At 36.1% G+C, this 57,671-nt stretch carries 52 protein-coding genes and 3 pseudogenes (2 of these 55 cut by a window edge); 34 read left to right on the forward strand and 21 right to left on the reverse strand.

Annotated elements, in window-relative coordinates; translation table 11 throughout:
- The 7 genes from nudB to QE177_RS06700 all read left to right on the forward strand — a co-directional run.
- Nucleotides 1–378 carry the 3' portion of a dihydroneopterin triphosphate diphosphatase gene (gene nudB / locus QE177_RS06670; RefSeq protein ID WP_280552096.1) on the forward strand. Its footprint begins 60 nt before the window's first position, so 378 of the gene's 438 nt are visible here — the last part of the coding sequence; the start codon falls outside the window, past its left edge; it ends in the stop codon at nt 376–378.
- Nucleotides 379–408: 30 nt separating this feature from the next.
- The gene (locus QE177_RS06675; protein ID WP_280552097.1) at nt 409–1,152 is read left to right on the forward strand and encodes a YebC/PmpR family DNA-binding transcriptional regulator; all 744 of its coding nucleotides are present in this window, start codon (nt 409–411) and stop codon (nt 1,150–1,152) included.
- An 89-nt stretch (nt 1,153–1,241) separates the two neighbouring features.
- Nucleotides 1,242–1,763: a crossover junction endodeoxyribonuclease RuvC gene (ruvC, locus tag QE177_RS06680; protein ID WP_280552098.1), complete on the forward strand. Its 522-nt coding sequence runs from the start codon at nt 1,242–1,244 to the stop codon at nt 1,761–1,763.
- 71 nt (nt 1,764–1,834) lie between these two features.
- Nucleotides 1,835–2,449 carry a Holliday junction branch migration protein RuvA gene (gene ruvA, locus QE177_RS06685; RefSeq protein WP_280552099.1) on the forward strand — a complete coding sequence of 205 codons (615 nt, stop codon included), beginning with the start codon at nt 1,835–1,837 and terminating at the stop codon, nt 2,447–2,449.
- Nucleotides 2,450–2,471: 22 nt separating this feature from the next.
- Nucleotides 2,472–3,488 (forward strand): Holliday junction branch migration DNA helicase RuvB, encoded by a 1,017-nt coding sequence (ruvB, locus tag QE177_RS06690; RefSeq protein WP_280552100.1) that lies wholly within the window; start codon nt 2,472–2,474, stop codon nt 3,486–3,488.
- A gap of 407 nt (nt 3,489–3,895) precedes the next feature.
- Nucleotides 3,896–4,498: a lytic polysaccharide monooxygenase gene (locus QE177_RS06695; protein WP_280552230.1), complete on the forward strand. Its 603-nt coding sequence runs from the start codon at nt 3,896–3,898 to the stop codon at nt 4,496–4,498.
- A gap of 285 nt (nt 4,499–4,783) precedes the next feature.
- Entirely contained in the window at nt 4,784–5,344 is a 561-nt protein-coding gene (locus QE177_RS06700) for an Ail/Lom family outer membrane beta-barrel protein (RefSeq protein WP_280552101.1), read from the forward strand.
- Nucleotides 5,345–5,437: 93 nt separating this feature from the next.
- Here the strand turns inward: QE177_RS06700 and znuB are convergent, their stop codons facing one another.
- Entirely contained in the window at nt 5,438–6,223 is a 786-nt protein-coding gene (znuB, locus tag QE177_RS06705; protein ID WP_280552102.1) for a zinc ABC transporter permease subunit ZnuB, read from the reverse strand.
- Nucleotides 6,216–6,980, reverse strand: coding sequence for a zinc ABC transporter ATP-binding protein ZnuC (gene znuC / locus QE177_RS06710; RefSeq protein ID WP_280552103.1), 765 nt, complete (start codon nt 6,978–6,980; stop codon nt 6,216–6,218). The genes znuB and znuC overlap by 8 nt, the downstream gene beginning before the upstream one ends.
- Before the next feature lie 74 nt (nt 6,981–7,054).
- On the opposite strand from znuC, the gene znuA reads away from it, so the two are divergent.
- The 3 genes from znuA (at nt 7,055) to lpxM (ending at nt 10,510) form a co-directional block, all read left to right on the forward strand.
- Nucleotides 7,055–8,029: a zinc ABC transporter substrate-binding protein ZnuA gene (gene znuA / locus QE177_RS06715; RefSeq protein ID WP_280552104.1), complete on the forward strand. Its 975-nt coding sequence runs from the start codon at nt 7,055–7,057 to the stop codon at nt 8,027–8,029.
- A 23-nt stretch (nt 8,030–8,052) separates the two neighbouring features.
- Nucleotides 8,053–9,399, forward strand: a complete 1,347-nt coding sequence (mepM, locus tag QE177_RS06720; protein ID WP_280552231.1) for a murein DD-endopeptidase MepM — start codon at nt 8,053–8,055, stop codon at nt 9,397–9,399.
- Nucleotides 9,400–9,535: 136 nt separating this feature from the next.
- Complete coding sequence (gene lpxM / locus QE177_RS06725; protein WP_280552105.1) at nt 9,536–10,510, forward strand: lauroyl-Kdo(2)-lipid IV(A) myristoyltransferase; 975 nt, start codon at nt 9,536–9,538, stop codon at nt 10,508–10,510.
- A 44-nt stretch (nt 10,511–10,554) separates the two neighbouring features.
- Here the strand turns inward: lpxM and QE177_RS06730 are convergent, their stop codons facing one another.
- The 4 genes from QE177_RS06730 to QE177_RS06745 form a co-directional block, all read right to left on the reverse strand.
- Nucleotides 10,555–11,580: a filamentous hemagglutinin N-terminal domain-containing protein gene (locus QE177_RS06730; RefSeq protein ID WP_280552106.1), complete on the reverse strand. Its 1,026-nt coding sequence runs from the start codon at nt 11,578–11,580 to the stop codon at nt 10,555–10,557.
- Nucleotides 11,581–11,886: 306 nt separating this feature from the next.
- Complete coding sequence (locus tag QE177_RS06735; RefSeq protein WP_280552107.1) at nt 11,887–12,756, reverse strand: filamentous hemagglutinin N-terminal domain-containing protein; 870 nt, start codon at nt 12,754–12,756, stop codon at nt 11,887–11,889.
- A gap of 456 nt (nt 12,757–13,212) precedes the next feature.
- On the reverse strand, nt 13,213–14,655 hold the full coding sequence (gene pyk / locus QE177_RS06740; protein ID WP_280552108.1) for a pyruvate kinase: 1,443 nt from the start codon (nt 14,653–14,655) through the stop codon (nt 13,213–13,215).
- 191 nt (nt 14,656–14,846) lie between these two features.
- Nucleotides 14,847–15,428 carry a hypothetical protein gene (locus tag QE177_RS06745; RefSeq protein WP_280552109.1) on the reverse strand — a complete coding sequence of 194 codons (582 nt, stop codon included), beginning with the start codon at nt 15,426–15,428 and terminating at the stop codon, nt 14,847–14,849.
- A gap of 340 nt (nt 15,429–15,768) precedes the next feature.
- Here QE177_RS06745 and zwf point away from each other — a divergent pair, with 340 nt between their 5' ends.
- From zwf to QE177_RS06775, 6 genes are all read left to right on the forward strand, one after another.
- Nucleotides 15,769–17,244, forward strand: coding sequence for a glucose-6-phosphate dehydrogenase (zwf, locus tag QE177_RS06750; RefSeq protein WP_280552110.1), 1,476 nt, complete (start codon nt 15,769–15,771; stop codon nt 17,242–17,244).
- Between the two features lie 421 nt (nt 17,245–17,665).
- Nucleotides 17,666–18,076, forward strand: a complete 411-nt coding sequence (mdtJ, locus tag QE177_RS06755) for a multidrug/spermidine efflux SMR transporter subunit MdtJ (RefSeq protein ID WP_280552111.1) — start codon at nt 17,666–17,668, stop codon at nt 18,074–18,076.
- Nucleotide 18,077: 1 nt separating this feature from the next.
- Nucleotides 18,078–18,410 carry a multidrug/spermidine efflux SMR transporter subunit MdtI gene (mdtI, locus tag QE177_RS06760; RefSeq protein ID WP_280552112.1) on the forward strand — a complete coding sequence of 111 codons (333 nt, stop codon included), beginning with the start codon at nt 18,078–18,080 and terminating at the stop codon, nt 18,408–18,410.
- A gap of 747 nt (nt 18,411–19,157) precedes the next feature.
- A complete protein-coding gene (locus QE177_RS06765) occupies nt 19,158–19,604 on the forward strand; it encodes a hypothetical protein (RefSeq protein ID WP_280552113.1) in 447 nt (148 codons plus the stop codon).
- A 424-nt stretch (nt 19,605–20,028) separates the two neighbouring features.
- Complete coding sequence (locus QE177_RS06770; RefSeq protein ID WP_280552114.1) at nt 20,029–21,591, forward strand: lytic polysaccharide monooxygenase; 1,563 nt, start codon at nt 20,029–20,031, stop codon at nt 21,589–21,591.
- A gap of 309 nt (nt 21,592–21,900) precedes the next feature.
- Nucleotides 21,901–23,547, forward strand: coding sequence for a M10 family metallopeptidase C-terminal domain-containing protein (locus QE177_RS06775; protein ID WP_280552115.1), 1,647 nt, complete (start codon nt 21,901–21,903; stop codon nt 23,545–23,547).
- A gap of 164 nt (nt 23,548–23,711) precedes the next feature.
- On the opposite strand, the gene QE177_RS06780 is transcribed toward QE177_RS06775, so the two are convergent.
- Nucleotides 23,712–24,065 carry a RidA family protein gene (locus tag QE177_RS06780; protein ID WP_280552116.1) on the reverse strand — a complete coding sequence of 118 codons (354 nt, stop codon included), beginning with the start codon at nt 24,063–24,065 and terminating at the stop codon, nt 23,712–23,714.
- A 173-nt stretch (nt 24,066–24,238) separates the two neighbouring features.
- Between QE177_RS06780 and QE177_RS06785 the strand changes: the two are divergent.
- The 6 genes and pseudogenes from QE177_RS06785 to QE177_RS06810 all read left to right on the forward strand — a co-directional run bounded on the left by QE177_RS06785 (nt 24,239) and on the right by QE177_RS06810 (nt 32,288).
- A pseudogene (locus QE177_RS06785) lies at nt 24,239–26,151 on the forward strand (ATP-dependent DNA helicase).
- A 110-nt stretch (nt 26,152–26,261) separates the two neighbouring features.
- Nucleotides 26,262–26,957, forward strand: a complete 696-nt coding sequence (gene tsaB, locus QE177_RS06790; protein WP_280552117.1) for a tRNA (adenosine(37)-N6)-threonylcarbamoyltransferase complex dimerization subunit type 1 TsaB — start codon at nt 26,262–26,264, stop codon at nt 26,955–26,957.
- 40 nt (nt 26,958–26,997) lie between these two features.
- The gene (locus QE177_RS06795; protein ID WP_280552118.1) at nt 26,998–27,600 is read left to right on the forward strand and encodes a Slp family lipoprotein; all 603 of its coding nucleotides are present in this window, start codon (nt 26,998–27,000) and stop codon (nt 27,598–27,600) included.
- A gap of 391 nt (nt 27,601–27,991) precedes the next feature.
- Nucleotides 27,992–29,707 (forward strand): long-chain-fatty-acid--CoA ligase FadD, encoded by a 1,716-nt coding sequence (gene fadD / locus QE177_RS06800; RefSeq protein WP_280552119.1) that lies wholly within the window; start codon nt 27,992–27,994, stop codon nt 29,705–29,707.
- 89 nt (nt 29,708–29,796) lie between these two features.
- On the forward strand, nt 29,797–30,921 hold the full coding sequence (gene rnd, locus QE177_RS06805) for a ribonuclease D (RefSeq protein ID WP_280552232.1): 1,125 nt from the start codon (nt 29,797–29,799) through the stop codon (nt 30,919–30,921).
- Between the two features lie 215 nt (nt 30,922–31,136).
- Nucleotides 31,137–32,288: a filamentous hemagglutinin N-terminal domain-containing protein gene (locus QE177_RS06810; protein ID WP_280552120.1), complete on the forward strand. Its 1,152-nt coding sequence runs from the start codon at nt 31,137–31,139 to the stop codon at nt 32,286–32,288.
- A gap of 79 nt (nt 32,289–32,367) precedes the next feature.
- On the opposite strand, the gene minE is transcribed toward QE177_RS06810, so the two are convergent.
- From minE to minC, 3 genes are read right to left on the reverse strand one after another with little or no spacing between them, the layout of a single operon-like run.
- On the reverse strand, nt 32,368–32,634 hold the full coding sequence (gene minE / locus QE177_RS06815; RefSeq protein WP_026822558.1) for a cell division topological specificity factor MinE: 267 nt from the start codon (nt 32,632–32,634) through the stop codon (nt 32,368–32,370).
- A 3-nt stretch (nt 32,635–32,637) separates the two neighbouring features.
- Nucleotides 32,638–33,450 (reverse strand): septum site-determining protein MinD, encoded by an 813-nt coding sequence (gene minD / locus QE177_RS06820; RefSeq protein WP_180559850.1) that lies wholly within the window; start codon nt 33,448–33,450, stop codon nt 32,638–32,640.
- Nucleotides 33,451–33,472: 22 nt separating this feature from the next.
- Nucleotides 33,473–34,159, reverse strand: coding sequence for a septum site-determining protein MinC (minC, locus tag QE177_RS06825; RefSeq protein WP_280552233.1), 687 nt, complete (start codon nt 34,157–34,159; stop codon nt 33,473–33,475).
- A gap of 134 nt (nt 34,160–34,293) precedes the next feature.
- Here minC and QE177_RS06830 point away from each other — a divergent pair, with 134 nt between their 5' ends.
- From QE177_RS06830 to QE177_RS06850, 5 genes are read left to right on the forward strand one after another with little or no spacing between them, the layout of a single operon-like run.
- Nucleotides 34,294–34,596, forward strand: coding sequence for a YcgL domain-containing protein (locus tag QE177_RS06830; protein ID WP_280552121.1), 303 nt, complete (start codon nt 34,294–34,296; stop codon nt 34,594–34,596).
- Nucleotides 34,597–34,633: 37 nt separating this feature from the next.
- Nucleotides 34,634–35,716, forward strand: coding sequence for a lytic murein transglycosylase (locus QE177_RS06835; RefSeq protein ID WP_280552122.1), 1,083 nt, complete (start codon nt 34,634–34,636; stop codon nt 35,714–35,716).
- A gap of 38 nt (nt 35,717–35,754) precedes the next feature.
- Nucleotides 35,755–36,414: a fumarylacetoacetate hydrolase family protein gene (locus QE177_RS06840; protein WP_280552123.1), complete on the forward strand. Its 660-nt coding sequence runs from the start codon at nt 35,755–35,757 to the stop codon at nt 36,412–36,414.
- A 20-nt stretch (nt 36,415–36,434) separates the two neighbouring features.
- Nucleotides 36,435–36,866: a YcgN family cysteine cluster protein gene (locus QE177_RS06845; RefSeq protein WP_280552124.1), complete on the forward strand. Its 432-nt coding sequence runs from the start codon at nt 36,435–36,437 to the stop codon at nt 36,864–36,866.
- 12 nt (nt 36,867–36,878) lie between these two features.
- A complete protein-coding gene (locus QE177_RS06850; protein WP_280552125.1) occupies nt 36,879–37,331 on the forward strand; it encodes a GNAT family N-acetyltransferase in 453 nt (150 codons plus the stop codon).
- Nucleotides 37,332–37,629: 298 nt separating this feature from the next.
- On the opposite strand, the gene QE177_RS06855 is transcribed toward QE177_RS06850, so the two are convergent.
- Complete coding sequence (locus QE177_RS06855; protein WP_280552126.1) at nt 37,630–38,628, reverse strand: 2-hydroxyacid dehydrogenase; 999 nt, start codon at nt 38,626–38,628, stop codon at nt 37,630–37,632.
- A 220-nt stretch (nt 38,629–38,848) separates the two neighbouring features.
- Here QE177_RS06855 and QE177_RS06860 point away from each other — a divergent pair, with 220 nt between their 5' ends.
- The 4 genes from QE177_RS06860 to hrpA all read left to right on the forward strand — a co-directional run bounded on the left by QE177_RS06860 (nt 38,849) and on the right by hrpA (nt 46,015).
- Nucleotides 38,849–41,470: a YdbH family protein gene (locus QE177_RS06860; protein WP_280552127.1), complete on the forward strand. Its 2,622-nt coding sequence runs from the start codon at nt 38,849–38,851 to the stop codon at nt 41,468–41,470.
- The gene (locus tag QE177_RS06865; protein ID WP_280552128.1) at nt 41,470–41,664 is read left to right on the forward strand and encodes a YnbE family lipoprotein; all 195 of its coding nucleotides are present in this window, start codon (nt 41,470–41,472) and stop codon (nt 41,662–41,664) included. The genes QE177_RS06860 and QE177_RS06865 overlap by 1 nt, the downstream gene beginning before the upstream one ends.
- A gap of 8 nt (nt 41,665–41,672) precedes the next feature.
- Nucleotides 41,673–42,008, forward strand: a complete 336-nt coding sequence (locus QE177_RS06870) for a YdbL family protein (protein ID WP_280552129.1) — start codon at nt 41,673–41,675, stop codon at nt 42,006–42,008.
- Nucleotides 42,009–42,115: 107 nt separating this feature from the next.
- Complete coding sequence (gene hrpA, locus QE177_RS06875) at nt 42,116–46,015, forward strand: ATP-dependent RNA helicase HrpA (protein ID WP_280552130.1); 3,900 nt, start codon at nt 42,116–42,118, stop codon at nt 46,013–46,015.
- A gap of 31 nt (nt 46,016–46,046) precedes the next feature.
- Here the strand turns inward: hrpA and QE177_RS06880 are convergent, their stop codons facing one another.
- From QE177_RS06880 to QE177_RS06905, 6 genes are all read right to left on the reverse strand, one after another.
- Entirely contained in the window at nt 46,047–47,015 is a 969-nt protein-coding gene (locus QE177_RS06880; protein ID WP_280552131.1) for a fimbrial protein, read from the reverse strand.
- Between the two features lie 11 nt (nt 47,016–47,026).
- On the reverse strand, nt 47,027–48,022 hold the full coding sequence (locus QE177_RS06885; RefSeq protein WP_348519928.1) for a fimbria/pilus outer membrane usher protein: 996 nt from the start codon (nt 48,020–48,022) through the stop codon (nt 47,027–47,029).
- Complete coding sequence (locus QE177_RS06890) at nt 47,929–49,521, reverse strand: fimbria/pilus outer membrane usher protein (protein WP_280552132.1); 1,593 nt, start codon at nt 49,519–49,521, stop codon at nt 47,929–47,931. The genes QE177_RS06885 and QE177_RS06890 overlap by 94 nt, the downstream gene beginning before the upstream one ends.
- Nucleotides 49,505–50,221, reverse strand: a complete 717-nt coding sequence (locus QE177_RS06895; RefSeq protein WP_280552133.1) for a molecular chaperone — start codon at nt 50,219–50,221, stop codon at nt 49,505–49,507. The genes QE177_RS06890 and QE177_RS06895 overlap by 17 nt, the downstream gene beginning before the upstream one ends.
- A 34-nt stretch (nt 50,222–50,255) precedes the next feature.
- Nucleotides 50,256–50,768 carry a fimbrial protein gene (locus QE177_RS06900; protein ID WP_280552134.1) on the reverse strand — a complete coding sequence of 171 codons (513 nt, stop codon included), beginning with the start codon at nt 50,766–50,768 and terminating at the stop codon, nt 50,256–50,258.
- A gap of 444 nt (nt 50,769–51,212) precedes the next feature.
- A complete protein-coding gene (locus QE177_RS06905) occupies nt 51,213–51,734 on the reverse strand; it encodes a fimbrial protein (RefSeq protein WP_280552135.1) in 522 nt (173 codons plus the stop codon).
- A 1,046-nt stretch (nt 51,735–52,780) separates the two neighbouring features.
- Here QE177_RS06905 and QE177_RS06910 point away from each other — a divergent pair.
- Nucleotides 52,781–52,867: a helix-turn-helix domain-containing protein gene (locus QE177_RS06910; protein WP_280552235.1), complete on the forward strand. Its 87-nt coding sequence runs from the start codon at nt 52,781–52,783 to the stop codon at nt 52,865–52,867.
- Nucleotides 52,868–52,903: 36 nt separating this feature from the next.
- Here the strand turns inward: QE177_RS06910 and QE177_RS06915 are convergent, their stop codons facing one another.
- Nucleotides 52,904–53,347, reverse strand: coding sequence for a MarR family transcriptional regulator (locus QE177_RS06915; RefSeq protein ID WP_026823211.1), 444 nt, complete (start codon nt 53,345–53,347; stop codon nt 52,904–52,906).
- A 192-nt stretch (nt 53,348–53,539) separates the two neighbouring features.
- Between QE177_RS06915 and QE177_RS06920 the strand changes: the two genes are divergently transcribed.
- Entirely contained in the window at nt 53,540–54,493 is a 954-nt protein-coding gene (locus QE177_RS06920) for an NADP-dependent oxidoreductase (RefSeq protein WP_280552136.1), read from the forward strand.
- A 378-nt stretch (nt 54,494–54,871) separates the two neighbouring features.
- Here the strand turns inward: QE177_RS06920 and QE177_RS06925 are convergent.
- Nucleotides 54,872–55,639: pseudogene (locus QE177_RS06925) on the reverse strand (amino acid permease); the annotation flags it as partial.
- Nucleotides 55,640–55,718: 79 nt separating this feature from the next.
- Between QE177_RS06925 and QE177_RS06930 the strand changes: the two are divergent.
- A complete protein-coding gene (locus tag QE177_RS06930; protein WP_280548476.1) occupies nt 55,719–56,402 on the forward strand; it encodes an IS6 family transposase in 684 nt (227 codons plus the stop codon).
- A 54-nt stretch (nt 56,403–56,456) separates the two neighbouring features.
- Here the strand turns inward: QE177_RS06930 and QE177_RS06935 are convergent.
- Nucleotides 56,457–57,038 (reverse strand): annotated as a pseudogene (locus QE177_RS06935) (amino acid permease); the annotation flags it as partial.
- Between the two features lie 356 nt (nt 57,039–57,394).
- Nucleotides 57,395–57,671: the 3' portion of a DUF1471 family protein YdgH gene (ydgH, locus tag QE177_RS06940; RefSeq protein WP_280552137.1), read on the reverse strand. Its footprint extends 674 nt past the window's final position; 277 of the gene's 951 nt are visible here — the last part of the coding sequence; its start codon lies beyond the right edge, outside the window; the stop codon is at nt 57,395–57,397.

Here is a 57,671-nt window from a genome sequence, read left to right on the forward strand (position 1 = left end):
GTACTCATGTTACAGCGGCGTGATGATCCTGATTTTTGGCAATCTGTTACCGGTAGTCTTGAGGATAACGAAACACCAAGAGAAGCAGCATTACGTGAAGTCAAAGAAGAGATAGGCATTGATATTATTAAACAGCATTTAGTGTTAGTTGATCTGCAACGCAGTCTCTATTTTGATATTTTTTTAAAATTTCGCCATCGTTATGCGCCGGGTGTAACCCAATGTAAAGAGCATTGGTTTTCTTTGGCCTTGCCGCAAGAGCAGGATTTTTTATTGATAGAACATTTGGCTTTTCGTTGGTTACCCGCTGCCCAAGCAGCGGCATTGACCAAGTCATGGAGTAACCGTCAGGCGATTGAAGAATTTGTTCTAAAATGATTTTTATTGACGTATTTTGGGAGATATTTCATGGCAGGTCATAGTAAATGGGCCAATACCAAACACCGCAAGGCGGCGCAAGACGCTAAACGTGGTAAAATTTTTACTAAAATTATTCGTGAACTGGTAACAGCGGCTCGTTTAGGTGGTGGTGATGCTGCATCAAATCCACGATTGCGGGCGGCGATTGATAAGGCGTTATCTAATAATATGACGCGAGATACATTAAATCGAGCAATCGCACGTGGTGTTGGTAGTGATGAAAATGATAATCTGGAAACGATCATTTATGAAGGCTATGGCCCCGGCGGTACGGCTGTTATGGTTGAATGCTTAAGCGATAATCGTAATCGCACCGTTTCTGACGTACGCCATGCTTTTACTAAGTGCGGTGGTAATTTAGGTACCGACGGCTCTGTTGCTTATTTATTTACCAAACGCGGTGTGATCTCTTATGCGCCAGGCATTGATGAAGATAGCTTGATGGATGCGGCATTAGAAGCTGGCGCAGATGATGTCGAATCTTATGATGATGGTGCAATCGATGTTTATACTACGCTGGAAAACTTTGGTAGCGTAAAAGATGCTTTAGATGCGGCTGGTTTTAAGGCTGAAGCTGCTGAAGTGACCATGATCCCGTCCACGAAAGCAAATTTAGATGCTGACACTGCGCCTAAACTTCTGCGTTTAATTGATATGCTGGAAGATTCTGATGATGTACAAGAAGTGTATCATAATGGGGAAATTTCAGATGAAGTTGCGGCTCAGCTATAATTAAATCAATTTTTTATATTAAGAGATAGCATGCTGATTATCAGTATGCTTTTTCTTTGCATGTTTAACCTACTCAGTGAGTCAAGAATATGGCAATTATTCTTGGGATAGATCCTGGTTCTCGTATTACCGGTTATGGTGTTGTTCGTCAACAAGGTCGACAATTGATCTATTTAGGTAGTGGTTGTATACGTACTCAAGTTGACGATCTGCCAACCCGCTTACAACGAATTTATGCTGGTATCATTGAAATTATTACTCAGTATCAACCGGACAGTTTTGCTGTCGAACAGGTGTTTATGGCAAAAAATGCCGATTCTGCTCTAAAATTAGGTCAAGCAAGAGGAGTGGCAATTTTAGCTGCGGTTAATAACCAATTGCCGGTCTTTGAATATGCTGCCAGACAAGTAAAACAATCTGTTGTAGGCACTGGAGCAGCTGAAAAAAAACAGGTTCAGCATATGGTATGTTCAGTATTAAAACTGTCATCGCATCCTCAAGCTGATGCTGCTGATGCTTTAGCTATTGCGATTACGCATTGTCATTTTAATCAAAATTTGCTTCGAATGGGTGATCCTCGTCTATTATTGGCCAAAGGACGGCTGCGTTAATGGCTGGATATAAACACAGTATTTTTTTATAATATAAGCATTAACAGAATAACTTAAAAGAGGAAATCGATGTGATTGGTCGCTTGCGAGGCACTATTTTGGAAAAACAACCGCCTATTGTTTTACTCGAACTAAATGGTGTAGGTTATGAAGTTCATATGCCAATGACCTGTTTTTATGAATTACCTGAAATTGGTCAGGAAGTCATCTTGTTGACCCAATTTATTGTGCGTGAAGATGCGCAGCTTCTATATGGTTTCAATGATAAGCAAGAAAGGGCATTATTTCGTGAATTAATTAAGGTGAATGGGGTAGGTCCTAAATTAGCCCTGGCCATTTTATCCGGTATGTCTGCTTATCAATTTGTTTCAGCGATAGAACAAGAAGCGATTGCTAGCTTGGTAAAATTACCGGGTGTTGGCAAAAAAACCGCAGAACGGCTGGTGGTTGAAATGAAAGACCGTTTTAAAGGACTTAATGGCGATCTATTTAATCAAAGTGCAATAGATTTACCCGGCTCGTCAGCTGCAAAACAAAATAGTCATGGTATTGAAGCAGAGGCAGTTTCTGCGTTAATTTCTTTAGGCTATAAACCACAAGATGCGAGCCGTATGATTGGTAGAGTTGCTAATGGAGCTACAAACTGTGAAACATTGATCCGTGAAGCATTGCGAGCCGCATTATAAATGATAAGTAAGGGACAAATCTATGATTGAGGCTGATCGTTTAATTTCTGCTGAGAATTTACCTGATGAAGACGTTATTGATCGTGCTATTCGGCCAAAATTACTTACTGAATATGTCGGCCAGCCTCAGGTATGCAAACAGATGGAAATCTTTATTCAGGCGGCTAAATTACGCGCTGAAGCGCTTGATCATTTGCTGATTTTTGGCCCACCAGGGCTTGGTAAAACGACATTAGCAGGTATAGTAGCAAATGAATTGGGCTCTAATTTACGCACCACTTCTGGCCCGGTGCTGGAAAAAGCGGGCGATTTGGCGGCAATGTTAACCAATTTAGAGCCGAATGATGTACTGTTTATTGATGAAATTCACCGGTTATCACCGGTTGTAGAAGAAATCCTTTACCCGGCAATGGAAGATTACCAATTAGATATCATGATTGGAGAAGGACCTGCTGCGCGTTCGATTAAAATCGATTTACCACCCTTCACGTTAGTAGGTGCAACAACCCGAGCCGGTGCATTGACTTCTCCACTTAGAGATCGTTTTGGTATTGTCCAGCGGTTAGAATTTTATAATGTTGATGATTTACAAACGATTGTCTTACGTAGTGCTCGTTTTATGGGGTTAGAAATCTCTGATGCCGGCGCGAAACAAATTGCGATGCGCTCACGAGGAACGCCACGAATAACTAATCGTTTGTTGCGGCGAGTAAGAGATTTTGCTCAAGTAAAAGGCAATGGTATTATCGATGGCAAAATCGCTGCACAGGCCTTAGATATGCTTAATGTTGATTCAGCTGGTTTTGACTATCTTGATCGTAAATTATTGATAGCGATTATTGATAAATTTATGGGGGGGCCAGTAGGATTGGACAACGTGGCTGCTGCAATTGGAGAAGAAAGGGAAACTATAGAGGATGTTCTTGAACCTTTTCTTATTCAACAAGGATTTATTCAGCGTACTCCCCGTGGTCGAATAGCAACTGATCATGCATATCGCCATTTTGGGCTTAATAAAGATCATGATGACGTTAGCTAACCTTATTAGTGGTTTAAATTTATTGCGTGGAACTTTTTAATATAATTATGCTATTTATTTTTTATAGCAGCTTAACCTAAGGTTAAGTTGCTATTAATAATATATAGATAAATAATAATTTATTGCTAATTATCATTTTTTATTTTGATGAATTATTTTTATTTTAAATGAATCGGTTATTTAATTGAAGTATTATTAATATAAATTAGTGATATTTAATTTTCAAGTGATAGAAAATATTTAATATTAATGTAATTTATAATTAATTATTTTTTATTAATTAATTATATTATTTTTATTGATATTATAGTCGTTATTAAATGATAATTTTACGGTAGTTTTCATTATGTCTACTAACTATTTTTTAATAAATAAAATTAGCTAATTACGGAATAAACAGAATGAAAATAAAATTATCATTTGCAATGTTATCACTAGCAATATTAGTATTAATTAGTATTATAAGTTTTGCTAACCCTAATACTCTTCCCAATCCTATGCATGGTTATATCGATTTTCCTTCGAGCCGCGCTTATCTTTGTTCATTAGGTAAAAACGGTAATTGTGGTCAGGTTATGGTTGAACCCCAATCGGTAGAAGGTCGGAAAGGTTTTCCTCGCCATGGACCCGCTGATGGAAAAATCGCAAGTGCTGGACATCGTTGGTTTGGTGAGTTAGATGAGCAGAGTGCAACTCGTTGGACTAAGGTTGATGTTTCACCAGGTAAAAATACCTTTCATTGGACGTTGACTGCGCCCCATAGAACGACTGGTTGGGAGTATTTCATCACTAAACAAGATTGGGATCCTAATGCGCCTTTAGCCCGCAGCTCATTTGATCTGCAACCATTTTGTAGCCGAACAGATGGTGGTGAAATGCCTTCATTTGAAGTCTCAATTGATTGTGATGTGCCGTATCGTACAGGTTATCAGGTTATTTTAGGTGTATGGACAATTTACGATACCGGAAATGCATTTTATCAAGTGATAGATGCTAATATGAAACCTTAGTTATTTTTACTAAAAACTAAATATCATCATATTCAACAACAATGTTAATCATGCTGGAGGCAAGTAAAAATTTGCCTCCATATTATTATCAGTTACAAATGTCATAGAATATTTGCTTTTTTATTTTATAAAGATAATTTTTTTGGCTAGATAAATAAAATTTGACAAAAAATCATTTGATTTTATATATCACACACTAAAATTATTTTCTATATTCGTCGATTATTGCGTTAGTGTTATTTTATTTTAATAAAAATAATTATTGCTTCAGGGAATAGAAGAGAAATGAAAAAAATATTAGTTTCTGCTGTTGTTGCCAGCATTTTTACCAATATTACTGCTAGTGCTAATGCTGCAGGTAAAAACACTCTATCATTGGATTATGCACAAAGCCATTTACAATTTAAAGATGAAGAATTTAAGGATAAACCTAAGGGTGTTAATATTAAATATCGTTATGAAATTGACAATCACTGGGGCTTTATAGGTTCATTGACTTATACTCACCAAGAAGATTATTTAAAACTAAATAATATTAAGCTCACTGACGTAGATATGTATTATTCTTCATTGAATTTTGGTCCAAGCTATCGTTTTAATAAAAATATTAGCATCTATGGGTTAATTGGTGCAGCGCGTGCTAGAATTGAGGCAAAATCACCACTAGTTTCTACTTTTAAAGATACTGAAACTGAATTAGTTTATGGGGTTGGTCTACAAATTAATCCGGTAAAAAACCTAGCCTTTGACGTTGCTTATGAATACAGCAAATTATCTTTTGAACATTCTAATTTAAAAGATATCAAATTTGGAACTTGGATGCTTGGGGTTGGTTACCGGTTCTGATTTACTTAGCAAAATAAAAACTCACTATAAGTCATCACCAATTGATTTATAGTGAGAAAGTGTTTGTTAAAATTGATTTAACACATTAATAGATTAGCTTTTTATTTTAACAAATAAACTTAATACAAATAAAAAACTCGCACAAATCACAACCGAAGGCCCAGCTGGTGTATCGTAATAGGCAGACAATGCCAATCCGGCCGTCACAGCAAACATACCGATTATTATAGCGGCTACTGCCATTTGCTCTGGTGTTTTGGCAAATCGTCTGCCAGTAGCGGCAGGAATAATTAATAATGATGTAATAATTAAAGCACCAACGAATTTCATGGCAATGCCTATAGTAAGGGCAGTAACTAGCATTAATAGTACTTTAAGCTGCTGTATTTTTACCCCATCAACAAAAGCTAAATCCTGATTAACCGTTATTGACAGTAAATTACGCCATTGCCAGATAATAATTGAGCATACAATAGCGACCCCTATCGCAATTGAAAAAACATCTTCCGTTGTTACCGATAACAGATCACCAAATAAATAAGCCATCAAATCCATGCGAACATTGGCCATTAAACTAACGACTACCAATCCAAGTGATAGGGCACTATGTGCCATTATGCCTAATAGGGTATCGATCGCCAGTTGTGGGCGCTTTTCTAGCCAAGCTAATAAAATTGCAAGAATAAGCGTAATAGCAATAACAGCATAAAACAGATTTACATTGAGTAATAAACCAAACGCGATGCCCAGTAATGAAGCATGAGCGAGAGTGTCACCAAAATATGACATTCGCCGCCAGACAACGAAAGAGCCTAGTGGCCCTGCGGCAATGGCCAACAACATACCGGCTAACCAGCCCGGTAGTAATAGTTCAATCATGATGACAGCTCCCTGTAGGTTTATCATCAATGTCATTATTTAAATCACATTGATGATTATGATGATGGTGGCGATAGATACCTATTTGTTCTACTCCACGATGGCCGAACATGGCAATAAATTCGGGATCTAAAGCTACATCCTCAGGTCGACCAGAACAGCATATTTGTTTATTAATACAGAATACTTTATCAGTTTTTGCCATTACTAGATGGAGATCATGTGAGATCATAAAAACAGCGCAATTTAATTCGCTGCGAATATCATCAATTAGATTATATAAAGCGACTTGACCGTTGATATCTACGCCTTGTGTAGGTTCATCTAAAACGAGTAATTGTGGTTGATTAAGTAGGGCACGGGCAAGTAGAACACGTTGAGTTTCACCACCTGATAATTTTTGCATTTGTTGTTCGATAAGATGATCGGCACCGACACGTATTAAAGCCGGAATAATATGAGTGGCTTTTGCTCCAGGTTTTAAGGTCATAAAACGTTTAACTGTCAAAGGCATTGTGATATCCAGTGACAATTTTTGCGGTACATAACCGATGCGTAATTTTTCCTGGTAAATGATTTCTCCTTGATTGGGCGAAATTAGACCGAGGATTATTCTAGCTAGCGTAGATTTACCAGCGCCATTTGGCCCTAATAGCGTTAATATTTCTCCAGCATGTAAATCAAAGGAGATGTTTTCGACAATTTGGTGTGGACCAAAACTAACAGCAATATTTTTTAAGCTTAATAGCGTTTGCATGATAAATAATTCTTGCAGGATGGTTAAAATGTTATAATATAACAATATCAAAATTAGTCTATGGAAACTATCCTATGTTACACAAAACAAAAAAAATTGTTCAAAAAATTATGGGAAAAAAACGCATTCTTGCTGGACTGTTATTCAGTTTTTTATCTACTGCTCATGCTGATGTTGTTACTTCAATTCGTCCGTTAGGTTTTATTGCCGCAGCTATTACTAATGGTGTCACTGATGTAAAAATATTATTGCCTGATGGTGCCTCACCCCATGACTACTCTTTAAAACCTTCCGATCTGGAAAAGATCAAGACCGCTGATCTTTTCATTTGGGTGGGATCAAATATGGAAACTTTTTTAGAGAAACCATTAGCACAGTTACCCACTCAGAAACGGATCGCATTAACCAATGATCCGGCTATTAAAACACTCTTATTGAAAAGTAGTGATGAAAGCACACCGGTAAATAGTAAAAACGCTCATGGTCACGGTCACCAACATAATGTAATTCATAACCATCATTCACATGGTGAGTATAATATGCACATCTGGTTGTCACCAGACATTGCACGTATTGCCGCGAACATTATCCACCATCGATTAGTGGTTTTATATCCTAAGTATAAAGACCAGTTGGACGTAAACCTTCGTAAATTCGATGAGAAATTGACGCAAACTGATAAAAATATTGCTAAGATGTTACAGTCGGTTGGAGATAAGCGATATTTTGTTTTTCATGATGCCTATGGTTACTTTGAAAAACGTTATCATTTAGCCTCATTAGGTTATTTTACTATTAATCCTATCATTCAGCCTGGCGCCCAAAGACTATATCAAATAAGAACAATGTTGGCTCAGAAAAAAGCAGTTTGTGTTTTTGCTGAACCACAATTTAGGCCAGCGGTGATTAAAGCTGTTATAAAAGATACCGATGTACGAATGGGGACATTAGATCCATTAGGGAGCGGCATCGGATTAAGTAAGGATAGCTATGTAGAATTTTTAACAGCGTTATCTAATCAATTTAAGAGCTGCCTGGATAAAAACTAGAAGGAATGTAATACGTGCAGCAGATGGCGAAGACTATCGTTCAGGTATATGGCAATCTGCCTAAACCGCATAAAATTATGCTAGGCACATTGACTATAGCAACATTGGCTGTCGCAATTTGGCGGCCTGTTGTCATTCAACCCGATGATAAAGATGAAAATGTCTCACAAGAATCGCCAATAAAACCGGGTATAATTCTTGATAACAAAGATAATAGTGAAAGCGATACCAGCCAGATAGATAGCTCAGATACTGATGATATTATCACCGATAGCAGCGAACAGTTACCCGATGAAGGGGTAACTGATGAAAAAGGCGCTGATACACCCGATGAACATGTTGTTTCAAACGGTGATAATCTGACTAGTATTTTAACTCAGTATGGTCTAGATGCAGGCGATGTTGCGGCACTTTCTAATCAACACCGCGCTTTGCGTAATTTGCAAATAGGTCAAACGTTAAGCTGGGAATTGAATAAAGATGGAGAATTACAGACACTAACATGGATTATTTCGCAGCGTGAAACCCGCGTCTATACACGCCAAGGTATCTCTAGTACTTTTAATGAAGAGAAACAAATTCGTCAAGGCGTTTGGGCTGATAAAGTTATCCAAGGCAAAATAAACGGTAACTTTACATCTAGTGCAGTTAATGCAGGCTTAACTTATAATGAAGCACGTGAAGTGTCTAAAGCACTACAATGGCAGATTGATTTGCGCAAACTAAAGACTGGCGATAAATTTACGGTCTTGCTAAGTCGCGAAATGCTTGATGGTCACAGTGAACAAAGTCGCTTGTTAGGTGTTCATTTATTAACTAATGGTAAGAATTACTATGCTTTTAGAGCGGAAAATGGGCGCTATTATGATAGTGAAGCTAATGGCTTAGAGCGAGGCTTCTTACGTTATCCTACCGCTAAAACTTTTAGAGTCTCTTCTCCTTTTAGTTTGCGTCGTGTAAATCCAGTAACAGGACGTCCTGCTCCTCATCAGGGAGTAGATTTTTCTATGCCCGTTGGGACGCCAATACTAGCGGTTGGTGATGGTGAAGTTATTGTCGCGAAATATAGTGGAGCGGCCGGTAATTTTATTGCTATTCGCCATGGTCGTCAGTATACCACTCGTTATATGCATCTACGTAAATTATTGGTGAAGCCAGGTCAGAAAGTAAAAAGAGGTGAACGCATTGCATTATCAGGTAATACTGGACGTACTACCGGCCCACATCTTCATTATGAATTATGGTTTAATCAACGCGCAGTCAATCCATTAACGGCTAATTTACCTCACTCAGGGGGATTAACAGGGAAAGATCGTCAACTCTTTTTGGCATCTGTTAAAGAAAATAAATCGAAACTGGCAACCAATTAATGGAATTTTTGTTAGCTAATTAGGTTGTGAAATAGCATTTTATTTACGGCCGTAATTATTTTTCTGTAAATCATAAGGTTAATATTATAATGTGTCTCAGACTTTAGATTTTTATACGTTGTATTTGAGTGTACTAATGAATAAAGAACAGGATACAGATAGTAAACTTGGTTATATTCCTACTTTTCATCGTTTTTACCTACATCCCAAATATTGGGGGATGTGGGGTGGTGCGTTGCTATTAGCGATTACAGCTTATTTACCTTCTAAGTTACGCGATCCATTACTGGCAAAAATAGGTAAGTTAATTGGTAGATTAGCAACAGGCTCCCGTAGGCGGGCAAAAATTAATTTACTCTATTGTTTTCCTGAATTGACAGAGCAGCAAAGAGAAAAATATGTTGATGAAATGTTTGCTGTGGCACCGCAATCTTTTGCTATATTGGCTGAATTAGTTTTACGTGGCGTAGATAATACTTTAGCGCGTACGCATTGGCATAATGAGCAGATTATTGAACGACTGAAAGAACAACAACGTAATATTATTTTTATGGTACCTCATGGTTGGGCGGTTGATATTCCTGCCATGTTATTGGCAGCTCGAGGTCAAAAAATGGCGGCCATGTTTCATCATCAAAAGGATCCGGTAGCCGATTATTTATGGAATAAAGCACGTCATCATTTTGGTGGTCGTTTACATTCTCGTGAAGCGGGTATCAAACCGTTTATTGCCAGTGTTAGGCAAGGTTATTGGGGATTTTATTTACCTGATCAAGATCATGGTAAAGAACATAGTGAATTTGTTAATTTTTTTGCAACCTATAAGGCAACCTTACCGGCAGTAGGGCGGTTGAAGAAGGTATGCCAAGCGGAGATTGTACCGTTATTTCCGGTTTATGATTATAAAACTCACCAATTACATATTTATATCCGTGAACCAATGGCTGATATTGCACAACAGAGTAATCATTATATTGCCAGGCGCATGAACGAAGAGTTGGAATATTTAGTTAAACCTTATCTAGCACAATATACTTGGATATTAAAATTATTAAAAACACGCCAAGCCGGTGAAATAGAGCCATATTGTCGTGATGATCTTTATCGATAAAGATGCCGCTTGAGAGTTTATCAAGCGGTTAAATAGTTACTGGTTTAGTAAGTTAGTTTTGTTATCTTTATATTTTTATCCTGTTGACCGAATGGCAAATAGCTCTGTTTAAAACCGATTTTGCCTTTAGTTGCGCTAATCCTTCCATTGTAATGATTAACTAGATGTTTAGTAGAAATATACATACCCGATAGTGGTGATGTATCAGTGTTTTCATATGCCATTATGCTACCTTCATTGATGATATGATCCGCATTAACATTCATAATATCATGCGTGATAATTGAACCTTGATTATGTAAATTTAATCCCTCACCATTAAAAATAGTTAGTTTGTTAGCGTAAATTTGACTGCTTTTACCGATGGTAAATTTTGTTGCTATTTTTTCACCAGTCATGATTGCTCTGCCAGCAAAATCAAGATAGTGATAAGTATTGTAATTACCTATAGCATAATGTTGTTCTGCAACGTGAATATTGGCATTATCTTTTAATTGTACTTGCCCGGCATAGACAAATAGTTTGGCTAATAAATTGTTTTTTTGATCAGTAAAATTGCCATCGCTGTGGATGCCTTTACCAGCAAAAATTATTTTCCCTTTATTGGTGTGATAGCTAATGGTTTTATTAATATAAAACAACCGGCCGACAATTAGATCAACTGCCGTTGCATTAGTAAATTGACAGCCATTGCAGGTAATACCATTAGGATTGACGATAACAACTTTAGCCGGTGTACCTTTTATATTTAGCACGCCATTTAATTTTGTTTTGCTGTTAGAAGTGACTTCATTAATAATCCATTTTGCTGCTCCAGTTCTTTGCTTGAGCATATTTTTATTTTGGCTTGCATCATTGTTGAGGTGTGTTATGACATTTCTTAGAGTATAAAATTGTTTATATTGATTATATGAAATACCATTATTATCCGGAGCTTTGATATCGATATTCATTTCGGTTGGTTTAAGTATGCTAAGTTCACTTATTTTTTTATTATTGGCAAATGAATTTGTTGATAGTAAAAGAATTGTTATAAGCCAATAATTAAATATATATTTTATAATTATCATATTAGATCCTTTTAAATAAATAATGTATTGAATTATTTGTTAATAAAGTTTACCATAATGATAAAAAACACCACTTAATATTTTATCAAGCGGTGTAATATAATGATACTAATTTATTTATAACATGTTTTACTGTTTTTAATTAGATAGAAAATTTAATTAATTAAAAAATAATATTATTTATGAAATAAAATGCCTAATAAAACTATTGGATATTTTGTTAATCAATTAAATTATGGCTAAGCAACTTATTAATTAAGTTTAGAAAAAAATTTTTTATATTTTTATCAAAATAACCTTTTTCTTTTAAGTTTCAAGCGTAACGATACCTTCAGATGCTTTAATGCCGGCATCTTGGTGATTAATTAAATGTTTAGTCTTAATGTTTATTGAAGATGGAATAGTATATTCATTATCCTCAATAGTGCCATAAGCTGCAATTATATGTTTATTAATGATATGATCTGCTTTAATCGACATATCACCTATATCCTCCTTATTAGCAACAACCGTAATTGCCCCATTATTATTTAAATATGCTCCTTCACTAGTAAAAATCCTGAGTTGATTAGCGTGAATTTGGCTGTTTTTTTCAAGTGTAAATGTTGTTTTTTCGCCGACTACACCTAAATTTCTTCTATTACTATAATTATTAAAAGCATCAATTTCTGTTTTAACATTACCAATAGCATAAAATTGCTTAGCGACATTAACTTTGGCACCATTATTAAAGCGAACATTTCCGGCGTATACCGCGAGATTGGATAAAAATTTGTTCTTTTCATCTATTGATGAACCTCCATTTCCCCATATACCTAAATCTGTAAAAATTATTTTTCCTTTGTCTGTCTGATAGTTTATTTTTTTATTTGCATAATTCATTTTACCGACAACTAAATCAACTCCAGTTGTATTGCTAAATTGGCAGTTGTTGCAGCTAATGCCATTAGGATTAACAATAACAATTTTTGCTGGCGATCCTTTTATCTGTAGTAAACCATGTAAATTTGTTTTTTCGGCGGAATTAACTTGGTTAATAATTAATTTTGTTGATTGTGATCCTAAAGTAAGCATATTTTTATTTTGCTTTGCATCTTTATTAAGCTGCACTGTTACACCTTTTCTCGTATTAAATCGTAAAAATTTATTATGTGATACGTCGTTATTATCTGGCACGTTAATATCAATATTAACTTCACCTTAATTAGATATTATAAGTTTATTTGGTTTGTTTTTTCTGATGGAGAATCAATTATTATTCCATTATATATTATTCCTTTATTGGTTGCTAATGTTGGCGTTGATAATAGACTAAGAAATAATAAGGAATAGGCAAAGTTATTTTTTTGTGCATATTTAAATCCCTTTAATAAATAAATGCTAAAGAAAGTCTTTTCCTTTAGTGAGAAGGAAAGTAAAAAAAAGTCAGTTGTTTTGTTAATTAAAATCGAAATTTTATTAGTTTAATTAATTTAATATTTAATTATTTTATATTTATCTTTTTTCTAATTCATAGGTAAAAAATAATAATGACTAAATTATAAAAATATAATAAAAGAAAATGATAGTAATAACTTTATGTAATAAAAACCCCGTATATATAACGGGGTTAAACATATTGATCGCATGGAATTATTCGACTTTTAATATCCGGCAGGTATTGGTGCTACCAATCTGACCCATTTGGTCGCCTTGTGTGACTAGGACCAAATCAGCAGGTTGAATATAATTTTTTTGCCGCAGGCATTGGATAGCATTTTTAACGGCATTAATTGTGTTAGTCTCCTTATTACAATAAATTGGTGTTACGCCACGATAAAGTGCACACTGATTTAATATTTTTTCATGATAAGAGATAGAAAAGATGGGTAAACCTGAGCTTATCCTAGACATCATACAAGCGGTACGGCCTGATTCTGTCATAGCTATAATCGCTTTTACCCCTTTTAAATGATTGGCTGCGTACATAGCTGACATAGCAATCGCCTCTTCAATGTTGTCAAATAGATCATCGAGGTGATGTTTAGCAATATTGATGTCAGCCATTTTTTCTGCACCAAGGCAAACCCGAGCCATAGCTTCAACAGTTTCAGCCGGATATTGGCCGGCAGCAGTTTCGGCAGATAACATAACCCCGTCAGTACCATCCAGTACAGCATTAGCAACGTCCATTACTTCAGCCCGAGTTGGCATCGGGTTTGTGATCATTGATTCCATCATTTGCGTGGCAGTGATGGCGATACGGTTTAGCTGGCGTGCCCGTCGTATCAGTTTCTTTTGTACGCCGACCAATTCCGGATCGCCGATCTCAACGCCCAGATCGCCTCGAGCAACCATGACCACATCGGAGGCTAAAATAATTTCGTCAATCACTTTATCACTGGCAACCGCTTCAGCTCGCTCTATTTTAGCCACAATTTGACAATCACAACCCGCTTCACGAGCTAGGCGGCGAGCATAGTTTAGGTCTTCAGCGCAGCGGGGAAAAGAAACCGCTAAATAATCGACACCAATCTGAGCTGCGGTCAAGATATCGGCTTTGTCTTTTTCAGTTAATGCTTCTGCGGATAGGCCGCCACCAAGTTTGTTGATCCCTTTATTATTTGATAGTTGTCCACCTACCGTCACTTCGGTTAGAATTTGTTGATCTTTTACCGTAAGTACCTTTAATTGAACGCGTCCATCATCAAGTAACAGAATATCGCCTGGTGCCACATCATTGGGTAGACCTTGATAGTCAATGCCGACTTTTTCTTGATTACCTTCACCTTTGGCTAAATTGGCATCTAAAGTAAATTTATCACCGATATGAAGGAAAATTTTTCCTTCTTTAAATGTTGAAACGCGAATTTTAGGTCCTTGTAAATCACCAAGAATAGCGACATGTTGTGCTAACGATTTTGCAAGTTCACGTACTTTTTTTGCGCGTTGTAGGTGATCTTCTGCTGAGCCATGAGAAAAGTTTAAGCGAACAACGTTTGCGCCGGCTTTAATCACTTTTTCCAAATTATTATCACGATCAGTCGCGGGACCGAGAGTAGTAACAATTTTCGTTCTTCTAAGTCGTCTCGACATTTATAACTCCGTTGACTTATTAAAATTGGTGTTGGTAGATAGGTTATTACACAGAAATGAAATTAATCCCTTTATTAAAGTGTGCTGTTGTATCATTTAAAGGCCTTAGATATAGAGAATATTTTTTTGTAATAAAACGAACAGATTTATAGTTTGTTGATATTGATCTGCTTTACTCAATGTAAATAGCACTAGAGTTTATCAGGATATGTATCATGTAATATATCTTTTACGCGCTTTAAGTTATCTCTAAAATTTTGCCTTCGGCGTAAAATAAAGCCAGTTGCTAACACATCTATTAATGTCAATTGTGCTAGTCGTAATACCATCGGCATGTAAATATTGGTATATGCTGCTGGGGAAGCTAAACCAAAGAAAGCGATCTTTTTTACTTGGGTTAATAAGTCTATAGCACGATTAATTCTTGTGGTATTTAGGTTATCTTTTACAATACCTAATTCAGCGATAGTTGATTCAAAAATTTTTTGCCTATGTGAAATGACAGTATCATCTGGATTAAGCAGACGGCTAACGTAAGATGTTCCATGGAGGAGGCTTTGTGTTAATCGTAATTTAAAATCAGGAAAACCTTTAGTTTCCATTTTACGGCAAAGACGTTTTACAGTAGTTTCGCTCACATTAGCCAATTTAACTAGGGTTGCAATACGGAGGTGGATAGTATTTTTTGGGCTTGCAAGTACTAAATCGGCAACTTTCTTTTCTAATTTTCTAAGATATTCAAAGCTATTATTTATTTGTTCTAATATGTTCATACTGAAAAGCGACCTGTTTTACTAATATTGCAAAAGAGTGAAGTCCTGTTACTTAAGTCAAAATATACTACGCGTTGTTTGGTCAGTAATGAAAAAAAGAAAGTTATTAACTGGATTTTATTAAAAATATGACGGGCGTCTAATTTACTTTGCATTTTAGTTTAATAAATATGAAGAAGTAAAAATTATATATAACTAATCAAATTTGTTGCGAATTATTTTTTGAGCAAAATAAAATATCGTGGTTTTGTTTACCTGATCGAGTCAAAGAGGTACATTTATTTTCTCGATTGAGCTATTACAGCACTATAAAATTGGTGTTTAAGGAGAATCCCCTATCATGGCGATTAATAAAGCTGTCCAGGCATGTAATTTAATTATTTTCGGCGCGAAAGGAGATTTGGCTCGCCGCAAATTATTGCCTTCCCTTTATCAATTGGAAAAAACGGGTTATATCCATCCTGATACACGTATTATAGGGATTGGCCGAGCTGAATGGGATGCTGCTGCCTATATGAAGGAAGTAAGAGAAGCGTTAGAAACTTTTTTAAATGAGAAAATTGAGCCTGGTTTATGGCAAAAATTAAGTGAGCGTCTTGATTTTTTTAATTTAGATGTTCAGGATTTGAACAAATTTAATTCATTAGCTAAATATCTTGAAGGCGATAGCAAACCAGCTATATATTATTTTGCTATGCCTCCAACCACTTTCGGTGCTGTTTGTCATGGTTTAGGCCATGCTGGCCTTAATAAGAAGCCCAATCGGGTTGTTATGGAAAAACCATTAGGTAGTGATCTTGCATCTTCCCAAGAAATAAATAATGAAGTTGCTAAATATTTTAAAGAAAGCCAAATTTATCGTATTGACCACTATTTAGGTAAAGAAACAGTACTCAATTTATTAGCGTTACGTTTTGCCAACTCTTTATTTATTAATAATTGGGATTATCGAGCGATTGATCATGTACAGATCACGGTTGCTGAAGAGGTTGGTATCGAAGGACGTTGGGGTTATTTTGACCAGGCTGGGCAAATGCGTGACATGGTCCAAAATCATTTATTACAGATCCTAACGATGATTGCTATGTCACCACCTGCGGAATTAACTGCAGATCGCATACGAGACGAGAAAGTTAAAGTATTGCGTTCGTTGCGCCGCATTGATTATAGTAATGTGCGTGAAAAAACCGTGCGAGGTCAATATACATCAGGTTCTATTCAAGGCAAAAAAGTGGCCGGCTATCTTGCAGAGGAAGGAGCAAATAAAGCAAGTAAAACGGAAACTTTTGTGGCAATTCGAGTTGATATTGATGATTGGCGTTGGGCTGGCGTGCCATTTTATTTGAGAACAGGTAAACGGTTACCGGCAAAATGTTCTGAAGTGGTGGTTTATTTTAAAAAACCGGCGTTAAATATTTTTTCTGATTCCTATCAGGATCTACCGCAAAATAAATTAACTATTCGGTTACAGCCTGATGAAGGAATTGATATTGAAATTTTAAATAAAGCGCCGGGTCTTGAACATAAACATCATTTACAGACGACAAAATTAGATCTGAGTTTTTCTGAAACATTTAATCAAATCCATTTGGCTGATGCATATGAACGCTTATTACTAGAAGCTATGCGTGGCATTCAAGCACTATTTGTCCGTCGTGATGAGGTAGAAGAAGCTTGGAAATGGGTGGATTCTATTATGGATGCTTGGGCAAAGGATAATGAACCGCCCAAACCCTATCAAGCAGGTACATGGGGACCTGATGCTTCTGATGTAATGATCACCAAAGATGGTCGCTCATGGAATGAGTTTAAATAGTTTTTATCTATTTATAGGGTAATAGCCTGGTTTATTACCCTTGTCTTGGTAGTAATTTTGCATTTTAGCCGGAATTTATTATAATTATTTGAGTAAATACAACGGTTATGATATAAATAGCTTAGTATTTATTCTATCAATAGTGAGGATTCATAGTATATCATACGGATGGCCGTGTGATGCATGAATAAAATATCATGTCTAGCGCCAAAAGCGTCAAAAATCAACGTAGTAGCTATCATCTTTTCTTATCAAATATATCCATTATTTCTAGTGAACATCACTGGTGTGGTGCTTTGTAGCGTCTCCTGTTGCTAATCGTTTTATCGATAATTGGTTTTTAATTTAAATCATCACTTAGTTATTACCACCTTAGGTATTTTATCTATTACTTGATGATTGCCAATAACAGGAGAATATAATGATTTATTGGATATTTTTAGCATTAGCAATTGTCACAGAGGTTATTGGTACTTTATCAATGAAGTATTCCAGCGTCAGCGGTGATATGACTGGTTTATTGGTAATGTATTTTATGATCGCTTCATCTTATATATTACTAGCAATGGCGGTAAAAAAAGTTGCTCTTGGAGTGGCTTACGCTCTCTGGGAGGGTATTGGGGTCATTTTTATAACAGTATTTAGTGTCCTGTTATTTAATGAATCATTGGCGCCAATGAAAATTATTGGATTAGCATTACTTATTGTGGGTATAGCACTAATAAAATCGGGTACTAAAAAAACGAGTTCATTACATTCGATAAAACAGGCAAAAAAAATTACGCCAAAAATGCCGTTAAATAAAATGACTAAAGTTGTTAAGGAGGCATAATATGTTAGCAGACTATCAATGGTGGCATGGTGCCTTTCTGTTTCTGGCTGTTATTCTAGAAATAATGGCTAATATTTTTTTAAAGTTTTCAAATGGATTTAAGCGACTATGGGTAGGTGTCTTATCTTTAATTGCTGTTTTAGGTGCCTTTAGTGCATTAGCTGTAGCGGTAAAGGGGATTGAACTTTCCATTGCTTATGCCCTTTGGGGAGCTTTTGGTGTTGTAGCAACGGTTGCCGCCGGATGGATTTTATTTAATCAAAGGTTAAATTATAAAGGTTGGGGTGGTATTATTTTATTAATCACTGGGATGGTCGTTATCAAACTGGCATAATCTTATTTCACCTGCTAGAACAGAATAGGGTTTAGTGATTGCCAAGAGAGTGAGCTAAGGACTTTTTTTATCGCCGTCTATATATCGACCTTTTTTAATAATGAATAACCCCATCATTGAGTGGTTATTTGTATTAATTAATACTCGATAGGAAAAATTAGTATTAAAATTTATCTGAAGGAAGATAACTGAAGACCAATTATTTACACAGATTTAACAAGTTATTTTCTGCTCTGGCCGATTTTTATTGCTCGTCAAGACTTCAATTATATAGCAATTTAATGAATTTTATTTATTCTCAATTTTTTAATCAAAATATTTTTTCTATACTCTAAATGGATAACAAATCTGAACATTATTTATTGTGCCTATTTAGCAACTATTTTCTTTATTGTTACTATAATTCTTTTTTATATTAATTTCTATTATTTCATATTGTTATAAGGTATATTTTTTATTATATATCATTCCAAATGGTTATCTATTTATTTATATCTCAATATTTATAAAAAATAATATTGTTATTTTATTATAACATTTAGTCTTTCTTTATTTTTTTTATAGATGAGATTGCTATTTTTTTTATTTATATTCCTTAAAAATAAGCAATAATATGTTTTATAACTACTTATTTATAATACAATCAGTGTATGAGTTGAATAATAAAATAGACTAACATAAATGGTTTAAATTATTTTTACTCATGTATGAAATTAGTTATAAATGAATTTTAATAGGACATTACCGATGGAAAAAATATATACACAAGCAAAAGAAAATAGTAATAATAGTTTTAAACACTATAATGTAGGTATGGCAGTCTATGATCATGCTTTAAATATTTGGCAAGGGTTTAACGTAAAAATACATAGGGATGGAAGTGAGAAACCTGGACACGATTTCCTCGCGCAACCCAAAAAAGATAGCGGCCCAATCCAACTTAAGTTATACACCATAGAGGACGGCAAACCTGCCTCTTTCTATTTTTCAATTAGTACACAAGATAATCCAAATGGTAATGACTTAATTACCGGCAGTTATACATCTGCAAAAAATAAAGATACGGGTAAAGTGGAACTTATTGATTTCAAATACGACACCAATAGTGGACTTAAATTGCTTTTAGAACCACTGTTTGAAGGTAGTGATCAAAATCCTAGCTGGGATTTTTTAATGACTATAACTGCGTGCTAAAGCATATAATATCAATAAATAAAAATATTTTCACTCTTATAACAATATTAATTTAATACAACAAATCAGTATGCGCCTAACTTTGTGTGATTGCCATGGGTTGTATGAAAAATATTTTTTTATTATGCTAATAGCAGTCGTCCAGTAGTAAACTAATCACCAGCAAATATTCTATTAGGAAAATAGCATTAATTATCCGAATTAAAATAATTAAGCTATACTATTATTAAATGAAAAAATTATTCTATAAAATAAATAAAATTTCAGGGTGGAATTTTATCATAGATTAATGATTTTTATTGATGTGTATTTTATATGGAATTCTTGAAAACTTTAAAGAAAATATGTTAATGATAATATTTTTGGCAAAAAATTTTATTAATTAATATATAAAACTAATTTAATGTTTTAATAGGAAAAACCTATGAAATTAAAAAAAATTTTTATAATGAGTTTTATATTAGCTGTATCTTCAAGTCTATGGGCTCATGGCTATATAAAATCGCCTGCAAGCCGAGCATATAAATGTGCACAGGGAATAAATAAAGCATGTGGTGATATAAATTATGAACCGCAAAGTGTAGAACAACGCTCCGGATTTCCTGACAAGGATTTCCCAAAGGATGGTAAATTAGCCAGTGGGGGGATTCAAAGATTTGGTAAGCTGGATGAAGCAGGTGCAAACAGATGGCATAAAACTCAAATGCAAGTGGAAGACAATATTTTTTCCTGGCATCTTACAGCTCGACACAGTACAGCTAATTGGCGTTTTTATCTCACTAAGAATGGTTGGGATCCTAATGTACCATTGGCCCGCGCGGCGTTTGATTTAAAACCTTTCTGTTCCCAATATGATGGCGGCGCAATACCGAAAGAAGATGTTAGCATAATTTGTAAAGTGCCTGTTGATCGTATTGGTTATCATATTATTTATGGTGTCTGGCAGATTGCGGATACGAGTAATAGTTTTTATCAAGTGGTAGATGTGATTTTTGCTGATAATGATAAGAAACAACCTACCGAACCTGATAACAAAGAACCGACCGTAACGACAACTAACCAACCGGGAGAACCGGTTATTATGGACACGGCAGTCACCGGAACGAAGCCGCCAACCGAATCGGTGGTTACGCAACCAACCGTAACGGTAACCAACCAACCGGGCGAACCGGTTATTACGGACACGACAGTCACCGGAACGAAGCCGCCAACCGAATCGGTGGTTACGCAACCAACCGTAACGGTAACCAACCAACCGGGCGAACCGGTTGTGGCGGATACGATAGTCAAAGGAACGAAGTCGCCAACTGAACCCGTGGTTACGCAACCGACTGTAACGGCAACTAACCAACCGGGTGAACCGGTTATTACGGACACGGCAGTAACTGGAACGAAGCCGCCAACCGAATCGGTGGTTACGCAACCGACCGTAACGGCAACTAACCAACCGGGAGAACCGGTTATTATGGACACGACAGTCTCAGGAACGAAGCCGCCAACCGAATCGGTGGTTACGCAACCGACCGTAACGGCAACTAACCAACCGGGAGAACCGGTTATTACGGACACGACAGTCACAGGAACGAAGCCGCCAACCGAACCCGTGGTCACGCAACCGACCGTAACGACAGCCAGTCAGCCAATTGAAGTAGCTACCATACTCACAACTAGTTCGAATACAACGTTAAGTACAGGTTCGAATACCACACTGAGTACGGGTTCGAATACAATGTTAAGTACAGGTTCGAATACCACACTGAGTACGGGTTCGAATACAACGTTAAGTACAGGTTCGAATACCACACTGAGTACGGGCTCGAATACAACGTTAAGTACAGGTTCGAATACCACACTGAATACCGGTTCGAATACGTCGTTGAATACCATCGCGAATACAACAGCAACTGTTGCACCGTCTACTGCTACTAATGCTGTTCTTGCTTTAGATGATAATGAAATAGATATCTTGCCTCGTCACTTCATGTGAGGAGGCGAGATTATGGCTTGAAACATACTAATAATGAGTAATGACGTAGAAAAATAGCTACCTTTCATGTGGTGTTCATTGATGATATAGGTAGCTGATTTGCTTAGAGTCGCCATGATAAATTTTTGATGTTGATATGTTACTTTGCGCCTTAAATGTTAACGGCCAAAGCTGTTCATTGTGCCGAATTAATTTTGCCGCCCTTAATGTAACAAATCGAAAAACTCCAGCTAAAATTTGAAAAAATAAAAAAAAGGCATAAATTTAATTAATAATTTGTTTTTTTCAACATTTGTTGAGGAGGTGATAATGGCGGTAATAACCGGGTCGCATATCTATCTTAAAAAAAATGGAACGGTATTAATATCATCATCGTCTCAACCTTTACCACCTTTTCAAGTTTCAGACATATCGCAATGGATAAATAATGCTTTGCGAGAAAATGTACGTGGCAAAGATAAAATCAAAAAATGGAAAGATTCTTATGATATCGATCAAGCCGCACAACAAATAATACGTCAACATGCTACTTGGAATAGTGAGCAGCAGATTGGGCAACCCGCAGCAGTTACTTATTCTTTTAGCCGATGGCATGAGTATTATGATGCTTACTACCAACTAACCGAATATCAGCTGGTGCAGGCAAGAATTGCTCTGGATAGCTGGGCTGATGTTGCCAATATCACTTTTACTGAAGATGCCACGCAAACAACGAATATCAATTTTGGTAATTTTCACAGCATTGGAGGTCAAGCATTTGCTTATTTACCTGATAGCGGGCCACTAGCGGGGCAATGCTGGTTTAATGCTCAACGTCATGAAAATTTGGCACCTTATCCGGGAAGTTACGGTAGATTAGTACTTGTACATGAAATAGGTCATACAATAGGGCTTTCCCACCCGGGTGACTACAATGCAGCATCAATCAATCAGCAAACCCAGACCCTTAGCTGGAATACCGATACCCAAGAAAAGTTTGGTTATGCAAACAACGCGCCATATGAAGAAGATAGCCGTCAATTTAGTGTGATGAGTTATTGGCCAGAAGTCAATACCAATGGTTTTTTTAATGGTTCTTACGCTTCAGCGCCGCTTATGGATGATATTGCTGCAGCTCAAGCGCTGTATGGTGCGAATATGCGTACACGAACCGGCGATGATGTCTATGGTTTTAATTCTACTACCAATAAAGATTGGTACACAATTAGCGACCCACGTATCGGTTGTATTTTCTCGGTATGGGACGCAGGTGGTAATGATACATTGGATTTTTCTGGTTACTCTCATCAACAACTTATTAATTTAAATTCGGGTTCATTTTCAAATGTGGGTGGATGGATAAAGAATGTCTCAATCGCAAAAAACACAGTTATTGAAAACGCGCTCGGCGGTTATGGGCAAGACACTATAATTGGTAATAGTGCCGATAATAAAATTAAAGGTGGTGCTGGCGAAGATATTATTTATGGCGGTTTAGGGCAAGACATACTTTGGGGTAGAGATGAAACAATAAGACAGATGATAGCAACAAATAATCGTTCTGCCAATCCGTCTTCGTTTTACAGTTATTATACTAATAATGCAGAAAATAGCGACCAGCAAACCCATTCCTCACCATTAAGAACTGCCCCAGAAGAAAGAAATACTTTTGTTTATCTGTCGTTTGAAGATTCAACCTTAAGTGCACCTGATAGGATCATGGATTTTCAAACAGGAGAAGATAAAATTGACCTGTCTTCTCTAAATAAAAATTTGTATGATAACTCTAATGGCCAAAGTTCCCTTACTTTTGTTAATGAATTTAACGGCCAGCCAGGCCAAATAAAAATCACTTATGATCCAGTGAGTCAATGGAGTAGAGTCCTGATGACTGTAAATAATGATGATATAGCTGATTTCGCTATTGATGTTTATGGTTATATTAATCCTCTCACCGACTTTATCTTACATCAATAGAGCGCCTATTTGTGATAGGCGAAAGAGTCGGTTATTAGCAACTTGCTGGCTCTGTTTTTTATCAACATAACTCAGATAAAGTTATTTCAATATTTAACAATATGTTAATTTATATTTGTCAAGCAATAGAGCCAGCTGGCAGGCTCTATTAAAGGCCTTTAAGATTATTGATCCGCGATTGCAGCAACAATTTTGATCTCTATTTTATATTTAGGATTCATTAAAATAGCTTGCACTGTACAGCGAACAGGCGCTCTACCCGGTACAACCCAGCTATCCCACACTTGGTTCATGCCTGCCAAATCAGTTTTATCGGCCAGAAAGATAGTAGCATCAAGGATCTTACTTTTATTTGAACCGACGCGGGTTAAAATGTTATCAATTGCCTGCAAAGCACTGGTGGTTTGTTGAATAATATCACCCTCAAGATTTTCAGGAACACTGGTGTAATAGAGGGTATTGTGAAATAGGGTAGCTTCTGACCAGCGATTTTCTGGATCAATATATTGAATAGACATCATTATTCCTGATTTTTTAAACATAAAGTCATTGCTATATTGTCTACTAAAATCTATTTTTTGTCATGGTAATGCGTTTATTTATTTAATAATGAATAATGCAAAGTTGGCTTTTTATTACCACTAACCAGCATGAGTAAAATATTTTCGCTAATTTAAATAATGAGACTAAAGTGTTAGACGATTTTTCTATTAAAGGCCCACTGTTTGATGCCATTCCTGGGTTTCGACCACGAGATGCGCAAATTGAAATGGCTCGCGCCATTACAACGGCAATTCAATCTCAACAGACGCTTGTGGTTGAAGCGGGTACAGGAACGGGTAAAACTTATGCCTATTTAGTACCGGCCTTACGTTCTAATAAAAAAGTCGTGATCTCAACTGGCTCAAAAACTTTGCAGGATCAACTTTATTATCGTGATTTACCGATTATTAAAGCCGCCTTGGACTATTCAGGCCATGTCGCTTTATTAAAAGGGCGTGCTAATTATTTGTGTTTGGAGCGGCTTGAACAGCAATCATTAGCGGGAGAACAACTTATTGCTGAAATGATTGCAGAGATTGTTCGCCTACGTAGTTGGGCAATAGAAACGGAGGATGGTGATATCAGTCATTGTCATCAGGTTGCAGAGGACAGCGCTGTTTGGCCATTAGTAACCAGCACTAATGATAATTGCATTGGTAGCCATTGCCCTATTATCAGCGTTGTTTTGTGCTTAAGGCACGTAAAAAAGCGTTAGAAGCTGATGTGGTGGTGGTTAATCACCATCTATTTATGGCGGATAAGGTCGTAAAAGATACTGGATTTGGCGAGTTAATTCCGTCGGCGGAGGTAATTATTTTTGATGAAGCGCATCAGATCCCTGATATTGCCAGTCAATATTTTGGCCAACAGCTTAGTAGCCGCCAATTATTTGAACTTGCTCGTGATATTATCCTCGTTTACCGAACCGAAATTCGTGATCAGATACAATTACAAAAGTGCGCTGATAGTATTAACCAGGCTACTTTAGATTTTCGATTAACATTAGGTGAAAATGGATTTAGGGGTGATTTACAACAATTACTTAATCAACAGTCGGCTAGTAGTGTGTTGCAGCGTCTTGAGGATGCGCTGGAATTTAGCTACGAGGTGATAAAACTATCGCTGGGTCGTTCTGTCACGTTAGATGCTATTTTTGATCGAACCACAACTTATCGTAATCGTTTAAATCGGTTAAAAGAGACAACTATCCCCGGTTTTAGTTATTGGTTTGAAAGTTTTGGTCGCCATTTTTTATTAGCATTAACACCCTTAACGGTGGCGGATAAATTTCATAATATGATAACGACGGAAAAAGGGAGTTGGATCTTTACTTCTGCTACGCTAGCAGTCAGTAATAAACTAAGTTATTTTAGCCAACGTTTAGGATTAGAAAAAGCCAATAGTTTAATCTTACCGAGTCCATTTGACTATCAACGCCAAACATTACTTTGTGTGCCGCGTTATTTGCCAGATATTAATCAAGCTGACTTTGCTGAGCAATTAGTTGTTATGCTAAAACCAGTTATTGAGCATAATCAAGGACGTTGTTTCTTTTTATGTACGTCACTTCACATGATGCGTGAATTAACAGCCATGTTTCGCGAATGTTTGAACTTACCTGTTTTGATGCAGGGAGAAACCAGTAAAGCACGACTGTTGTCCCAATTTACCGCAGCAGGTAATGCATTGTTGATAGCAACCAACAGTTTTTGGCAAGGGGTTGATGTTAAGGGTGATGCTCTCTCTTGTGTCATTATTGATAGATTGCCTTTCACGTCGCCAGATGAGCCATTATTGCGTGCGCGTATGCAAGATTGCCAACTACATGGCGGCAATGCGTTTTATGATGTTCAATTACCTGATGCGGTGCTTAATTTAAAGCAAGGGATTGGCCGACTGGTTCGTGATGTCAATGATTCTGGAGTGATTATTATTTGTGATAAAAGATTAGTTTCGCGACCTTACGGTGAAGTTTTTTTGAATAGTTTACCATCATCGCCTAGAACGCGTAGTTTGCAAGCGGTAATTAACTTTTTAGCAAAAGCGCCATCAACGAATTAATTAAATAGTGCCATTAGCATATAGCTTTTTTCTTGCTAAAACCATTTTATTCAACAAAATATGTTAGTATTAGCAATTATTTAGTCATGAAAATAGCCAGGATCTAAAGTATGGCAACCCATATATTAGCGATTGATACGGCCACTGAAGCGTGTTCAGTCGCACTGTGGCACGATGGTGAAATTTTTACTCAATTTGCCGTTTCACCGCGGGAACACACCAGAAAAATATTGCCAATGGTAGAACAGTGTCTTATTGATGCACAATTGGAATTACAACATATCGATGTTTTAGCTTTTGGCCGTGGTCCAGGTAGTTTTACCGGTGTTCGGATTGCTGTAGGTATTGCTCAGGGTTTGGCCTTTGGGGCTGATTTGCCTATGGTAGGTATTTCTTCTTTATTAACTATGGCGCAAGGCGCTTATCGTCAATCAGGGGCAAAAAAAGTATTGGTAGCGATAGATGCAAGAATGGGAGAAATTTATTCTGCTTGCTATGAACTTAAACCAGATGGTGATTGGCAAGGCGAAGAGACGGAGGCGGTACTGAAACCAGAACAGTTTTTAGCCAAAATAAATAGCTTAAGTGGGCAGTGGGCTATTGCCGGGACAGGTTGGTCAGCCTATCCTATATTAAGAATGACAAATTTAAATTTATTGGACAGTGGTATTTGTTTACCTGATGCGCAAGATATGTTGCTTTTAGCCTTACAAGCGTGGCAAAAAGGTAAAACAGTTCAGGTTGAAGAAGCCCAGCCGGTTTATTTACGTAATGAAGTTAGTTGGAAAAAGTTACCCGGTCGTTGATACTTGTTTTAAATTATTATGCCGTTTTTAGAGGTGGTTTATGAAAATAAAGTTAAACTACCAGGTTGCCATAAAGGCTTCTCTGTTGGCTGGTGTTGTTTTATTAACTGGGTGTGTTTCTATTCCTGCTTCAATTAAAGGAACCACGCAAACACCGGTTGAAAATTTATCAGCAGTGCGCGAGGCTCCTGAGCTTTATATTGGTCAAGAAGGGCGCTTTGGCGGTAAGGTGATCTCTGTTTTAAACAGTAATAACCAAACTCGGCTTGAAATTGCAGTGATGCCTTTAAGTAAATATGACGCTGCACCAAGATTAAATACACCGTCAGTAGGACGTATATATGCCTATATCGGCCGTTTTTTAGAGCCCTCTGATTTTAATGGGCGCTATATTACCGTCGTTGGGACAATTACTGGTATTGAATTAGGAAAAATTGATTTAGTTTCCTATCAGTATGTCAAAATTGCAGTATCAGGTTTTCAACGCTGGAATCAAATGCAATCTGTTGTATTACCACCTTCAGGATGGGGATATGGATCGCCATGGTATCCAAATTATCCTAATTCGCCTTATTATTGGAATTGGGGGCCTTGGGGTTATCCTGTTGGTGAGGCTGAAATACGCACTTATCTAACCGAATAATTGTTATTTTTATTAATTAGCCAGGGTAAATGTATCAAAATATTTACCCTGGCTAGTTTTATGTTGAGCAAAATTTTGCCGTGCTATTCAGAGCGGTTGTGCACTAAAATGGTAAAAGGCTTTAGGTTTTTTCGTGAAAAAGCCAAGTAGTGTATAATTGATATTATATATAATTATTTTGCTAACCTTTATAATTAACTGAAAAATAATCAAAACATAGCAACTGATAAGTTAGCTTAGCTTAAACTTATTCGAGATTTGAAATTAAATAGTGATACATATCTCAGCATTAATACAGAACGGTTCTCAAACTAGTATGCTGAGTTAGTATTTTGTTAACAAATTAATTTTTGTCGGTTACTTCACTTAGTTTCAAATCAGGAGTATTACAGTGGAAAAAATCTGGCTAAAAAATTATCCATCAGATGTACCGGCAGAAATTGCACCGGTATCTGAAACATCATTAGCAGACTTATTAGAAAATATGGTTACTCAATATGCTGATCGCCCAGCTTTTATTAATATGGGCGAAATAATGACCTATCGTAAGCTGGAAGAACGTAGTCGAGCGTTTGCGGCTTATTTACAAAATGGTTTAGGTCTACAAAAAGGCGATCGTATTGCACTTATGTTGCCTAATTTATTACAGTATCCGGTCGCACTTTTTGGTATTTTACGTGCAGGTATGGTCGTCGTTAATGTTAATCCGCTTTATACGCCAAGAGAATTAGAACATCAACTCAATGATAGTGAGGCCATTGCAATTGTCATCGTATCAAATTTTGCTCATACATTAGAAAAAGTGGTTTTTAATACAAAAGTTAAACATGTCATTCTGACACGTTTAGGCGATCAACTTTCTCGGCCAAAGGCAACTATTATTGATTTTGTTGTTAAATATATAAAACGCTTGGTACCTAAATATTATTTGCCACAAGCGATCTCTTTTCGCCGTGTGATGCAATTGGGATATCGTATGCAATATGTCAAACCTGAAATTTCTGGCGAAGATTTGGCTTTTCTCCAGTATACCGGCGGAACTACTGGTGCAGCGAAAGGGGCGATGCTTACCCATTATAATATGTTGGCGAATGTTGAGCAGGGCAGAGCAACTTACCTGCCAGCTATGCAGTTAGGTAAAGAAATTATTGTGACGGCGTTGCCGCTGTATCATATTTTTGCCTTAACCGTAAATTGTTTATTATTTGTTAAGATTGGTGGTACAAATTTACTAATCACTAATCCGCGGGATATTGCAGCAACGGTCAAAGAACTTGCTCGTTATCCTTTTACTGGCATTACAGGGGTTAATACATTATTTAATGCCTGGTTACGTAATGAAGAATTTAGAAAGCTAAATTTTTCACATTTGCATGTTTCTATCGGTGGAGGAATGCCGGTACAAAAGGCGGTGGCAGAAGAGTGGCAACAAATAACGGGCAAGTGTTTACTGGAGGGCTATGGCTTAACTGAGTGCTCGCCATTAGTAACAGTTAATCCATACAATTTAGATCGATATAATGGTAGTATTGGTTTTCCTATGCCTTCAACTGATGTTAAGTTTGTTGATAACAATGGTAATGAAGTTCCAATTGGCCAGCCTGGTGAGATGTTGGTGCGTGGTCCTCAAGTCATGAAGGGTTACTGGCGCTCTCCTAATATGACTGACGAAGTGCTGCAGGATGGTTGGTTAGCAACCGGTGATATTGCAACAATCGATGGAAAAGGATTTATCAAAATTGTTGATCGCAAAAAGGATATGATCTTGGTTTCTGGTTTTAATGTTTATCCAAGTGAAATTGAAGAAGTTATCTCTAATCATCCCAAAGTCATTGAAAATGCAGCAATTGGCGTGATAGATGAAAATACCGGTGAAGCAGTAAAAGTCTTTGTGGTATCAAGTGATCCGAATTTGACTGCCGATGATTTAAAAATATTTTGTCGTCAATATTTGACCGCCTATAAGGTACCTAAATTTTTTGAATTTCGTAGTACTGAATTACCCAAATCAAATGTAGGTAAAATATTACGGCGACAATTAAGAGAAGAAGAGCAGAAAAAATATCAAAATTCCTCAGAAAATCATCAAGTAACACAGACATTATAAAGTTAATTTAGCTAATTAGAAAAACAACATCGGTTGCGTGATGAGCTAAACCGATGTTGTTAAAAATAAATCATAAAGAGAAAGACGTTTTGAATTATCAGTTGATTACGACAGATGACCAACTTAAGGAAGTTTGTCAAGCAGCATCTAAAGCTAACAAAATAGCATTAGATACAGAATTTGTGCGGGTAAAAACTTATTATCCACAGCTTGGTCTCATTCAGTTATATGATGGTGAGCAACTTTCATTAATTGATCCTATTGCCATTACTAATATGGAGCCGTTTAAAAATTTATTAACAGATGGCAAAGTTACTAAAATCTTACATGCCGGTAGTGAGGACATAGAAGTATTTTTTCATTATTTGGCTTGTGTGCCACAACCGATGTTAGATACCCAGATCATGGCGGCATTTGTTGGCCATCCAATTTCAAGCGGTTTTGCTAACTTAGTGAATGAATATTTAACTATTGCATTAGATAAGAGTGAATCACGTACGGACTGGCTTGTTCGGCCGTTGAGTGATAAACAGTGTCAATATGCGGCCGCTGATGTGTTTTTTTTATTACCTTTAGCCGAAAAACTACAACAGCTTATTGATAAATTAGGCTATCTACCGGCTGTAACTGATGAATGCCAGCGTATTTTATTGCGTCGGCAAGAGATATTAACCCCGGCAGAAGCATATAAAAGTGTCAAAAATAGTTGGCAACTGCGGGCTCAACAGCTGGCTTGTCTTAAACAATTAGCCGCCTGGCGTCTTAACCAGGCTCGTCGACGTGATCTGGCGATCAATTTTGTTGTTAGAGAAGAACATCTGTGGAAAATAGCGCGTTACTTACCTAACTCTTTAGCGGAACTACAGACAATAGGGCTAACTGGACAAGAGATCCGATGTCATGGTCAGGATTTATTGCAAATCGTTACCAAGTGTCAGGCCCTTGAAGAAAAAGCGTGCCCACAGCCACTTTATCATCTTATTGATCACCCTAAATATCGAGAAGCTTTTAAGGCAGTAAAAACATTAACCAAACAAATTGGTGAGCAACAAAAATTGAATACTGAGTTATTAGCCTCGCGACGTCAAATTAATCAGTTATTGGCAGTTCATTGGGGATTAAAAAAGAGCCATAATACACCAGATCTGCTTGCTGGATGGCGTGGTCAACTATTAACTGATCATTTGAAACAATTATTAGCATTATATTGTTAGCGTGTAAATATACATTTACGGACAAATCAGTTACTTAGTCCGTAATAAATTTTGAATTAAATTTGTATAAGGTATCGTCTAATTAATTTAAACCGATATCTTGAAATATTAGAGATAAAATATCTTTCCTTTCTGTATTTCTCTTTCTATTAATTAAAATAAATTTTTTATAAAAAATATTATTTTATCATAACTATCTTAATGAAGAGGATGCAATGAAAAAAACATTAATATTTATAATAATGACGATAATGGTTTTTAATATTTATGCAGATGATATTTATCTTGTAAAAGAAAAAATACCAATTGAAGATAACAAATTAAAAAATAATAATAAATATAGAGATGAGGGAACATATATAATTATTGATAAAAATAATATAAAAAATTCTGCCGCGAGTATTACTAAATATAAAGATTATAGCAAATTAAATAACTTATTACCTGATTGTGCTAATAAATCAAAACCCGTTATTAATATTAATCCTGTTGATAATAAAGGGGTATCGCATATTTTTTTTAACAAAATGGATATAGGTAAGGAAGGAATTTACTTCAATAATAATATTGAACATAGCGCTAAGTTAATTATTGCTGAAATTAATAGTAATAAAAAAACTAAGCTTTTTGGTGAGTTAGCCATTTTGGGCTCTAAAACTGCGCTTATTATTGCTAACCCAGAGGGAATTAATTGTAAGAGTTGTTCATTTTTCGGCACTGATCGTGTTACTTTGCTGGTAGGAAAAATTAATAGTGATCAATATCAAAAAATAGGTGATATTAAATTATTTCAATCAATGAATAAATCAATGCGTTTTTCGGGAAATATTAATTTTAAAAATATTAAGGATGTTGAGGTATTGGCTTATAATAATATAATAAATGCGAATACCCAGATTAAAGCAAACAGAATAACTTATCGAACAGGTAGTATGCCATTTTTTATAGAATATGATCATATTAATAGTAAAAATGCGCATACAAATTTAGCTCATTTTAAACCTTGGTTGGTTCATGATTTTGGTTATTCAAAATTTCTAGTAAAAAAAGGTAGCCAAATAAGTGCCAATGAAATAAATATTTATGTAACAGGTGGCTCATTTAGAAATGAAGGTGAGATAGATATTAATTCATTATTTTATTTTAATGTTTATAAAACAAGAGATATTAATGAAGTTATTAATCGAATAACAAAAGATTATCAATTTAATAATAAGGTAGTAAGTCAACATGAGATTTTAAGGCAAGCCAAGAAAAATTATGGCATCGTTAATAGAGGAAAAATAATGGCAGATGATTTTATTAATGGAAATTTTTTTACTAGCGAAATGATAAACGCAGGTAGTGGAACTATAATAATCAAGTAAAAAAGATATTTATTTTTAAATTATTATATTAGATGCCCATCACTTTTGATGGGCACTTTGGTGTTAAAAACTGGCTATTTTATTTTTTTTCGTCCATTTCCGGTAAAGTTACATTTAACTCTAAAACCGAGATATCATCATCTTTTTGTTCAAATTGTACCGTGAGCATTTCCGGATCAATTTGGACATATTTGCAGATTACCTTTAAAATATCACGTTTCATTGCGGGTAGGTAAGCCGGCCCACAGTCATTACGTCGGCGTTCGGCAACAATAATTTGTAGCCTTTCCTTGGCAATATTGGCCGTTGATTTTTTTTTCGATAGGAAAAAATCTAATAAGGCCATGTTTTATCCTCCAAACAAGCGCTTTAAGAAGCCTTTTTTTTCTTCTTCAATAAAACGAATAGGGCGATTTTTACCTAAAATTCGGTCAACACAGTCACTGTATGCTTTGCCTGCATCGGATTTAGGATCAAGAATAACAGGTTCTCCTTGGTTAGAGGAACGTAAAACGGATTGATCTTCAGGGATCACACCAATAAGTGGGATACATAGAATTTCAAGTACGTCCTCCATACTCAGCATATCACCATGGGTGACCCGACCTGGATTATAACGGGTAAGCAAAAGTTGCTCCTTGATGGGTTCTTCGCCACGTTCTGCACGGCGTGATTTAGAAGCGATAATACCAAGAATGCGATCTGAATCACGAACAGAAGAGACTTCAGGGTTGGTGGTAATAATTGCTTCGTCGGCGAAATAAAGTGCCATCAATGCACCACTTTCAATGCCTGCGGGGGAATCGCAGATAATGAATTCGAAATCTAATTTTTTCAGTCCATTTAGCACTTTTTCAACGCCTTCGCGTGTTAATGCATCTTTATCACGCGTTTGTGAAGCAGGAAGTATATGAAGATTTTCAGTCCTTTTATCCTTAATAAGTGCTTGATTGAGCGTGGCATCACCTTGGATCACGTTTACAAAATCATATACTACGCGGCGTTCGCATCCCATAATTAAATCGAGGTTACGCAGACCAATATCAAAATCGATCACAACGGTTTTTTTCCCTCTCTGGGCCAGGCCGGTAGCAATGGCTGCGCTGGATGTGGTTTTACCTACGCCACCTTTACCCGAGGTTACAACAATAATGCGTGCCATGGAGTCATTCCTGTAATAAGGTCTAAATGATATTATCAATCGTCAATTCATTATTTACCAAACAAAGTCTAGCTGCTTTCCCAATAAAATCAGCAGGAATTTGTTCACTTAACCAAAATTGGCCAGCAATAGAAATTAATTCAGCTTGTAAGTGGGTACAGTAAATTTGACAATTATTATCGCCAGATGCGCCGGCAAGAACTCTACCTCGCATCATTCCATAAATATGTATATTGCCATCAGCGATCAATTCAGCACCAGCACTAACATTAGCGTTAACAATCAAATCACAATTAGCTGCATATATGCGTTGGCCTGAACGAACGTGGGTGGAAATAATACGAGTCTTGCCATGTTCAGTGGTAGCTATATTGGCAGTTTTTTGATTTTGTGTTTTTTGATTTTGGCCTTCACTAAGTAAAGGTAGACCAATATCAGTAATAGCTTGGCGCAATTTGGTATTGGTACATCCACTGACACCGACTATCTTTAAACCTGCCTCACTAATAATTTTATAGCAAGATAAAATAGTATTTGCATCTAATAGACCAGTAACATTGAAAACAACAGGGGCATTTCTCAAAAACTCAGGCGCTTGGTCAATTTTTTCCTGAATTGCTTTTTTAATAGCCTCAGGATCTTCATCAAGAATATGAAGAACGGTGAGAGTGAAGCTACTGCCTTTTAGTTCGATTGATGATTGTGCCATCTGAATTCGACTCAGCATATTGAACTGATCCATAGTGGAATTTTGGATGATGATATTAGGAAATACAATATTATGTTATAGTTACTTAGTTAGTCCGGCAAGTCAAACATGTTAATAAAAAAGAGCTAAATTGAATGTTTTGTGTAGTTTATTGTAGTGCAAAAAAAGAACAAACTTATCTTTTTGTAGAAAAAAAAGACAATTTTTCACGAGTTCCTAAACCATTATTACAGCAATTTGGTACTCCCCGATTTGTCATGACCCTCTGTTTGACAGAACGCCAAAAATTAGCCAATGCTGATATTGACAGGGTTAAAAGGGAACTCATCGAGGTTGGTTATTATCTCCAGTTTCCGCCTCCGGTTGAAAATATAATGGAAGATTATGGCTACCTAATTGATAAATTGGAAACTCAACTACTGGCAGAGCAACAATAAGATAATACTGAATTAAAAATTTTTGAGGATTATCTGTATGAGACTCAAACTTATTTATCTAGTAATTGGTAGTTTCTTATTAATAGGTGATTTGCTCATAGCAATGCTGCCTAAAGTGGTTTTATTAATATCAGTACCGCAAGCAATAGCTGCGCCATCCAGTGAAATTTCGTTAGGTAAGGCATTTCCGCATAAAAAACGTAGCCTGGCTGAATTTCCCGCTTATGTTGCCTATTTAAAGCAAATGGCAAGGCAACAAGGTATAAGCGAAGCAACGATTGCAAGGGCTTTCACCAATATTTATTTTGTTCAGCGAATAGTGGCCGCAGATCGTGGACAACCGGAAAGGCGTGCTAGCGTCAATTTAGAAAATTATTTACAAAAAGTTTTACCATCATCACGTGTCAGTATGGCAATACAGCAATACCATAATAATAGGAACCAATTGGAGATAACGAGTAAGCGGTTTGGTATTCCGGTGCAATATATTGTTGCGCTTTGGGGATTAGAGAGTAAATTTGGTGAAATGCAAGGACAAGAAGATGTAATTTTTGCATTAGTAACATTATCTTTTGATGGCCGTCGAGAACGTTTTTTTAGTAAACAACTGATGGCTGCACTCAAAATTATGGACAATGGGTATGTGCCGAGAAACCGTCGTTTAAAAGGTTCTTGGGCCGGTGCAATGGGACAAACGCAGTTTATGCCCACTTCTTTTCTACAATATGCTATAGATGGTAGCGGTAATGGTCAGATTGATATCTGGCACAACAAAGCAGATGTTTTTGCTTCAATTGCTAATTACCTTAAGTATGAAGGCTGGCAAACCTATTTACCTTGGGGTACACAGGTTAAGTTACCAACAGGTTTCGATATTGGTTTGGCTGGGGTAAAGAAAAACGGTAAATCCGTTGAGCAATGGAAAAAACTTGGCGTAGAAGTTCCTGTGATGGCTAATTTAGCGTTACCTACCCCGACTTGGTTAATTATTCCAAAAGATCCGCAAGGTAGGATCTATCTTGTGACAGATAATTTTCGCACTATCATGCATTGGAATCGCTCTTACTATTTTTCATTATCTGTTTGTTTAATGGCTGATGGTATTGCTCAACAAATATAATAAATTGAGTATAGCGAACAATAAATAGGAGTAAGTTTATGTATCAGCATCATGATTGGCAGGGAGCTTTGCTTGATGTATCGGCTAATAAAGTGGTTTGTGTAGGTAGTAATTATGCCGAACATGTGCAAGAAATGAGCGGGAAGCAGCATAAAGAGCCGGTCATTTTTATTAAGCCGGAAACTGCGCTTTGTGATATTACACAACCAATTTTGCTGCCAAAAGGGCTAGGGACGGTACATCATGAAATCGAGTTAGCCGTTTTGATTGGTACAACATTGAAACAGGAAAATGATCTAGAGAGAATTAAAACAGCAATTAAAGGGTTTGCTGTAGCACTTGATTTGACATTACGTGATTTACAGCAAACATTAAAAGCATCTGGCCAGCCATGGGAAAAATCCAAAGCCTTTGATGGCGCATGTCCAATATCTGGATTTATTGCTGCTCATGAGTTTGGTAACCCCCAAAAAGCACGCTTAAGTTTGTTGGTTAATGACCAAATACGACAGGAAGGGAATACCGCCGATATGCTGACAGCCATATTACCTTTGATCAGTTATATATCGCGTTTTTTTACTTTACGACCAGGTGATGTTATTTTGACTGGCACACCCAAAGGTGTTGGCCCACTAAAAGTTAATGACGAACTTACCCTTCATTTAAACGATCGTGTATTAAAAACACGTGTTATCTAATAAGAGGATTTTTATTTTATATGTCTCAACCTTTTTGGCAGCGCAAAACCTTAGAACAGATGACCGATGTAGAGTGGGAATCATTATGTGACGGTTGTGGGCAATGCTGTATGCATAAATTACTGGATGCAGATAGCGATGAAATTTATTTGACCAACGTGGCATGTGATCAATTAAATCTTAAAACCTGTCAGTGCAAACACTATGCAGAAAGATTTCGTTATGAACCAGATTGTATCAAACTAACACGGGATAATTTGGCTACCTTTCGTTGGTTACCGCTCACTTGTGCCTATCGTTTAATTGCGGAAGGAAAATCGCTGCCAGCCTGGCATCCATTAAAAACCGGTTCAAAATTAGCTATGCATCAGGCCAAAATATCTGTTCGGCATATTGCTGTTAGAGAAATTGAAGTGATGGATTGGGAAGATCATATTATTAATACCATTTGATGTTAGAAAAAAATGACAAACCATAATTTAGAGCAATTTGTAAGATTAGCTAATGTTAATGATATTGCGTCACTTTTTGCTATTCGAACCAGTGTAAAAGAAAATCACCTTTCCAGAAAACAACTTATTGATAAAGGAATTACGCCTGACACATTACGCGATATTTTGCTGTCGGCTCCTTGTGCTTGGATTGCGGAAATGGCTGGCAATCCTATCGGCTTTTCTATGGCCAATAGGCAGCAAGGCAATATTTTTGCTTTATTTGTTCGTCCTGAGTTTGCCGGGCAAGGTTTTGGTAAAACTTTATTGACCAAAGCTGAAACATTTCTTTTTCAACAACATAAAAAAATTTGGTTAACGACTGATGCGGCAAGTCGTGCCTGCGGTTTTTATCAAAAACTGGGTTGGTTGCCGGTTGAGAATTTACAAAATGGAGAAATACGATTTGAAAAGTTGATTGATTAATATTTGCAATCTCTTTATCCAGTTAATAACCTCAAATTTACAGCACCAACAGTATTGCTGTGATAGCAGTTAATGCTGCTAATTCGCTCAATTAAATAAAAATTAATTATCAATTATGATAGTTACGATTACTGGCGTATAAAGGCAAGAATTAGGTTATCAGCGGTTGCTGGTTGTATTTAGCACCTTGAACTATTCATAGGTTGACTAGCCATAGTTTTGCTATGAGTGCTATAAAACACTCATGGCAATAACCTGATAGAAATCGTATTAATAAATATTGATGTAATGTTAAGAATTAACCTTCAATTTCATTAGCACACGGCTTTCCTTGAGCGATCTGTTTAATATTTTGTAGGGTTGTTTCGCTAATATTATTGAGCGCTTCTTCGGTTAAAAAAGCTTGGTGGCCAGTGAATAGAACGTTGTGGCAGGCAGATAAACGGCGAAAAACGTCATCCTGGATCACATCATTCGATTTATCTTCGAAAAATAGCTCACGTTCATTTTCGTATACATCCATACCTAAGGCGCCAACTTTTTGTTTTTTTAGTGCTTCTATGGCAGCATTAGAATCAATTAAACCGCCGCGGCTAGTATTAATCACCATAACCCCATCTTTCATTTTATTGAAGGATTGTTCGTTAAGTAAATGATGATTTTCCTTTGTTAATGGACAATGAAGGCTAATAATATCTGAATGCTTTAATAGAGTATCTAAATCAACATATTTAGCACCAAGTTTTAATACTGCTTCACTAGGATAGGGGTCATAGGCAAGTAATTTCATACCAAACCCCTTAAGAATACGTAATGTCGCTAAACCGATTTTCCCTGTACCGATAATGCCAGCGGTACGATTATGCATGTTAAAACCGGTTAATCCTTCCAGTGAAAAATTGGCATCCCGAGTACGTTGGTACGCACGGTGAATACGTCTATTTAAACAAAGCATTAAACCCACTGTATGTTCAGCAACAGCCTCGGGAGAATAAGCGGGTACGCGCACAACTTGAATAGCCAGTTTTTTTGCTGCCGCTAAATCGACGTTATTAAATCCGGCACAACGTAAAGCTAAAATTTTGACCTCCAACTTCGCCAACTCTTTAAGGACTGCGCGACTGGCATCATCATTAACAAATATACAAACAGCATCAGCGCCAGCGGCATTTTTAGCTGTTTGTGGTGTGAGTGGAAAATCAAAGTATTCAATATCAAAATTAAAATTACCCTTTTTGTTGATTTGATCGAAATGAAGGCGGTCGTATTGTTTTGTACTATAAGAAACGACTTTCATTGCAGGCTCCAATATAAAATGAGTATAACTTTTGTATCTGTAGCGATAAATGTGCTGGCTGTTAATAGAATGGCACAAATAGAGAATAATATGAATTGATGGATAAAAATTTGTTGATATTATCGTTAACGCAGGTGATCAAGTATCAATATGATGGATGAAAATTAAAAATCCATTATTATGGTTTTAGTAAGGTTGATCTAAACAAAGGGATAGTAAAATGACTAAATTAATAAAATATATTATTTTGCTATTCATTATCTTGCTTTTTATTGCTATTACCAGTTGGCTTACGTTACCTAATTGGTTACCTAGAATTAGTCAACTATGGTTACCCAAAGGTGCAACCTTGTCATTGACTTTACCAAAAATCACGCGTAAAGGAATTGTTGTCGCCGATATAAACATTGCGCTAGACCGCTGTGAATGGGTCAAGATAAATCAATTAATCGTTTCTCCCGCTGCTAAATGGCCAACAAAATGGATAATTCATGCTCAATCTTTAATGAGTGACAATAATTGCTTATCTCAGTTAAAAGATGATCAAACAGCACAAGGTCAAATAGATATAAAACAGATCCTAACAGCAATCCCGTCATTGGAATTAACTATTGAGCAACTCGTTTTACATCCTTGGCCTTTTTTGGCTGGAAAACTTCAGTTACAAGTAAGCCAAAGTCATCACTTAGATATCAATTATCAAGGTGAAAATATACAACTTGTCGCACGAACAACAGCGGCAGATTATTTCAATATAGAGCATTTTTTTCTTCGATTGAATGAAGATACGGTTAATTTAACCGGTAATGTCGCGCTACCATTGAGTTCAACACTCATACCAGTAGATGGAAAAATTGACGTAATTTTAATTACTAATCGTTATGCTAAACCGCTAGTTGGGCAGTTAAGTTGGTCAAATCGCTCAGGTATTTTGCAATTAACAGAACAACAGTCGCAAAGACCATTACTCGATCTGCCTTGGCAATTAGATGATAAGCTTTTGACTATTAAGGAAGGAAAATGGCGTTGGCAAAATGGTGATCAATTATTATCAGGAAAAATCGATTTTCAGCTAGCTAATTGGCGTGACAGTTTAACGAATATGCGTATTAGTGGTCGCGCTAATATGCTGACAACCGGGGGAAAAGGCAAAGCTAATTTAGTGCTTACTGTTGAGCAGGGTAAATTAGATTGGCTAAAAAGTCATATTCCATTTCATTTAATGGGACAGATTAAGATTAATGATCTGATTGTTGATATGCGAGTACCAACCTTGGTTTCTGGTCCATTGCTCTCGCCACGTATTACTTTTTTACCATCATCATTAATCCGAATGTATGGCAAGATAAATAAAACATTAACCCTTAACGAACTACGTTTGCCACTAGCGGGCACTTATTTGACGGCACAAGGCGTAACTGGTCGTTTGCAGGCAATTGCAACGACAACAGATAGTTATTGGGGTAAAGTAAAATTACATTTTGATGGTCAAGCCAATAATTTTAAACCAGACCAAGGTCAATGGCGATGGCATTATTGGGGAAATGCCCAGTTGCATCCCCTTAAAGCTAATTGGGATCTTAGTGGTGATGGTTATTGGATTAACTCTTTACTGGTTGTAAACAGATTGAATACCGGATTTGATAAAATTCAGTATGGCACGCTCAATATGATTCAACCCCGTTTAACACTTTTAAAACCATTAAAATGGCAACGCGATGCTAAACAAGCTAACTTTGCCGGTGAACTTATTTTACATACTGATAGAATAGAATTTGGTAATGAGAGCTTTTTGCCTGCCTCAACAATCTCAGCTAAATTAATTGGCCGGAATCCAGCTGATTTTCAATTAACCGGTGCACTCTCAGCACAACAATTCGGTCCGATCCCATTTTTTATTCGTTGGGATGGCATAAGATTACGCGGAAATGCCCGTTGGCAAAAGCAGAGTGTCTTAGCTTTTCAATCTTTGATCCCGCCAGATTTAGCTATCACTTTGCGAGAAGGTAATTTTTATGCTCAGGCGGCGTTTTCGGTGGCACGAGATCAAGGAGTGATTGCTGGTGGACATTGGTCGGTTGCTAATGCTGGATTATGGTTAAAAGATGGTAGTGTTAATGGAATTGATTTTATTTTACCGTGGCGTTTACAAAATAGTCGCTGGCAGTTGGGCACTAAATTGCCAGTAAAAATTAGGATCAAACAGATTAAGAGTCTGTTTGATATGCAAAATATAGCGGCCGATCTGTATGGTTATTATCCGGCAACTGCACAATTTCCCTTAGAGCTACGGCAAGTTAACATTGATCTGTTAGGTGGTGCTGTTCGATTGGCTACGTTGCGTTGGCCACAAATAGCACCAGCCATACTGACTATTGATCGGATAGATTTAAGTCAACTATTAACTCGCCTTAGAACCTCTTCTCAGGTTGCGATGTCAGGAAAAATTAGTGGTCAATTACCTTTCTTTCTGGATAATCCCGATTGGATCGTGAAAGAAGGGTGGTTAACAAATTCAGGCAATATTACTTTAAGATTAGGAAAAGAGTTAGTGGATTCTATCGGTGAAAATAATTTATCTGCTAGAGTTGCTATGGCATGGTTACGTTATTTGGAAATAAATCGAAGTCAAGCCAAAATTAGCCTGAGTAATCTGGGGGATATTAACATCAATGCTCAAATTTATGGTTTTAATCCTTTAGAGAGTAAAAATCGGCAAGTTCATTTAAATTATTGCCATCAAGAAAATATCTTTCAATTGTGGCGCAGTTTACAGTTTGGTAATAATTTGGGTGATTGGTTAGAAAAAAATATTTCGATTAAAAAAGGTGAAAACCAGTAATGAAAACGCAAATTTGGTATATGCTGATGTTGTCAGCGGCATTTTTATCAACAAGTTGTGTTCGGTTAGAAGTAGCAACACCGGATAAGCCAATAAATATTAATATGAATGTCAAAATTGAACATGAAATTAAAATTAAAGTTGATCGTCAGGTTGAGGGATTACTAAAAAATAATAGCGATCTTTTTGGATAACAGATGATATGATAAAAAAATATATTTTACCTTGTTTATTGATATTAATGAGTGTTGTTGTCAGTTTTCCCGCGCTAAGCTTGTCAATTAGCGAGGCTAAGCAGCGTGGGCTGGTTGGTGAAACACTAACTGGTTATCTGGCAGCCGTGGTAAAAGATAATGCTGAAGTGAACGCATTGGTCAATAGTATTAATCAGGCTCGTGAACAAAAATACGCTGAAATTGCGCAAAGTAACCAACTTAAGACGGAGCAAGTGGCAAAAATAGCTGGCGAAAAATTAATAGATGGGGCAAAAAAGGGTGAATATGTGTTAGGTATAAATGGCCGCTGGACACAAAAATAAGTTACTATAACACCCTATTATTTGGGCAAAGATGAGTAAGTGTTAGTTATGTCGTGTTTTGATGATCAACTCAGCAAACAAGCCTCTTCAGTAAGGTCTTATTAAAAGTGAAATCTGATTTAACAACACTATACGCTGATATTGATCAGCTATTATTGCGTGATCAATTGTTATTAAGAAAGCGCTTAGCCGGGATAAAGAAGATAAAAAATGAAAAATCCCGCCAATCGATTATTGAATTAGTTAAAACGGATATCGTCACTGGACAAAAAAAAATCGCCAATCGGCAAAGGGCTCGTCCAACAATTATTTATCCAGAAAATCTACCTGTTATTGAGAAAAAACAGGCAATATATCAGGCGATTCGTGATCATCAAGTCGTCATTATTGCTGGCGAAACGGGGTCGGGCAAAACAACTCAGATCCCAAAAATTTGTCTAGAACTTGGCCGAGGAGTAAAAGGCTTAATTGGCCATACCCAACCTCGCAGATTGGCTGCTCGCTCGGTGGCTAACAGGATTGCAGAAGAGCTTAATGTTCCATTAGGTAGTGCTGTTGGTTATAAAGTTCGTTTTAATGATCAGATAGGCGATAATACGTTCATTAAGTTAATGACAGATGGAATTTTATTAGCAGAATTACATAATGATAAATTATTACTGCAATATGACACGATAATTATCGATGAGGCGCATGAACGTAGCTTAAATATTGATTTCATTTTGGGTTATTTGCGTCAATTGTTACCTAAACGTCCTGATTTAAAAGTTATTATCACATCCGCGACCATCGATCCCGAGCGTTTTTCCCAACATTTTGCTCACGCGCCGATTGTTGAGGTATCGGGAAGAACTTATCCAGTAGAAGTTAGATATCGGCCCATTATTGGTGAGAGCAACGATAGTAGTCGCGATCAGCTTGATGGCATAATTGATGCGATTGATGAATTAAGTCAACAAGCTATCGGCGATATTTTGATTTTTATGAGTGGTGAGCGTGAGATCCGAGATACGGCCGAAGCGCTTAATAAACTGAATTTAAAGCATACAGAAATATTACCGCTTTTTGCGCGCTTATCTAACAGTGAACAAAACCGTATTTTTCAATCTCATTCAGGCAGAAGGATCGTATTAGCGACCAACGTAGCAGAAACCTCATTGACCGTTCCAGGTATTAAATATGTAATTGATACCGGTTATGTGCGTATTAGCCGTTATAGTTATCGCACAAAAGTACAACGTTTGCCGATCGAACCGATTTCACAAGCTTCTGCTGAACAACGTAAAGGACGATGTGGCCGTGTCTCTGCGGGGATCTGTATTCGCTTGTACTCGGAAGAAGATTTTTTAGCTCGACCATTGTATACCGATCCTGAAATTTTACGTACCAATCTTGCTTCGGTTATTTTACAGATGATGGCGGTCGGATTAGGTGATATCAATCAATTTCCTTTTATTGAAATGCCTGATAAGCGCAATATTCAAGATGGTATTCGCTTACTTGAGGAACTAAACGCCATTGCCAATAAAAGCGTTGATGGCGATTTTCAACTGACGCAAATTGGCCGTCAACTGGCACAACTCCCGCTCGATCCGCGGTTAGGTCGTATGGTTTTAGAGGCGAGGAAACATGGCTGTGTACGTGAGATAATGGTGATCAGTTCTGCACTTTCTATCCAGGATCCTCGCGAAAGGCCATTAGATAAACAACAAATTGCAGATGAAAAGCATCATCGTTTTATCGATAAACGTTCGGACTTTCTAGCGTACCTAAATTTATGGGATTTTGTTAAACAGCAACAAACTATTTTATCCAATGCGCAATTTCGTAAGCAATGTAAACAGGATCTACTTAATTTTATGCGCTTAAGGGAGTGGCAGGACATTTATAGCCAGTTGCGCCAGGTGATTAAAGAATTAGGTATTGCTATCAACAGCGAACCTGCTGATTATCAGGCTATTCATATTTCGCTACTTGCCGGTCTGCTTTCTCATATCGGTCAAAAAGGGGCGGATAAAGCTGACTTTTTGGGCGTCCGAAATGCACGATTTATGATTTTTCCTGCTTCCAGTTTATTTAAAAAACCACCTAAATGGGTCATGGTGGCAGAATTAGTTGAAACCAATAAACTTTGGGGTCGTATTGCGGCGATAATCGAGCCTGACTGGATAGAACCACTGGCCGGGCATTTAGTGAAATATCATTACAGCGAGCCACACTGGTCAAAAAAGCAAGGTGCTGTTATGGCGTCGGAAAGTGTCACCCTATTGGGTTTACCTATTGTGGCGGGTCGTCAAGTTAATTACAGTAAGATTGACCCATTATTATGTCGTGAGCTTTTTATTCGCCATGCACTAGTTGAGGGAGACTGGCGAACTAGCCACACTTTTTACCAACAAAACTTAACATTATTAGCTGAAGTGGAAGAGCTAGAGCATAAATCTCGTCGACGCGATATCGTAGTTGACGATGATGCGCTCTTTGATTTTTATGAACAGCGAATTGGCAGTCAGGTTGTCTCATCTCGTCATTTTGATCGCTGGTGGAAACAAGTTAGTAAAGCACAGCCTGACTTGCTGACATTCAATAAAGATATGCTAATGAGGGAAACGGCTAATAAGGTTACCCTAGCAGAATATCCCAATTATTGGCAACAAGAAGCACTTAAATTGCCGTTAACATATCAGTTTGAACCTGGCAGTGCGGCTGACGGTGTAACCGTTCATATTCCATTATCGCTACTTAATCAAATGAAAGATGAGGGTTTTGACTGGCAAATACCGGGATTACGCGAAGAACTAGTTATAGCGTTGATCAAATCATTACCTAAATCGTTACGGCGTAACTTTGTGCCGGCGCCAAATTATGCGCAAGCATTTTTACAACGGCTACCTACTCCACAGGGAAAATTGTTAGATTGCCTAACGCGAGAGTTGCGACTTATGACGGGGGTTAGTATTGATGCCGAGGCCTGGCCGTGGGATCAATTGCCTTCGCATCTGAAAATGACCTTTCGCATTGTCGATGAAAATAACCAGACTATTGCCGAAAGCCGTGATCTAACAGCATTAAAAATAAAATTAAAACAACAAGTTCAACAAACATTATCTGCGGTTATTAACAATAGCATAGAGCAAAGTGGGTTACATATATGGAGTTTCGGTGATCTACCTCAACTTTATGAGCAAAAGCGTGGGAGTTATCTCGTTAAAGCTTATCCGGCGCTGGTAGATGAAAAAAATAGTGTTGCAATCCGCATGTTTGAAACTCAATTAGAGCAAAAACAGGCGATGAATAAAGGATTAAGGCGACTACTATTACTCAATATTCCCTCACCAATAAAATACCTACATGAAAAATTGCCAAATAAATCCAAATTGGGACTCTATTTCAATCCTTTTGGCAAAGTTCTTGAACTAATAGATGATTGTATCAGCTGCGGGGTCGACAAATTAATTGCTCAATTTGGTGGACTGGTATGGACAGCAGAAGACTATCAGCGATTGCAAATTTATGTTCGTGCTGAGCTTAATGCTGTCGTGGTTGAGATTGCTAAACAGGTTGAAATAATTTTAACTCGCGTGTTTGCAATTAATAAGCGTTTAAAAGGGCGGGTAGATATGCATTTGGCATTGCCATTTTCTGATATTAAAACCCAACTTAGCGGATTAATATTTAAAGGTTTTGTTACCTCTCATAGTTGGCAAAAACAGCCTGATATTATTCGTTATCTCAATGCGATAGAGCGTCGTTTGGAGAAATTAGTTATTGATCCCAACCGTGATCGGGCGCATATGGTACGTATTGAGGATATTAAACAGCAATGGCAGAGTTGGCTAGCTAAGCTGCCAATTGCACAAAGACAACAACCTGAAGTACAAGCAATATACTGGATGATAGAAGAGTTGCGCGTAAGCCTATTTGCTCAACAGCTGGGCACACCTTATCCTATTTCCGATAAACGTATTCTACAAGCTATGGTACAAATTTCATTATTGCCTGAGTGATACTAAAAAAAGCGGTGTTACCACCGCAATTTTAATGATATTTAATATGATAAGTGACAAGGGCATTTGCTAGCCCTGGTGTTACTTGTTCTGCCACTTGAATATATTGCGCATGAAAAAATAGCGGAATACTTTTAGTATCAGGTACTCTTTTTAATATAAACCAGTGGTTGAATTTGATGGGATTATTTTCATACAAAATCTGTAAACCGATACCCTGTGCAGCATTATATTTATTTAAGGCTAAAATTTTATCATCGCTTGATGGTAATGTATCTCCATCCATTTTCATTTCAACCGTCGAGGTATGACTACAATTTAATTCGAGATAAAATGCTTTTTTGCCCGCTGTACTATACATGCCGTCAAAAACAGCGGTTTTTAGACGTCCTAAATTGATCTCTAATGCATTATTATTGATAAAACAGCTTAATTTAGGAACGGTAATTTGAGTATTGGCTAAGTTGAAATTAGCTATAGGTAAATCACCAATGGTTGCAGCAGTTAATTGTTGTTGTGAAATATAGCCAGTTTCTATCTGCTCAGCTGTTTTTATCAATTGCAGTTCAATTTTATACAATGTTTCTCCGCAAAATATTTTACCTGCGGGCTGTTCATTGCAAGGTGCAATATAAGACTGTAAGTTGCCGGCACGATAAATAATTTTTAATCCGACCCCCTTTAAATTTGTTGGGTAAATAGCATCAGATAACGGCAATATTGCGTATTGATGGCTATTTCTCCATTGGTGTTTGATTTGCTCTGATGGGCAAATGATAAAACCTTTATGATTGCCTCTTGCATTTGATCCATAAGCTTTCTTAATAATACTACCTACAGGTAAGGTGGGTGAAACCTCAATTTTATTTGGCAAAGGAACAAAAACCTCTGCTGGTTTGGAGCCTGGCATGTAGTTACAGGTGGATGCATGAGTGGTTAAAGAAAATAAGCCAAATAGTAAAAAAAACAGACTTATCGTTTTAGCTAAAAGGCTTGACATTTTAACTCCTTTTATTGACAGAGGGCAGTAATTTTGTGAACTTTAGCTAGTATGGCATCATCAGGTAGCGCATATGTGCAGCGATAATTGTTATTGTTGTTTCCGGTTGTGATGATGAATTCACCTTGTGCAGGTACACCAGTTAAATAAACCTGCTGTTGATCATCGACGATGCCAGTGGTAGAAATTGTGGTTTTATCGGTTAAAGCTGCCATTGCGCCGAATGGGATTGCCTTGCTATGATGTTGAAGTTTAAATATAACTCTATAACCAATTTGGGTAGCAAAATGGGCGATGGCGATTGCGCCTCGGGTGGGAGCTACTGTTTGTATATTAGATTCAATATCTACACCATCAGGCAGCGTTTCAGTTGCCAGTGCAATTTGGTTTGCCCGATAATTACTGATATTGGGAATGATAGCGATACCTTGATAGTCAGTTTTTATTCCTGAATAATTTTCCAGTTTTACCCCAACCGCGTCTTTTGCGATCACTAGTGCCGCCGTTTCACCAATAGGTTGCGCTAAGGTTAATCCGTAAGGATGAGCCACCAGGCTGCCTTGTAAACCATAATTTAATTGGTTTTGATAGGGATCGTGATGGTAGCCTAAATTGAAGATTGCATATTGATTTCGATATTGGCTATAGAGTGCTCCACTAATAGCGTTAGTATGATTTTCATAGTGTCGTTCATAGTTTTGTTGCAGCGTTAAAAATAAACTTTCATCAGCAAATGGTGAGTGGTAAATATTAATTTGCTGAATAAGGCGCTGATCAAAGCTATTTTGTATACCATAACTTCCCCAGGTTCGTTTTAACCATCGCTTAAAGGGAATTTGCAAGTTGATAGACAAGAGCTGATCCGCTGATTGATCTCGCCTAGATTTCGTATAGCTATAGTTAATCGTATAATCTAAATCCCAAATCCTCGAACTATAATTAATCGCGTAGCTTTCTTCTGTAACATCATAATTCCAATAATTTTTCTGATAAGCAGATAAGCAGATAAGTAGAAAGTACCCAAGCTAGCTAAATTTTGTCTAATGTTAAGTTGCAACTGGCTTTTCTCTGCATAGTAAAATAGCGGAGAAGGGGTATTTTTAAGTTTATTAGCCTGACTAAATGTTAAGAAATTTTTCTCGCTATATCGTTGGCCTGCTAACGTTAATTGGGTATTGGTAGTAGAAAAATACTTACCATATTGAAAACGATAGACGTAACCAGCGTCATATGATCCTTTAATTGCTTTTGCATAGCTGGCATCGAAAGTAACTGCACCCAATTGACCTATATTAACCCCAAATCCTAACCCATTCGAATAATAATTGTTGGCAATAATTATTCCACCATAATGAGTCAAATAATTTGATAGACCATATTGATAATCAAACTGGATAAATTTTGCTTTATAGGCACTAATATTTGAGGGTGAATATTGGCCAAGATTAAGCGCATAGCGGAAACGACCAACCCGTAGCATATTGGGTAAAGTCGTGTATGGTTGATAAATTATTCGTTGTTTACCATTACTTTCATCAATGATGATCTTAAGTTTATCATTAGAATATGACGGAAGCAGATCATTAATAATAAAAGGACCTGGTGGCACATAGGTTTGATAAATGGGAATATTATTTTGTAAAACAGTGACAGTTGCGTAGGTTTCGGCAATAGCCTGGATCGTAGGAGCGTAACCTTTGGCATTGTCGGGTAACATGCTATCGTCACTTTGTAATTGTAAGCCTTTAAATTGAAAGCGCTCAAACAGCGTTGAAGTGGTATAATTTTCCCCTAAACTTAATTGGCTATGAATTGCATGAATATCACGGGAAACTGTGGTGCGATAATTTTGCCAGTGATAGTGGGAAGAGTAGCTACCATCATGGCGTAAACGCCAGGCTTGCCAGTTAGCGCCTAGCAGTAAGCCAATAAAGTGATTTTGCTTATCAGTATCATTTTTTGTCCAAGTATTAGCACCTTGATAACGATAATTAATAAAAAATGCCGGTATCCCTGATTGCCATGAAGCTATGTGTTGGTTTTTTTTTAACGCTATTTGTGGAAAAGTGAGATATAAACTTTGCTGATTAAAATCAAATTCAGCGCTAATCGCTAATTTATTTTGTTGCCAGAAATCAATTATCGTATCAGTAGCTAATTGATCAATAATTTTTTGCTCAATAAAATTAGCATCAATTCCCCAGCTATTTAATAGACTACTATTGACGATAGGATAAAGTATACCTTGTTCATCATTGATAAAAGTTATATCTTGGGTGGCTACGTTCATGTTGTTGATAAAAATATCTACTCTATAAACACCAGCTAACTGATTATTGTCTTCTAAAAAATGGGCAAGGTTAATGGGTGATTTTTTATCATATTCTATTGCTTCCTTATCAAAATAGTAATCATCATTCTTAGCGTATAAATTAGAAGAAATGCTAAATATTAAACTAATATAAATGGGAGAGATATAATATCTAATTTTATTTTTTTTGTTCATTGTTGTTATCATTTAATAGGCTAATTGTTTCTATAATGGCACCGTAATCATTAATAAATGACCAGTCTATTTTATTATTTTTATTTGTCTTGATTTGCCATTTCTTCTGGCTAAATGGTGGCAACATACCGGGCACTTCTATTATAAAGTTTCCTATTTTTATCGAATTAAAATTGATATAGAAAGCAGTTGGATTATGAGCAATAAGCTGTTTGTTTAGTTGTCTGAATTTTATTTTTTTATATATTTCAGTGGATTCATTAATTATTTCTTTAGGCCGATAAAAAAGTTTAAGTCGTGATTTTAATATAATGTTTAAGCGGTTTTCGTCACTTTTTTTTAATGCCGGAATTGATTTTATATTTAACCAATAGACAGTCTCTCTATCATTTGGTAATTGATTTGTTGAATTGATGATTCTTATTTTATTTTCTTTTTCTGGCAATAATTTGAATAAGGGGGGTGTTATAATAAAATCATCAACCTTATTACCATCTTTGTCTTCAATCCATGATTGAATTAAAAATAAATTCTCTTTGTCTAAATTGTTTACAGCAATAGAAACTTCACGTTTATCTGAAGGATAAATAACGCGGGTGCCTCCGATAATCACATTAGCGAGTGATGACGAAGAAAATATAACTATAATTAATGATAATAAAAAATATTGCATTTTCTTATCTCGGGAAGATAGGAACAATAACAAATTTCCTATTGTTCCTGCTATTATCTAGTTAATAAGTTATGGTAAAGTTAACCGTTGAAGCGACTTGTCCTGCTTCAACTTGATTTTCTGTAGCAACGTATTTTGCGATAAGTGCTAGATTGCGAGTATCATTGTTATTATCTAGAGCTATTTTTTCATTCATTTTTATGAGGTTATTATCATTATCATAAATACCAATTGCGATACCTTTTGCATAATCGTCACCAGCTTGATTAGCAATCAATCCATCCTCTGTAAAACCATTTTTAGCGTCATGGAAAACAACACTGATATTATCTGCTGGTTGACATTGGGATAATGCAATATTGAAAGATTTACCAATTGATGTATCATTTTTCTTTTGAAAATTATTTATTGATAACGTATCTAAAGTAACTGTTTGGTTTTTAGTATTTACGGTGACTTGGCAGGTAGAACCAACAAGTTGTCCATTGAAAATGATAGAGCCACTACTGCCATAAGCAGAAAATTGAGACAAAGCAGTCACTGACAATGATAATGCCATTAATAACTTACGCATATTATTACTAATCCTTAATTTAATAAAAACATAATTTAATCAAATGATTTATATTATAAAATTATATAAAACTAATTAATTTTATAAAAAAGCAACACACTATTTTCAGCCAGGAGAATATTAATGTTTTTTTTTGAAAAAACAATAGGTATTTTTTAATAGATAACAAATTTTATTTAATGATTAATGTTATTTTTTTATAAAAAATATAATTGACGCAAATGAAATAACAATTAAGGCAACATTATATTTTTAAAGTAAATGAGTTACTGAGCATTAATTTAATTATAAATATTATTTGTTTATTAAATTAAACGAATTTGTTTATATTATACTCAATCAAATAATTAAAATATTTAGATTGTAAAGTAATCCTATTTGTATCTAATAATTTTATTTAATTAAAAAACAAATAGTGCAGAAAAATAAAAACTTTTTTCCTATTTAATTATAGACTAATGTAAAATGAGCATTAGCTTCTACTCTTCCAGGTAAAACAATATTTTCCGTTGCCACATATTTTGCAATAAATTTTAAGGTCGCTAACTTATCAGTAATAGAATAAACATTGGTTTTATTATTTATTGGGATATGGCGTTCACTATCATTATTATAGATACCAATTGCAACGCCTGTCGCATAACCATTACCTTCTTTGATAGCTAACAACTCATTATTTATTTCATCTTTAACACCGTCGAATATAACAAAAACCTCTTGACTATTATGTGGGCAATTGTTGATTTCAATATTAAAGGCGGTTGGTGAGGCAGTGTCATGTACTTTTTTAAAACTATTGGTTGCCACCGTACCCAATGATACTGTCTGATCTTTAGTAAGTGCTTTAAATGTACAAGAGGACTGAATAATTTCACCGGTAAATTTAATATTTCCATCCCAGGCATGAACAGAAAATTGAATCAAAGAAAACACTGACAATAAGATTGCCATCAATAAGTTACGCATAAGTTTTACCTTTATTTTTGGAATTGAACAACAGATATCATTACTATTTTAAATTGTAAGAATACTGCTATTTTTATTTAAGACAAGAGGTATTTTTAACAAAAAAAATAACAATTATTTTTTCTTTAATAGAAGTGAAATAAAGTAATATAAGGTATTTAAAATAATATTAAATGCATAGAATTAAAAACTAATTTCCTCACTATAAAATAATTTTTCTGCAGTTATTGAATGATAGTTATTTTATAAAATATAAAAGATAGCTATTAATCTCGGGTTCACTTGCAAATGTGAAAATATCTTTTGCGAAGACTATTTTTTGTACAGAACGATGTCGGTAGAGTGTAATGGACAGTATTTTACTAATCTCAGTTAAGTTATTACTTCAGATATAATTTTTTCTCAGATTGATATCTTCCCAGCCAGTTTGTTAACTGAATGCATATTCATACCATAAATCAGCTGCAATTCTTAATCGGAAAGTTACTCTGGGTACTATGACCTTGTGAGAAGTATTGTTTTCGTCAGGAAGAATCTTGCTCCATGTCACGAGTTTTTACATAATACTGGGTACTGGGTTTACGACCTACAAATCGTCTAGGCTTTACTGTCCTACTCTGTTATTTTCTCGCTGTTATTTTCTGTACGAAAGCATGTACAAAATAGGTCGGTTTCGTTCAGTGTAAAGATCGCAACTAAGAAAAACTATATTCGAGGGAAGTATTTATGTCACGATGAAAAATATTGATCAGAAAACTTACTTATCCTAACGAAGTTTTAACGTCTTGGACGCCATGCGCTAGACATAAGAAAAACGGTTCAGCAACTTGCGATTTTAGATTTAGAAATTTGCGTGTATTTTCTGGCCATCAGAAGCATAGTTATTACCAGACTAGAGGAAAAAGTGAGCTGCAGTCGCTGAATTTGAACGCGATCTGCTGCATGAATGTACACATCCTGGATTCGTGACGGTATAAGTAATATGAAAACGTTTTAATCATCGTCCAATTTTTAATCCAGATCAGCAGCAAGCCGTTATAGAGCGTATTAATTCGGCCACAAGCATTAGCTCAATAGTCAGAGAATTTAACACTACACGACAAACCATTCTCAGAGTGAAAGTCATAAATTAAAACAATTGTAAGTTCCTCCTACAAATTCCGTTTAATTTATTTTTTCGAGGATATGATTGGTTTAAAAAGAAGTTCAGATATATTATCAATTGAGTTTGAGATATTAATCTGATTAGTATCACATCTCTTATCTATAGTGGTTAAAAATCGTTTTTCCATTTGAGAGAAAATAATTTTGGTAATTTTTATTCCAGCCTGATCAAGCATCAAAAATGTTTTTCGTTTATCTTGATTATCTTTAAATTTGTAAACCCATCCATTTTTGATAAATTTTCTAATTTCACGACTTACATTAGGTAATGACATATTTTGGCAATAGCTAATTTGACTTAATGTAATTGGTTGTTCAAGAGCAATTTGTTGCAAAATATTAAACTGAACCCTCGTCATTCCGTCCAGCTCAAGATCACGTGTAAGTACATCTATAACCTCATAAAAAGAGGTGGTAAAAAGCATAAACTGTTTGTAAAGATGATGCATGGGTACTCCTTAAAATAGCTTATGACATTAACATAAAAAAAGATAAGCGTCATTTTGATGTAGCATGGCTATAAGGGCAATAAGTGTCAAATAATAGTTATCATTTGACAACTATTTTTCCTGGTGTTACTTTGTGTTCTGGGAAATATAACCCTCTGTTATGTTCACATATGAATTATGAGGATCTCTTTAATGAAAGGTTTTGTAATTGATTTTAATAAGAAAGGTGTGGAGAAATTTATGATTGGAGAAGTACCAGATCCAGTCGTAAAAGCAGGAGAAGTTTTGATTAAGGTTATGGCTGTGCCTTTAAGTGCATGGGAATTAGATTTTATCAGGAATAATGACCAGCTAAGCCTAAAGGAGTATATTAAAGAATGCAATATCTATCTTGGTCTGGAATTCTCAGGAGTAGTTTTAACGGACGGTAAGAAATTTAAAAAGGGTGATCGTGTAGCCGGCAGTATAGACTTTACAAAAGATGAAAAAGCAATGGCAGAATTAGTTGCGGCAAATGAGGATTATTTATCAATTTTGCCAGAATCTATTAAGTTCACAAATGGAGCGTCTTTGCCGATCGGAAGTGAAACTGCTTATAAAGGACTGGTTGAGCTAGCTAAAATAAAAAATGGTGATAATGTCTTGATTATAGGTGCAAATGGAGGAGTCGGTTCTTATGCGGTTCAGATAGCAAAAAATGCGGGAGCAAAAGTCACTGCTATTGGGGGGTCATCTGCTGTCCCATTTTTAAAAGAGTTGGGTGCAGATAAAATATACTCTTACAGAGAAAAAAGTGTATTTGAACTTAATGATTCCTTCGATATTATATTTGACTTAGCGAAAGTACTTAAGTTTGAACAGGCAATTCATTTGCTTAATAATAATGGTGTATTTGTTAATAGTAATCCGCAATTAGATATTGACTCAGAAGCTCAAGCCAAAGTATCAGATAAACACGTTCCATACTTATTTGTTGCTCACGGTTCATCGGCAATACTAAACCAAATTATTGATAAAGTAACCACTGGTGAAATTAAGCCGGTAGTTGAGAGTGTGTTTAATGTGGAAGACTACAAAACAGCACTAAAGACACTTCAGGAAAATGAACGATTCGGTAAGATTGTCATGGATCTTAGTTCTTTTTAAACTACTCATACATTTAGATGCTAAGAAATGTAAACATAAAAATTTTAGACGTTTCAAGACTAAATATCTGATAATTACTATTAAAGAATAGAGGCCAAAAGAGTTTCAGGTTTTTTATTCTGACAAGTATTGATCGATAAAGGCAACTGATCCAACTCTGTATGAAAACAGTTTTTCCGTTTTCCAAATGAATTCCATCTATTCCAAAACATAAGGGAAACTGCATTTTAGTTACAACATACTTTTATTGATAAAACTAAAATCCATTTCAATAACCAGCGAGATAGATTTTTTAAGTTAAAAATTTATTATTTAAGTGGAAATAATCAACATAATTGCAACTTGATGATTATGTTGATTAGCATTAAATCTCTTTAATTAAATATGAAGTAAATACCAAAATGCAGGAATAGAAGAGAAAATAATTATTACTATTGCACTTTTTTCTAAGCGGCTAAGTGATTTTTTATTATTGTTTTGGTTTTGAGCATATAGAAAGATAAATAAACCAGGCATATAAAGAATAACAGATAAAAGTAGGTTGATGGTTCCTGAAGCATAAAGTAACCATAAACCATATAAACTGGTTATTGTACCGATAATAAGTAATCCTTTGTTATTGCGCTCAAAAGAGATTTTGATTAGGAAAGCACCCACTAGAAAATAAGGCACTAAAATCATTTCTGAGGCTATCGTTAATAACATATTGTAGTTGCTACCACTTAACCAAATTAATATTAATGATAATTGTACAGCGCCATTTGTAAGCCAAAGAGATGAAGAGGGGGCATTATTTTTATTTTGATATTTAAATATTTTAGGAAATGAGCCATGTAGCGAAGCGATATAAGGAATTTCTGTCGCCATAATTGTCCAGCTCAAATAAGCGCCGCAAACAGAAAGAATTAAACCGGCTGCAATGATAATCTCGCCATAATTTCCCATCATATTGATCATAAGTGATGCCATCGAGGGATTTTTCATTTCAGCAAGTTCAGCTCTAGGAACTATGCCTAAGGAGAGCAAGGTAACTAATATATAAATACTTAAGGCAGAAATTACAGCAAGTAACGTTGCCAAACCAACATCTTTACGTCTTTGAGCACGCGCTGAAACAACCACCGCCCCTTCAATACCAATAAATACGGTTCTGTCGCATTAAAAGAGTCTGTTTGATAAGATCGATTTGTAAACCTTGTACTACAAGCAGATATAATTGACTCTTATGAATATTGTTAAACAAAGCTTTAAACGTCTCCACTATCCCGTCGATGTCATTTTAGTTTGTCTACGTTGGTACCTGGCGTATTCCTTAAGCTTGCGTAACCTTGAGGAGATGATGCAGGAAAGAGGTATTTTTGTTGATCACTCCACCATTCACCGCTGGATTTTACGACTGACGCCAAAACTAGCAAGTGTTGCCAGAAAGAAACGAAAAATCTATGGTGGCACCTGGTATCTGGATGAAACCTATATCAGGATAAAAGGGAAATGGCATTATCTTTATCGCGCCGTAGAGGCTAGTGGTGAAACGATAGATTTTATTCTTAGTCAAAAGCGAAATAAAAAATCTGCATTACGCTTTTTAAAGAAAGCTATCCATCAAAATACCTATCCTATGGAAGTGAATATTGATAAAAGTGGTGCTAATCGGGCTGCATTAATGTCACTTAATCAACGTGAGCTGGGGATAAAAATAAGACAGTGCCGTTATAAAAATAACATGGTAGAGCAAGATCACCGTTTCATTAAAAAACGCTATCGAGCGATGCTTGGTTTTAAGACGTACCGAACGGCAAAAGTTTTACTGGAAGGAATAGAAATATTGCATATGCTCCATAAACAACAAATTCCTATCAATGGCCTAATTCTCTGTCCAGTCGATGCTTTTTACACTTTAGTCGCCTAACAATTCTTCTAACTACCACAAATTAAACTTCCAACATTAATGCGACAGAACCATAAATACCCATAGCGTAATTAACATAGTATTTTTGACTTGTTGCCAAATTGGTATACCCATTTCAACGCCGCTAAAATCGAATTGAAAGATATCTATCTTAAACGCAAAAATAGCAAGAATGATAAACAGGCTAAGAGGAATCAATTTAGCGAAAGTTGCTAATTTATTGATACCGGCGGCAGTCTGTGTACCTCTTAATACTAACCAGTGAATGATCCATAGTAAGATAGATTCACCAATCAAGGATTGCCAAGTATTCCCATCACCAAAAATAATATTATCTGAGTGATCAGTAAAAAAACTCAGGGCAGCAAAGACGATGACCAAATAAGAAACATTAGCGATAACAGCACATAGCCAATAGCCCCAGGCGGAACAGAAACCAACAAGCTCGCCAAAACCCTCTTTAGCGTAAGTGTAAATTCCTCCATCTAGATCTGGTCTAATGCGTGAAAGTAACAGCAAAGATATAGCAAGAAATAAAATGCCGATACCTGTGATACTCCAACCTATTATAAGTGCTAAGGGGCTAGCGACTTCAGCCATATTTTGCGGCAGACTAAAAACACCCGCTCCAACCATTGAGCTTAAGACTAATGCGGTTAAAGCCGTCAGATTTAATTTTTTATTGTTCAAAGAAAATATCCTAAAATCTATTTGCCATAATTTGGTTTATGCTGTTAATAACAATTTGTTTCTATAGTAAAAAACCAAACTGACTTGAATTAGATAGAAAGAGAAAATTTAGCAGAATTTTACGGCTATGGAACATGATATGCAATCGTTAAATATGCATAAAAAAGAAAAAAATATTCGTTTTGTTTTTTATTAAAAAATTGTTATTTATTATTTTATCTATCACTCAAAAGAAAAACGGACAATTTTGTCCGTTAAAATACTTATTGTTTTAACTATAAGATAATATTCTAATTTTTTTGTTACTTATAAAGATCTGCACTAATTGTAACACTACCACCATTAGCTTGCCATTCACGCGTAATATGAAAATATTTTGCGCCTTTTTTCTCCGCACGTTTAGCAATTTGATATCTTATCTCTGGAGTGGAAGTATAGAAACCGGAGAAAGTAATTGAATCGAAAGGAACCATCTGCGCAGCTGCTGCTTTATTAACTTCTTCAATTTGATATCCACTAGGTAGTGTTACGTTGGTTTTACCCGAACCTGACATTGACGTTTCAAAAAAGCGGCCTACG

The sequence above is a fragment of the Arsenophonus sp. aPb genome (assembly GCF_029873475.1).
Lineage (GTDB): Bacteria > Pseudomonadota > Gammaproteobacteria > Enterobacterales > Enterobacteriaceae > Arsenophonus.

Excerpts from the sequence above, each read along its gene's own strand:
- minD (WP_180559850.1), bottom strand. The coding sequence starts at position 33,450 with ATGGCACGCATTATTGTTGTAACCTCGGGTAAAGGTGGCGTAGGTAAA.
- znuA (WP_280552104.1), top strand. The coding sequence starts at position 7,055 with ATGTTACACAAAACAAAAAAAATTGTTCAAAAAATTATGGGAAAAAAA.
- QE177_RS06880 (WP_280552131.1), bottom strand. The coding sequence starts at position 47,015 with ATGTCAAGCCTTTTAGCTAAAACGATAAGTCTGTTTTTTTTACTATTT.
- znuB (WP_280552102.1), bottom strand. The coding sequence starts at position 6,223 with ATGATTGAACTATTACTACCGGGCTGGTTAGCCGGTATGTTGTTGGCC.
- QE177_RS06795 (WP_280552118.1), top strand. The coding sequence starts at position 26,998 with ATGAAAATAAAGTTAAACTACCAGGTTGCCATAAAGGCTTCTCTGTTG.
- QE177_RS06920 (WP_280552136.1), top strand. The coding sequence starts at position 53,540 with ATGAAAGGTTTTGTAATTGATTTTAATAAGAAAGGTGTGGAGAAATTT.
- QE177_RS06775 (WP_280552115.1), top strand. The coding sequence starts at position 21,901 with ATGGCGGTAATAACCGGGTCGCATATCTATCTTAAAAAAAATGGAACG.
- QE177_RS06765 (WP_280552113.1), top strand. The coding sequence starts at position 19,158 with ATGGAAAAAATATATACACAAGCAAAAGAAAATAGTAATAATAGTTTT.
- ruvC (WP_280552098.1), top strand. The coding sequence starts at position 1,242 with ATGGCAATTATTCTTGGGATAGATCCTGGTTCTCGTATTACCGGTTAT.
- pyk (WP_280552108.1), bottom strand. The coding sequence starts at position 14,655 with ATGTCGAGACGACTTAGAAGAACGAAAATTGTTACTACTCTCGGTCCC.
- QE177_RS06780 (WP_280552116.1), bottom strand. The coding sequence starts at position 24,065 with ATGTCTATTCAATATATTGATCCAGAAAATCGCTGGTCAGAAGCTACC.
- QE177_RS06930 (WP_280548476.1), top strand. The coding sequence starts at position 55,719 with ATGAATATTGTTAAACAAAGCTTTAAACGTCTCCACTATCCCGTCGAT.
- QE177_RS06900 (WP_280552134.1), bottom strand. The coding sequence starts at position 50,768 with ATGCGTAAGTTATTAATGGCATTATCATTGTCAGTGACTGCTTTGTCT.
- tsaB (WP_280552117.1), top strand. The coding sequence starts at position 26,262 with ATGGCAACCCATATATTAGCGATTGATACGGCCACTGAAGCGTGTTCA.
- QE177_RS06810 (WP_280552120.1), top strand. The coding sequence starts at position 31,137 with ATGAAAAAAACATTAATATTTATAATAATGACGATAATGGTTTTTAAT.
- znuC (WP_280552103.1), bottom strand. The coding sequence starts at position 6,980 with ATGCAAACGCTATTAAGCTTAAAAAATATTGCTGTTAGTTTTGGTCCA.
- QE177_RS06855 (WP_280552126.1), bottom strand. The coding sequence starts at position 38,628 with ATGAAAGTCGTTTCTTATAGTACAAAACAATACGACCGCCTTCATTTC.
- QE177_RS06870 (WP_280552129.1), top strand. The coding sequence starts at position 41,673 with ATGATAAAAAAATATATTTTACCTTGTTTATTGATATTAATGAGTGTT.
- QE177_RS06835 (WP_280552122.1), top strand. The coding sequence starts at position 34,634 with ATGAGACTCAAACTTATTTATCTAGTAATTGGTAGTTTCTTATTAATA.
- QE177_RS06700 (WP_280552101.1), top strand. The coding sequence starts at position 4,784 with ATGAAAAAAATATTAGTTTCTGCTGTTGTTGCCAGCATTTTTACCAAT.
- QE177_RS06830 (WP_280552121.1), top strand. The coding sequence starts at position 34,294 with ATGTTTTGTGTAGTTTATTGTAGTGCAAAAAAAGAACAAACTTATCTT.
- QE177_RS06850 (WP_280552125.1), top strand. The coding sequence starts at position 36,879 with ATGACAAACCATAATTTAGAGCAATTTGTAAGATTAGCTAATGTTAAT.
- minE (WP_026822558.1), bottom strand. The coding sequence starts at position 32,634 with ATGGCCTTATTAGATTTTTTCCTATCGAAAAAAAAATCAACGGCCAAT.
- mepM (WP_280552231.1), top strand. The coding sequence starts at position 8,053 with ATGGCGAAGACTATCGTTCAGGTATATGGCAATCTGCCTAAACCGCAT.
- QE177_RS06840 (WP_280552123.1), top strand. The coding sequence starts at position 35,755 with ATGTATCAGCATCATGATTGGCAGGGAGCTTTGCTTGATGTATCGGCT.
- QE177_RS06890 (WP_280552132.1), bottom strand. The coding sequence starts at position 49,521 with ATGAACAAAAAAAATAAAATTAGATATTATATCTCTCCCATTTATATT.
- QE177_RS06730 (WP_280552106.1), bottom strand. The coding sequence starts at position 11,580 with ATGATAATTATAAAATATATATTTAATTATTGGCTTATAACAATTCTT.
- QE177_RS06770 (WP_280552114.1), top strand. The coding sequence starts at position 20,029 with ATGAAATTAAAAAAAATTTTTATAATGAGTTTTATATTAGCTGTATCT.
- QE177_RS06865 (WP_280552128.1), top strand. The coding sequence starts at position 41,470 with ATGAAAACGCAAATTTGGTATATGCTGATGTTGTCAGCGGCATTTTTA.
- lpxM (WP_280552105.1), top strand. The coding sequence starts at position 9,536 with ATGAATAAAGAACAGGATACAGATAGTAAACTTGGTTATATTCCTACT.
- QE177_RS06860 (WP_280552127.1), top strand. The coding sequence starts at position 38,849 with ATGACTAAATTAATAAAATATATTATTTTGCTATTCATTATCTTGCTT.
- QE177_RS06845 (WP_280552124.1), top strand. The coding sequence starts at position 36,435 with ATGTCTCAACCTTTTTGGCAGCGCAAAACCTTAGAACAGATGACCGAT.
- zwf (WP_280552110.1), top strand. The coding sequence starts at position 15,769 with ATGGCGATTAATAAAGCTGTCCAGGCATGTAATTTAATTATTTTCGGC.
- QE177_RS06745 (WP_280552109.1), bottom strand. The coding sequence starts at position 15,428 with ATGAACATATTAGAACAAATAAATAATAGCTTTGAATATCTTAGAAAA.
- ruvB (WP_280552100.1), top strand. The coding sequence starts at position 2,472 with ATGATTGAGGCTGATCGTTTAATTTCTGCTGAGAATTTACCTGATGAA.
- mdtJ (WP_280552111.1), top strand. The coding sequence starts at position 17,666 with ATGATTTATTGGATATTTTTAGCATTAGCAATTGTCACAGAGGTTATT.
- QE177_RS06905 (WP_280552135.1), bottom strand. The coding sequence starts at position 51,734 with ATGCGTAACTTATTGATGGCAATCTTATTGTCAGTGTTTTCTTTGATT.
- mdtI (WP_280552112.1), top strand. The coding sequence starts at position 18,078 with ATGTTAGCAGACTATCAATGGTGGCATGGTGCCTTTCTGTTTCTGGCT.
- QE177_RS06675 (WP_280552097.1), top strand. The coding sequence starts at position 409 with ATGGCAGGTCATAGTAAATGGGCCAATACCAAACACCGCAAGGCGGCG.
- minC (WP_280552233.1), bottom strand. The coding sequence starts at position 34,159 with ATGGCACAATCATCAATCGAACTAAAAGGCAGTAGCTTCACTCTCACC.
- QE177_RS06915 (WP_026823211.1), bottom strand. The coding sequence starts at position 53,347 with ATGCATCATCTTTACAAACAGTTTATGCTTTTTACCACCTCTTTTTAT.